This window comes from Cupriavidus pampae (genome assembly GCF_914271485.1).
Lineage (GTDB): Bacteria > Pseudomonadota > Gammaproteobacteria > Burkholderiales > Burkholderiaceae > Cupriavidus > Cupriavidus pampae.
In genome coordinates, this window is the sequence record NZ_CAJZAG010000009.1 from 283,081 (window position 1) to 340,751 (window position 57,671).

Here is a 57,671-nt window from a genome sequence, read left to right on the forward strand (position 1 = left end):
CGCCATCGACACCGCGGCGTCCATATCCACCGCGACGATGCGCGACACGCCCTGCTCCTGCATCGTCACGCCGATGAGCTGGTGAGCCATTTCCATTGCAATCTTGTTGTGCGAAATAAACACGAACTGCGTCTTGTCCGACATGCGCGCCACCATGTTCGCGTAGCGCTCGGTGTTGGCGTCGTCGAGCGGCGCGTCCACTTCGTCCAGCAAACAGAATGGTGCGGGGTTGAGCTGGAACATCGCGAACACGAGCGCGATCGCGGTCAGCGCCTTCTCGCCGCCGGACAGCAGGTGAATCGTCGAGTTCTTCTTGCCCGGCGGCTGCGCCATGACCTGCACGCCGGCATCGAGGATTTCCTCGCCGGTCATGATCAGACGCGCCTGCCCGCCGCCGAACAGCGTCGGGAACAGTTCGCCGAAATGATGATTGACCTGGTCGAACGTGCCTTGCAGCAGCGCGCGCGTTTCCTGGTCGATCTTGGCGATGGCGTCCTCGAGCGTATTGATCGCGTCGTTCAGATCGGCCGACTGCGCGTCGAGGAACGTCTTGCGTTCGCGCGCGGCGGCCAGCTCGTCGAGCGCGGCCATATTGACCGGACCCAACGCGGAGATCGCGTTGTTGAGGCGCGTGACTTCGCCCTGCAGGTACGACGGCTTGAGGTCGCCCGTGAGCTTGTCCGCCAGCGCGGCCTCATCGACCTCCGCGGCGGTCAACTGCTCGCTGAACTGTTCCTGGTTCAGGCGCGCGGCCTGCTCCTTCAGCTGGTACTCGGTAATGCGATCGCGCAGCGGCTGCAGGCTGCGTTCGGCGGCCAGACGCTGCTCGTCGTACTGGCGCAACTGTGCCGACAGGGCATCGAGTTCGATGCGCGCGGCCGACAGTTTCTCTTCCTTCTCGGCGCGGACTTCGAGCGCTTCCTGCAGACCCGTATGCGCGGTCTGCTCGTTGATCGTCTCGAGCTCCGCACGTGCGTTCTCGAGCGATTCGGCAATCCGCTCCGACTGGTCCGCCGCCATCTGGATATTGCGGCGCAGTTCGTCGATGCGCCCCGCCAGGTTGCGCTCCGCGAACAGGGCTTCCTGCGCGGCGCGTTCGATATCGCGCAGCGTGTTGCGCGCGGACGCGAGCTTGCTGTCCAGCGCGTCGAAGGCCATCTGCTGGTCTTCGTGCGCGGCCTGCAGGTCCGCCAGCGCGGCATCGTGCTGTTCGAACGAGGCTTCCGATTCGGCACGCACCGCGCGCTGCTCCTCGATCTGCGCGAGGATCTCGCTCAGCTCGTCGCGAATCTGGCCGCTACGCGCGGAGAAACGGTCCATCGCCTGCGACAGCTTGAGCACGTCCATCTGCAACGTGTGCACGCGGCGCGTGGCCTGCTCGGCACGGCCCCGCGCCTCGCTCAGCGCCTGGCTGGCCTGCGTGTACGCCGCATCGGCGCGCACGGCCTGGCTCCTGGCCTCGTCGGACATCAACGTCTGCGCGCGCACCTGCTTCTGCAGGCTCTCGATTTCCTGCTCGCGCGCGAGCATGCCGGACTGCTCCGAGTCGGCGGCATAGATCTGAATCGCATTGCGGCCAATCAGATGGCCTTCGGCCAGCACGAACGACGCGCCATCGGGCAACGTCTGGCGCGCGGCCATGGCCTGCGCGATGTCGTTGGCGGTGTAGATATCGGCGAGCCAGTCCTGCATGACCGCACGAATGCCGGGCTCGGTAATCTGCACGAGCGACATCAGCGGACGCAGGCCGGCCGGCGTCTCCACGGACCGCGCGGCAGGCGGCGGCGAGTAGAACGCAAGCTTCGCCGGCGGTGCGTCGGACAGGAATGCCTTGACCCAATCGAGGTTGGAGACCTCGAGCGCGGCCAGCTTTTCGCGCAGCACCGATTCGAGCGCGTTTTCCCAGCCCGGCTCGATATGTACCTTCTTCCACAGCCGCGGCAATTCAGCCAGACCGTGGCGTTCCAGCCAGGGCTGGACCTTGCCGTCGGTCTGCACGTTCTCCTGCAACTGGCGCAGCGCGGCCAGACGCGCTTCCAGCGACGCGATAGCGGCGGCCTCGCTCTGCACGCGCTCCTGCGCGGTGCGACGCTCGGCGTCCAGACGCGGCACGCTGTCCTCGCTGTCCATCAGCACGGCCTGCGCTTCCTCGAGCATGGCTTCCTGCTCGGCCAGCTCTTCGCGCTGTTCCTCCAGACGGCTTTCGTCGGGCCGGTCGAGGCCCTTCTCCTCGAGCGACAGACGCTCGCGGCGCTGCTCGAGCTGCTGCAGCATCTGATCGGCGTTGCGCTGCTGCGCGGCTTCGAGCTTGAGCGACTGCTCGGCCTGCATGATGCCCGTGCGCTGCTCGTTGAGGCGCTGCTGCGCCTCGCGCCATTGCGCCTCGAGCGTCGGCAGCTCGTCGGTCTTCACCGCGACGGACTCCTGCGCTTCCACCGTGCGACCCTCTGCCAGAGCCAGGTTCTCCTCGGCTTCCGCGAGCTCGTCGGTAGCCTGCTCGGCCTTGCCCTGCCATTGCTCGCGTTGCGCGGTCAGCGCGGCGATCTGTGCCTGCGTGCGGTTGCGCGATTCCACAACGAAGCGGATCTCGGCCTCGAGCTTGCTGACCGTGGCGTTGGCCTCGTACAGCGCGCCCTGCGCGGCGTGCATGCCGTCGGACGCGGTGTAATGCGCGGCGCGCATGGTCTCGAGCTCGGCCTCGACGTGGCGCAGCTGCGCGGTCTGGGCTTCGAGGTCGATCTGCGCCTGCTCGATCGCGCGCTGGTGGCGTTCCTGCTCCGTCAGCGCCTCGCGCTTGCGCAGCAGCCACAGCAGATGCTGTTTCTCTTCGCCTTCCGATTGCAGCGTCTTGAAGCGCTGCGCCACTTCGGCCTGGCCCTCGAGCTTGTCGAGGTTGGAGCCGAGTTCGCGCAGGATGTCTTCCACGCGCGTCAGGTTCTCGCGCGTGTCCGACAGACGATTCTCGGTTTCGCGGCGGCGTTCCTTGTACTTGGATACGCCCGCGGCTTCCTCGAGGAAGATTCGCATGTCATCGGGCTTGGCCTCGATGATCCGCGAGATCATGCCCTGCCCGATGATCGCGTACGCGCGCGGGCCAAGGCCCGTGCCCAGGAAGATGTCCTGGATATCGCGGCGGCGCACCGGCTGGTTGTTGATGTAGTACGAAGAGGTGCCGTCACGCGTCAGCACGCGCTTGACGGCCACCTCGGCGTACTGGCTCCACTGCCCGGCCGCGCGGCCTTCGGCGTTGTCGAACACGAGTTCGACGCTGGCCCGGCCCGCCTGCTTGCGCGCCGTGGAGCCGTTGAAGATGACGTCCTGCATGGACTCGCCACGCAGCTCCGACGCGCGTGATTCGCCCAGCACCCAGCGCACGGCATCAATAATGTTCGATTTGCCGCAGCCGTTGGGACCGACGATGCCGACCAGTTGGCCCGGCACTTGAAAATTGGTGGGATCGACGAAGGACTTGAAGCCCGCCAGCTTGATCGAGGACAGTCGCACGTTGTCGTGTGTGGTTTCGGCGTTACGGATCGGAAAGCACGGGACATACCTAATACAACCATGGAGTGCCGTATAAGCAACTTCCCAGCTGGAATGCCCGGCAGAATGGCGACAATCATACCATCGCGAAACAGCCTGTCGGCCGCTTTATCGACCGTTGCGCGCGGCACGAAAGCCCCTGATGTACGTAGGTAAAACCGTTGTACATCCGCGACTTGCGCGTCATGCTTTAACCAGTCTCTAGAACAGATTGCACCGACATCAGACTGACATATTGCAAATCGGGCAGAATCTCCGGGGGTTACGACCAGAACAACATGGAGAAAGCCACATGACGTGGTCGGTCGACGAAATCGATTACGCCGCGATCGACGTCGCGCGCGTGCGCGACAATCGGACGCTGTTCTACCTGCTGACTTCCGCCTCCTTCATGGAGAGCGGCTCCGACACCTACGCCGGCAATCTGGCGCGCCACTATGCGGACACGCCCGAAGCCGCGGCCTGGCTCAAGCAGCAGTGGGAAGGCGAGGAGCTGCAGCATGGACTGTCGCTGCGCCGCTATGTGGAGCATGTCTGGCCCGAGTTCGACTGGGCCGCCGGCTACGAACGCTTCTTCGGCGAATACCGGCTGACCTGTAACGACGACAACCTCGAGACCTCGCGCGCGCTGGAGATGGCCGCGCGCTGTGTGGTCGAGACCGGCACCGCGTCCTATTACCGGGCGCTGGAGGCTGCCAGCGACGAACCGGTGCTGCGCGAACTGGCTCGCCGCATCTCGAGCGACGAGGTGCGCCACTACAAGCACTTCTTCCGCTACTTCAACGATCTGAACGACCGCGAGCGCCATGGGCGCCTGAAAGTGCTCGGCGTGATCGCGCGCAGACTGCTGGAGATCAAGAACGATGACGCCGACATCTCGCTGCGCAACATCCTGCGCGTGGAGCGTGGCCGGGACGACATTCCCGATGCGGACGTCGCGGCGCTGAACTCCCAATGTAGCGACATGGTGCGGCACAACCTGCCGATCGAGATGACGATCAAGATGCTGCTGCGGCCGCTGCACCTGCATGCGCGTATCGAGCGGCTGGTGCATCGCCCGCTGGTGGCAATGGTCTCGCTGGCGATTCTGCGCTGAGGCGCATTCCATTATAATGCTGCGTTTCCACCGCATGCATTCCCAAGCCACTGTGAACCCGCGCCTCGACCTGCTCCAGACCTATCCTTTCGAGAAATTGCGCGCGCTGGTGGCCGACGTGAAGCCCGCCGACATTCCGGCGATCAGCTTCGGCATCGGCGAGCCCAAGCATCCGACGCCGCAGTTCATCAAGGACGCGATGATCGAGTCGCTGGGCGGCCTGGCGGTCTACCCTAGCACGATCGGCTCCGACGGGCTGCGCCAGACCATCGCGCGCTGGCTCGAACGCCGCTATCAGTTGCCGCAGGTCGACGCGCTGACCGAGGTCCTGCCCGTGGCGGGCTCGCGCGAGGCGCTGTTCGCGTTCGCGCAGACCGTGATCGATGCCTCCTCAGTTGGTAAAAGCGCAAATCCGCTGGTGGTGTGTCCGAACCCGTTCTACCAGATCTACGAAGGCGCGGCGCTGCTGGCCGGCGCGCGCCCGCTGTTCGCCAACAGCGATCCGGCGCGCAACTTCGCGCCCGCGTTCGAGCAGATTCCCGATGTGGCCTGGGCCGACGTGCAACTGCTGTACGTCTGCTCGCCGGGCAATCCGACTGGCGCGGTGATGTCGCTCGAAGACTGGAAGCAGCTGTTCGCGCTGTCCGATCGCCATGGCTTCGTGATCGCTTCGGACGAGTGCTACTCCGAAATCTATTTCGACGAAGCCAATCCGCCGCTGGGCGCGTTGCAGGCCGCGCATCAGCTCGGCCGCGGGTTCGAACGTCTGGTGATGTTCTCGAGCCTGTCCAAGCGTTCGAACGTGCCGGGCCTGCGTTCGGGCTTCGTGGCTGGCGATCCGGCCCTGCTCAAGAAATTCCTGCTGTACCGCACGTACCATGGCACCGCGATGAGCGCGACCGTGCAGGCCGCCAGCGTGGCCGCGTGGAGCGATGAAGTGCATGTGCGCGACAATCGCGCGGCGTACGTCGAGAAGTTTCGCGAAGTCACGCCAATGCTGGCGGACGTGCTCGACGTCGCGCTGCCCGATGCGGCGTTCTATCTGTGGGCCGACGTGTCGCGCACGGGCCTGTCGGACACCGAGTTCGCGCGCCAGCTGCTGGCCGCGCAGAACCTGACGGTGCTGCCGGGCAGCTTTCTCGCGCGCGACGCGCATGGCGTGAATCCGGGCGTCAACCGCGTGCGTATGGCGCTGGTCGCCACGCCCGAGGAATGCCGCGCGGGCGCACGCCGCATTGTTGATTTTTGCCGCTCGCTGGGCTGACCCAGACATCTTGCGCGATGCCGCGCCGACACCACGGGCATCGCACCGATTTTTACCATTACGACTGAGAAGACCACCATGACGCAAGCACTGCAAGCCCTGATCGACCAGGCCTGGGAAGACCGCACGAGCCTGTCGCCGAAGTCCGCCCCCGCCGATATCCGCGAGGCTGTTGCCAATGTGATCTCGCAACTGGATTCGGGCGCGCTGCGCGTGGCCGAAAAACAAGGCAAGGACTGGATCGTCAACCAGTGGATCAAGAAGGCCGTGCTGCTGTCGTTCCGCCTGGAAGACAACGCGCCGATGAGCGCCGGTGGCTTTGCCCAGTTCTACGACAAGGTGCCGACCAAGTTCGCCAACTGGACCGGCGACGACTTCGCCAAGGCCGGCTTCCGCGTGGTGCCGCCCGCCGTGGCGCGTCGCGGTTCGTTTATCGCGAAGAACGCCGTGCTGATGCCGTCGTACGTGAATATTGGCGCGTACGTCGATGAAGGCACGATGGTCGATACGTGGGCCACGGTCGGTTCGTGCGCGCAGATCGGCAAGAACGTGCACCTGTCCGGTGGCGTGGGCATCGGTGGCGTGCTGGAGCCGCTGCAGGCCAACCCGGTCATCATCGAGGACAACTGCTTTATCGGCGCGCGTTCGGAAGTGGTGGAAGGCGTGATCGTCGAAGAGAACTCGGTGATCTCGATGGGCGTGTACCTGGGTCAATCGACCAAGATCTACGATCGCGAAACCGGCGAGATCCATTACGGCCGCGTGCCGGCTGGCTCGGTGGTCGTGGCCGGTAACCTGCCGTCGAAGGATGGTTCGTACAGCCTGTACTGCGCGGTCATCGTCAAGAAGGTCGACGCCCAGACGCGCGCCAAGACCAGCCTGAACGACCTGCTGCGCGGCGACTGATCGCCAAGCGGCCAGCGACTCATGGCACTGGACCCCGCCACCGTCGGCACCGTACTGTCCCTGCTGCCGACCATTCTCGAACAGGCCAACAAGACCATCGAGAAGATCAAGAAGGGACGGCGCAAGGACGGCACGTCTGAGGGCACTGATGGGCCGGCCGCGGGCGCGCTCGGCGAGCCGGAACGTGCGGCGCGGGTTGACGCTCGTGTTGCCGAACTCGAAGCCGCGGCGCTGCAGCAGGCGGAGGCGGTCAAGCTGCTGGCCGAACAACATGCGATCACGGTCGAGGCCCTGCGCAAGGAAGCTGGCCGGCTCGACCGCCGCCTGCGGCTGATGACGGCGGTGGCCATGGCGGGCGTCGCGCTCGGCATCGGCGCGCTCGTGATCGCCCTCAACCTTCTGCTCCGCTCATCATGACCGTCCTGCTCTACGGCATTCCCAACTGCGACACCGTCAAGAAGGCGCGTACCTGGCTGACCGACAACGGCGTCGACTACACGTTTCACGACTTCAAGAAACAAGGCGTGAGCGAGGCGCTGCTGCGCGGGTGGCTCGCGCACGTGCCGCTGGCCACGCTGCTCAACAAGAAGGGCACCACGTACCGTGCGCTGTCGGACGCCGAGAAAGCCAGCGCCGAGAGCGAAGCCGGCGCGATCGCGCTGATGCAGCAAAGCCCGTCGCTGATCAAGCGGCCGGTGCTCGCCTCCGGCGGCAAGGTCGAAGTCGGCTTCAAACCCGAACAGTATTCCGGCATTTTCTAAGCACCGGTCTTTTACAAGCACTGGTCTTTTCCAAGCGATTTCCGTTCATGAACTCCACGCTCGCCCTCACTGAAGACCTGATGCGCCGTCGCTCGGTCACGCCCGCCGACGAAGGCTGCCAGGCCGTGCTCGAATCGCGCCTGAACGCGCTCGGCTTTACCTGCGAGGCCATCGTCAGCGGCCCCGACGACTTCCGCGTGACCAACCTGTGGGCGGTCAAGCGTGGCACGCGTGGCACCGAGGGCAAGCTGCTGGCCTTCGCCGGCCATACCGACGTGGTGCCCACCGGCCCGCTCGATCAATGGTCGTCCGACCCGTTCCTGCCCTCGCACCGCGACGGCAAGCTGTACGGCCGCGGCGCCGCCGACATGAAGACGTCGATCGCGGGCTTCGTGGTGGCCGTGGAGGAATTCGTGAAGGCGCATCCCGCGCATGCGGGCTCCATCGCGTTCCTGATCACCAGCGACGAGGAAGGCCCCGCGCACGACGGCACCGTCAAGGTGGTGGAGGCGCTGCGCGCGCGTGGTGAGCGGCTCGATTACTGCGTGGTTGGCGAGCCGACCTCGGTCGATACGCTCGGCGACATGGTCAAGAATGGTCGCCGCGGTTCGCTGTCGGGCAAGCTGACGGTGAAAGGCGTGCAGGGCCATATCGCCTACCCTCACCTAGCGCGCAATCCGATTCACCTGGCCGCGCCCGCGCTGACCGCGCTCGTGGGCGAGACGTGGGATGCCGGCAACGAGTACTTCCCGCCCACCACGTGGCAGATGTCGAATATCCATGGCGGCACCGGCGCGACCAACGTGATTCCGGGCCACGTGACCATCGACTTCAATTTCCGCTTCTCGACGGCCAGCACGCCGGACGGGCTCAAGGCGCGTGTGCATGCGATTCTGGACGCGCACCAGCTCGACTACACACTCGACTGGACGCTGGGCGGCGAACCGTTCCTGACGCCGCGCGGCGAGCTGTCGGCCGCGCTCACGGACGCCATTGCGGCCGAGACCGGCGTGAAGACCGAGCTGTCGACGACCGGCGGTACCTCCGATGGCCGCTTTATTGCCAAGATCTGCCCGCAGGTCATCGAGTTCGGTCCGCCGAACGCGAGCATTCACAAGATCGACGAGCACGTGGAAGTCCGCTTTATCGAGCCGCTCAAGAATGTCTACCGCGGCGTGCTCGAACGTCTGATCGCCTAATCCGTATTTCAATCATGGCCCCTACTGCTTCTCACTCCCCTCTGCGCACTGTGCGCGATCTGCTGCGCTACGCGGTCTCGCGCTTTCACGGGGCGAAGCTCTCGTTCGGCCATGGCAGTGCCAACGCCTACGACGAAGCGGCATACCTCGTGCTGCATACGCTGACGCTGCCGCTGGACACGCTCGATCCGTTCCTGGACGCGCGCCTGCTGCCCGACGAAATCGACGCGGTGCTGGCCGTGATCGAGCGCCGCGTGACCGAGCGTGTGCCGGCCGCGTACATCACGCACGAAGCGTTTATGCATGGTCTGCGCTTCTATGTGGATTCGCGCGTGATCGTGCCGCGCAGCTTCGTCGGCGAACTGCTGCAGGAAGGTCTCGAGCCGTGGGTCGGCGACATCGCGCAGATTGGCCCCGTGCTGGAACTATGCACGGGCTCCGGCTGCCTGCCGATCATCGCGGCGCATGTGTGGCCGCGGGCAAAGATCGATGCGGTGGACCTGTCGCCGGACGCGCTGGCCGTCGCCCGCCGTAACGTGGCGGACTATCGCATGGAGGATCGTATCTCGCTGTACGAGGGCGACCTCTATGACCCGCTGCCGGCAGGCGCCACGTATGACGTGATCCTGACCAATCCGCCGTACGTCAACGAGACGTCGATGCGCGACCTGCCGCCCGAGTACCAGGCCGAGCCGCGCATGGCGCTGGCCGGGGGCGACGATGGCATGGACATCGTGCGTCGGATCATCGCCGGTGCGAAGAAGCGCCTGAACCCCGGTGGCGTGCTCGTAGTCGAGATCGGCAACGAGCATGCGAACGTCGAGGCGGCCTTCCCCGACCTCGAGATCGTGTGGCTGCCGGTCAGTGCCGGTGACGAGCAGGTGTTCCTCGTAACCTACGAAGCGCTGCCCGGCTAGTTTCCACAAACCGCAACAGTGGCAACTCCGCCACGCTTCTTTGTTGCAATTCGCACGTTTGCTTGACGCGCTGACGCGGCGATAGGATCATTCGGCCCTTTGCGAATGGTAATGCGAGTAGTTCGCATTTCTATTTCTGGCCTTTTCTCCTATCGCCCTCGTCATGACCCTCCGTTCTCCTCGCGTTCGTCCCATTGCTGCTCTCGCCCGTACGGTGGTGCTGGCCGGCTTCCCGCTCTGCGGGGCCGCGCTGGCCCAGACCGCACAACCGGCGCCGGAAGCCGCGCTGCCCGCGGTTACCGTGAGCGCGCAACAATCCGTCGACTTCGGGCCGCAGCTCGAGAAGAAGGCCTCGGGCGGTGCGCTCGGTAACCGCACGCAGCTCGACACGCCGTTCTCGACCACCGTCGTAAGTGGTGAAGACCTGGCCGATCGCGCGGTGACCAAGATCGGCGACGTGTTCTTCAACGACGCGTCGGTCACGGACAACAGCAACCCCGGCAATGCGTGGGCGTCGTACACCACCGTGCGCGGTCTGCAGCTCGACTGGCGCAACGCGTACAAGATCAACGGCATGCCGTTTATCGCGTACGGCCTGACCCTGCCCTACGAGCAGCTCGAACAGGTGGAACTGCTCAAGGGCGCGTCGGGCTTTATGTACGGCTTTGGCAATCCGGGCGGCACGGTCAACTACGTGACCAAGAAGCCGACCGACACGTTCACCGCCAGCGTGGACCTCGGCTATCGCTCGTCGCACGTCTGGACCGAGCACGTCGACCTCGGCGGTCGCGCGGGCCCGGACAACATGTTCGGCTACCGCCTGAACCTCACGCACGAGGAAGGCAAGCCCAGCAACGCCGTGGGCCTGAACCGCAATTCCGTGTCGCTGGGCCTGGACGCGCGCATCACGCGTGATCTGACGTGGACCTTCGACGGCATCTATCAGGATCGCAACAGCTGGGGCGGCACGCCGTCGTTCTACGTCGGCGGCATTCCGGCCGGCGGCCAGTTGCCGAGCGTGATCAGCGGCCGTGGCGGCCTGTACGCCGGCCCCGATGCGCATTTCTTCTCGAACCTGCAGGTGTACCAGACCGGCCTGCGCTACAAGCTGGCCGACGACTGGACCGTCAGCACCACGTACAGCTTCAGCAAGCAATCGCGCACGCGTAACGAGTCGACGTTCTTCCTCTCGGGCGCGTCCGGCGACTACACCGACCTGCGTTACGACGGCTCCGAAAGCCAGCAGTTCACGAACTGGACGACAATGGTCGAGGGCAAGTTCCGCACCGGTTTCCTGCGCCATGAACTGGTAGCAGGCCTGAGCTGGCAGGAACAGATCGACCGTTACAGCAGCAACTTCGTCAACACGCCGCTGCCCGGCGGCAACCTGTTCGCACCGTACGTGGGCCAGTACTGGAGCCAGTGGGGCATGGCCAAGTATCGCGCCGGCGATACCACGCAGAAGGCCGCGTTCGTCAGCGACACCGTGCACCTGACCGACAAGTGGTCGGTGCTGGGCGGTCTGCGCGTGACGAACTACGAGCAGAACGGCTACGGCGCGCCGGGCACCGTGGGCGGCGACTCGAACTACACGAAGCATGGCCTGCTGACGCCGACCGCGGCGATCATGTTCAAGCCGATGCCGAGCACGATGCTGTACGCCAGCTACGTCGAGTCGTTCGACGGCGGTGGTGTCGTGTCGTCGTTCTACTCGAACGCCGGTCAGGGCCTGACGCCCGCGAAGAGCCGCCAGTACGAAGTCGGCGCCAAGACAGAGCAAGGCATCTGGAATGCCACGGCCGCGCTGTTCCGCATCGAACAACGCACCGAGTATGGTCGTGACGCGGGTGCCGGCACGCTGCCGGTGTTCGTGCAGGACGGCAAGTCGATCTACCAGGGCGTGGAACTGGCCGCGGGCGCCCGCATCGGTTCGCAGTGGGAAGTCGGCGGCAGCGCAATGTACCTGGACAGCTACTACGATCAGGGACAGTTCAACGTCGGCAACCGTGTGGCGGGCGCGCCCAACTTCATGCTGACCGGCCGTCTGGCCTATCGCGTACCCATCGTGCCGGGCCTGAAGGTTGGCATCGACGGCAAGTACACGGGCAACGTGAAGGCGCGTCCCGAAGGCGACCTGACGCTCGGCGGCTACACGGTACTGAACCTCGGCGCCACGTACAACACGCGCATCGCGGGCAAGGAAGTGACGCTGCGCGCCGCGCTGAGCAACCTGACCAACAAGCGCTACTGGGGCTTCCAGTATGCGAACTACATCCAGCCGGCCGATCCGCGCGCGGTCAGCCTGAGCGCGAAGATTTCATACTGAACCCCGCGCAGGAAAAACAAACGGGCACCCGCAAGGGTGCCCGTTTTGCGTTTCAGCCGTACTTACTGCGGGCCCACCGAGAAAATCGTGCCGTTGGACGACACCTGATAGTAGTCGGCACCGACGCCGACCCAGTGATAGCCCTTCTTGGGCGCGGGAAGATCGTAGTTCTTGGGGTTGTCGATCACATACTGACGATCACGAAACTCCGTCGGCAGACGATCGCCCTTGTTCCATTTCTGCGGGGCATATGGCGATTGCGCGCCCATCGGCGGGGGCGGGGTGCGGCCACTCATGCCGCCCGGAGGGGGCATGGCGCCCGGAGCTGGACGTTGCTGCGACATGCCAGGGCCGCCGGGGCCACCATCGGGACGCATGGGACGCCCATAACCGCCACCGCCCGTCGCTGGCGGCATCGGCGTGGCGGTGGAAGGCATGCCGCCCTGCTGGCCCGGTGCGGGCATCGGGCGTGGGCCCATCGGCGCTGTCTGGCTGGGGTTTTCACCGGGCATCTGATTGACCGGCTGGGCATGGAGCAACGGGGTCGCCAGCACGCCTGCAGCCACGAGGATGGATGGTATTAACAACTTCGTTTTCATCGTGATCTCCTCACTGATGGAACGTGGGCCGCCCGACCGGGCAACCTGACGAAAGGTTAGTCACAAAAGGGTTAGTAGCAAATGCGGGGCCTGCCTCGGAACAGGCGAATTCACGCCATTCTGCGGCGATCGTGCCGCTTTCCGCGCCGGTCCGGTTGTAGTTTTGGGCATGCACTTGTCACTTTGACTTGCTGCACCGCGCCACAAGTCGTCCTTGCGTATCACATAAAGATTTCCTAAAAATTGGTCTGACCGCCTGACCCCTTTACCCTTCTAAGCCGAGTTCATGCCCATCCAGCAGATCGAACCGCGCCGTCTCTATCGTCAGATTGCCGATCAGTTGCGGCGTCTGATCGAGGGGGGAGAATTTCCGGTCGGTCGAAGGTTGCCTGCGGAGCGCGACCTCGCCGTGCAGCTTGGTGTGTCGCGCCCATCGGTGCGCGAGGCCCTGATCGCGCTCGAGGTGGAAGGCTTCGTCGAGGTGCGCATGGGATCCGGTATCTATGTCTGCGCGCCCGATCGCGCGCGCCCGGACAGCGTGATGGCCGAATCCCCGCTCGACGTCATTCGCGCGCGCCAGACCATCGAGGGCGAGATGGCGGCGACCGCCGCGCGCCGTTGCACGCCGGCGCTGCTGGAGGGCCTCGATGCGGCCATCGAGATGATGGTAGAGGAAGCCGCTAGTGGGCAGATCCCGGTACGCGGCGACCGGCTGTTTCACCTGCGCATCAGCGAAACAGCGGAGAACGCCGTGCTCGCGCGACTGGTCGCCGAGTTGTTCGACGAGAGACAGAACCCGCTGTGGGCGCAGTTCGGCAATCACTTCGAGAACGCCCAGAGCTGGCACGCCGCGATTGCCGAGCATCGCGCCGTCGTGACGGCGATTGCCTCGGGCTCGCCCGAGGCCGCGCGCGCGGCGATGTGCGAGCACCTGGAACTGTCGCACCGCCGCTTTTATGCGGCCTGGCCCGGCGCCGCGTCCGACGCGGGCCGCGCGGTCGTGGCTTCGCTCAAGGAGACCTCGTGATGTCGCTACCTACCCTGCCCACTCTCCCGTCCACGACCTCGCTGACCTGCCATATCCATGGCAGCGAGGATCTGCGCTTCACCGAGACCTCGCCACCAGAGCCCGGCCCGCATGAGGTGCTGGTGCGGCTTGGTGCCGCGGGCATCTGCGGCTCGGACCTGCATTACTTCTTCCACGGCAAGGTCGGCGCGTTCGTGATTCGCGAACCGTTGACGCCGGGCCATGAAGCGGCCGGCATCGTCGAACATGTTGGCCGCGCGGTCACGCGCGTCGCGCCCGGCATGAAGGTGGCGATCAATCCTTCGCACGCCTGCGGGCAGTGCGATTACTGCCGCGAGGGTCGCGACAATCTTTGCCGCAATATGCGTTTTCTCGGCAGCGCGAGCGTGTATCCGCACGTGCAGGGCATGTTCCGCCAGCACTTCCTGATGGACGAGCGTCAGCTCACGCCGGTGGACACCGATCTCTCGCTGGGCGAGCTCGCATTTGCCGAACCGCTGTCGGTAGCATTGCACGGCGTCAATCGCGCGGGTCCGCTGCTTGGCAAGACCGTGCTCGTGACCGGTGGCGGCACCATCGGTAGCCTGACCGTGATGGCCGCGCGGCTCGCTGGCGCGGCGCGCATCGTCGTATGCGATATCGCGGATCGGCCGCTCGAGGTCGCGCGCACGGTGGGCGCCGACGACACCATTCGCAGTGACCTCGCTGCGGCGGCCGACCTGCAGGACATCGCCGATATCAGTCTGGAAGCCGCAGGCAGTCCCGGCGCGCTGGCCACGTGCCTGGCCGCGACGCGCCGCGGCGGTCGCATCGTGCAGATCGGTACGCTGCCGGCCGAGGGCCTCCACTTCCCCGCCAATAGCGTGATGGCACGCGAGTTCGACTACGTGGGCGCGTTCCGCTTTGGCCGCGAGTTCGACTGGGCCGTGCAGACGCTCGCGCGTCGTCGGCTCGATGTGCGGCCGCTGCTGTCCGCGCAGTTGCCACTCGCGCGGGCGGTTGAAGCGTTTCACCTCGCGGCCGACAAAGGCCGCAGTACGAAGGTGCAGTTGACTGGCTGATCGTATTGCCTCCCTCTCACAAAAGAGCGGGGATAAAAATAACTTCAGGAGACAATCATGATGCGACATCGTCGGCAGTTCTCGTCGTTCGTGCTAAGGGCCGCGCTGCTCGTCGCCGGCCTCGGTATTGGCATGAGCACACCCTCTTTCGCCCAGACCCCGACCAAGCTCAAGTGGGCGCACGTCTACGAAACCTCGGAACCGTTCCACAAGTGGTCGGTGTGGGCTGCCGAGGAGATCAAGAAGCGCAGTAACGGCAAGTATCAGATCGATGTGTACCCGGCCTCGCAGCTCGGCAAGGAGAACGACATCAATCAGGGTCTGGTGCTGGGTACCGTTGACATCATCATCTCGGGCTCGAGCTTCGCCGCGAAGTCGTTCCCGCGCATCGGCGTGACGTACTACCCGTACACGTTCCGCGATCCCGCGCACCTTGTGGCCTATACCAAGAGCGACATCTACAAGGAGCTGACCAAGGGCTACGAGGAGAAGACCGGCAACCATATCGTCTCCACCACGTATTACGGCACGCGCCAGTCCACCTCGAACAAGCCGTTCTCGCACTGCACCGAGATGAAAGGCCTGAAGATGCGCGTGCCCGACGTGCCCGCGTACCTGGCCATGCCGCGCGCGTGCGGCGTCAACACGTCACCGATCGCGTTCGCCGAGGTGTACCTCGCGCTCCAGAACGGGACCGTGGAGGCGCAGGAGAATCCGCTCGGGACCATCGAGGCGAAGAAGTTCTACGAGGTGCAGAAGTACATCGTGCTGACCGGACATATCGTCGACCACCTGAACACCATCGTGGCCGGTGCGCTATGGAAGAAGCTGCCCGATGCGGACAAGCAGATGTTCAACGACGTGATGCAGCAGGCTGCGGTCAAGGCGACCGAGGACGTGGCCGCGCGCGAGAAGGAACTCGTCGACGTGTTCAAGAAGAAGGGCATCACGGTGACGCCGGTCAGCGTGCCCGAGTATCGCGAAGCAGTGCTGAAGAACGTGAGCTTCGAATCGCAGGGCTATCGCAAGGCTGATTGGGAAAAGATTCAGGCCGTGCAGTAAAGCGACCCTCACCCCTACCCTCTCCCTCAGGGAGAGGGGGCACAACGGAGTCGCCATCATGGCCTTCCACGCTTCCAACGCGGTACGCAAGCCGGCTGACGGGTCGGATAACGAGCGGGATGACAAGCAGACCACCGCGTCCATGCCGCATATGTCCTCGGTGGAGGACATCGTCCACAGTTTCAAGGAAGCCGACGCGCAACCGGTCGATATCTCGGGCCACGGGGTCGAGGACTGGTTCACCGTCGCGCTGTTCTGGATCATGACGATCCTCGTGTTCCTGCAGTTCTTCACGCGCTACGTGATGAACGACTCGCTGTCCTGGACCGAGGAGCTCGCCACTTACTGCCTGATCGGCGTGGTGTTTATCGGCGCCTCGATGTGCATGCGCCGGTGCCGGCATATTCAGGTGGACCTGCTCTATCGCTATCTGCCGCACGGCCCCGCGCGCGTGTTGTCGACACTCGTCGATATCGTGCGCAGCGCGTTCTTCGCGTACGCGGCGTGGCTGGTCTGGCGCTATGTCGGCATCGTCGGTGAAGAGCCGATGACGACGATCGACTGGAACAAGAGCCACGTGTACTGGTTCGCGCTGGCCGGGTTCATCCTGATGTTTGCGCGCTCCTGTCAGGTCAGCTGGGAAAACTGGCGCCGTGGCTACTCGATCCTCGAGCGGCCGCAGGCATTCGAAGCCATCGACGATTGAACCGCGGAGCGCAACCATGTGGATCCTGATCCTGTCTTTCCTCGTGCTGATGCTGGTCGGCATGCCGGTGGCGGTGGCCATGGCGCTGGCGTCGCTGCTCTATATCTGGACCAGCGGTACGGTGCCTGACGTCATTCTTGCCCAGCGCATGATCGCGGGCGTGGAAAGTTTCCCCCTGCTTGCCGTTCCTTTCTTTATTCTTGCCGGCAACCTGATGAACGTGGCCGGCATTACCGGTCGCATCTATAACTTCGCGGTGGCTCTCGTCGGCTGGATGCGCGGCGGGCTTGGCCACGTGAACATCATCGGCTCGGTGATCTTCTCGGGCATGTCGGGCACGGCTATTGCCGATGCGGCCGGGCTCGGCACCATCGAGATCAAGGCCATGAAGGACCATGGCTACGAGACCGAGTTCGCGGTGGGCGTAACGGCGGCTTCGGCCACGCTCGGGCCGATCATCCCGCCGTCGCTGCCGTTCGTGATCTACGGCATGATGGCCAACGTGTCGATCGGCTCGCTGTTCCTCGCCGGCATCATCCCGGGCCTCGTGCTGACGTTGTTCATGATGGCCACGGTCGCGTGGATCGCGCACCGGCGCGGCTGGGGCGGCGATACCGCGTTCTCGTGGAAGCTGCTCGGCACGGCCACGATCGAGATCATGGTGGTGCTCGCGTTTCCGCTGGCCATCTGGCTGATGACCAAGGCCGGCGTTTCGACCAACATGGCCGCGCTATCGGCACTGGTGGTCCTGCTCGCGCTCGACTGGTATTTCGATTTCTCGGCCGTGATGGCGCTGATGGCGCCCGTGATCCTGATCGGCGGCATGACGCTCGGCTGGTTCACCCCGACCGAAGCCGCGGTGGCCGCGGTGATCTGGGCACTGTTCCTCGGCCTCGTGCGCTACCGCTCGATGACGATGCGTGCGCTGACCAAGGCCACGCTCGACACCATCGAGACCACGGCGTCGGTGCTGTTTATCGTCACCGCCGCCTCGATCTTCGCGTGGTTGCTGACCACGAGCCAGGCCGCGCAGGCGCTGTCCGACGCGTTCCTCGGCTTTACGCAGAACAAGTGGCTGTTCCTGCTGCTGGCGAACCTGCTGATTCTGCTGGTCGGCTGCTTTATCGACACCACGGCGGCGATCACGATCCTTGTGCCGATTCTGCTGCCGATCGTGCTCAAGCTCGGCATCGATCCGATCCACTTCGGGCTGGTGATGACGCTGAACCTGATGATCGGGCTGCTGCATCCACCGCTCGGCATGGTGCTGTTCGTGCTGGCGCGGGTGGCCAAGCTGTCCGTGGAGCGCACCACGATGGCGATCCTGCCGTGGCTGGTGCCGCTGTTCCTGACGCTGATCGCCATTACGTACGTGCCGGAGATCACGCTGTGGCTGCCGCAGCTTGTGGGCAGCAAGTAACGACCTTCCCCCTACGGAGTCATCCATGTCTCAACGCCTTGCTGGCAAGCTTGCGCTCGTCACGGCCGCAGGCCAGGGTATCGGCCGCGCTACGGTGGAAGCGTTTTTGCGCGAAGGTGCGCGCGTGATCGCCGCTGATATCAATGCAGAAACGCTCGCCGAACTTGCGCGGCTGCCGCAATGCACCGCGCGCCGGCTCGATGTGACCGATGGCGCGGCTGTCGTCGGGGCGGCGTCGGAGATCGGCGCCGTCGATATCCTGTTCAATGGCGCGGGCTACGTGCATCACGGCAGCATCCTTGACTGCGATGACGACGCGTTCGACTTCTCGATGTCGCTCAACGTCACCGCGATGTACCGCATGATGCGTGCGTTCCTGCCCGCCATGATCGAACGTAGGCGCGGGTCCATCATCAATATGTCGTCGGTAGCGGGCAGCATCAAAGGCGCGCCGAACCGCTTTGTCTACGGCGCGAGCAAGGCTGCCGTCATTGGCATGACCAAGTCGGTGGCGGCTGACTTTATCGGCCTCGGCATCCGCTGCAATGCGATCTGCCCGGGCACCATCGAGTCGCCCTCGCTGCGCCAGCGTATCGACGACCAGTCGCGCCGCAGCGGCGCTTCGCTCGCGAAGGTGGAGGCGGACTTCGTGGCGCGCCAGCCGATGGGGCGTATCGGCACCGCAGCCGAGATTGCAGCGCTTGCGGTGTACCTCGCGGCCGACGAATCCGCATTCACGACCGGGACCGCGCAGATCATCGACGGTGGCTGGTCCAACTAGCGCCATGACCACACCCAACGTAGTCCGCATGCACGACCACGACGATATCGTCATCGCGTGCCGGCAGTTGCTGTCCGGCACCGTGCTCGCCAGCGAGGGCGTGACGGTGCAGGGTCTGATCCCCGCCGGCCATAAAGTGGCCGTACGCGCGATTGCCGCCGGCGCACCCGTACGGCGCTATAACCAGATCATCGGCTTTGCGCGACAGGACATCGCCCCCGGCCAGCATGTGCATACCCACAATCTGGCGATGGGCGACTTCGCGCGCGACCATGCGGCGGGGGCCGATGTACAGGCCACCGAGTACGCGACCGACAAGGCGAGCTTCGACGGCATCGTGCGTGCGGACGGTCGCGTGGCCACGCGCAATTACATCGGCGTGCTGACTTCGGTCAACTGCTCCGCCACGGTCGCGCGCGCGATCGCCGACCATTTCCGCCGCGATATCCATCCGGAAGCGCTGGCGCCCTACCCCAATATTGACGGCGTGGTCGCGCTCACGCACGGCGCGGGCTGCGCCACCGACAGCGACGGCGAGAACCTGCGCGTGCTGCGCCGCACGCTGGCCGGCTATGCGCGCCATCCGAACTTCGCGGCCGTGCTGGTGGTGGGCCTCGGTTGCGAGACCAACCAGATCGACGCACTGCTGGCCGAGCCAGGCCTGGGCGACCTTGCCGCCGGACCGCGCTTTCATAGCTTCAATATCCAGGACACCGGCGGCACCACCAAGACGGTGGCGCGTGGGGTCGGCGTGGTGCAGGCACTGCTCGACGATACCAATCGCATCACGCGCCAGCGCGTGCCCGCGCGGCATCTGATCGTGGGCCTGCAATGCGGCGGGTCCGATGGCTATTCGGGCATTACCGCAAACCCCGCGCTTGGCGCGGCGGTCGATCTGCTCGTGCGCCACGGCGGCACCGCGATCCTGTCGGAGACGCCCGAGATCTACGGCGCCGAGCATCTGCTCACGCGCCGCGCAATCTCGCCAGCCGTGGCCGAGCGCCTGCTCGCGCGTATCCGTTGGTGGGAGGACTATTGCGCGCGCAATGCGGGCAACCTCGACAACAACCCCTCCGCGGGCAACAAGGCTGGTGGGCTGACCACGATCCTCGAGAAATCGCTGGGCGCGGTGGCCAAGAGCGGCACCACCAACCTGGTCGAAGTGTACGAGTTCGCCGAGGCGGTGCGTGCGCAGGGGCTCGTGTTCATGGACACGCCCGGCTATGACCCGGTATCCGCCACGGGCCAGGTGGCTGGCGGCGCGAACCTGATCTGCTTCACCACCGGGCGAGGCTCGGCTTATGGGTGCGCGCCCTCGCCCTCGCTCAAGCTGTCGACGAACAACGCGTTGTTTGCGCGGCAGGCCGAGGATATCGATATCAACTGCGGCGACATCCTCGATGGCGCCAGCACGGTCGCACAGAAAGGCGAGGCGATTTTCCGGCTGATGCTCGAGACCGCATCCGGCCGCAAGACGCGCAGCGAAGAGCATGGCTATGGCCAGAACGAGTTCGTACCGTGGGCGCTCGGCGCCGTGATGTAAACCACAGGAGACAGGATGAAGATCACCCGCGCGCGCGTCATCGTCTGCAGTCCGGGGCGCAATTTCGTCACGCTCAAGATCGAGACCGACGAGGGTATCGACGGTATCGGCGACGCCACGTTGAATGGGCGCGAGCTGGCGGTGGTGGCCTACCTCGAGGAACACGTGATCCCATGCCTGATCGGCCGCGACGCGCATCAGATCGAGGACATCTGGCAATACCTGTATCGCGGCGCGTACTGGCGGCGCGGGCCCGTGACGATGACCGCGATTGCCGCGGTCGACACGGCGCTATGGGATATCAAGGCCAAGGCGGCCGGACTGCCGCTATATCAACTGCTTGGCGGCAAGAGCCGCACCGGCGTGATGGTGTACGGCCACGCCAATGGCAGCGATATCGCGTCCACCGTGGACGAGGTGCTGCGCTACAAGGAGATGGGCTATCGCGCGATTCGCGCGCAGTCGGGCGTGCCCGGACTCAACAAGGTGTACGGCGTCTCGCGCGACCGCATGTTCTACGAGCCGGCCGATGCCAACCTGCCGTCGGAACACGACTGGAGCACCGAGCGCTACCTCGACCATACGCCGAAGCTGTTCGAGGCCGTGCGCGAAGCGGTGGGCTGGGACACGCATCTGCTGCACGATGTGCATCATCGCCTGACGCCGATCGAGGCTGGCCGGCTTGGCAAGTCGCTCGAACCGTATCGCCTGTTCTGGATGGAGGACGCCACGCCGGCCGAGGATCAGGAGGCGTTTCGTCTGATCCGGCAGCATACAGTGACGCCGCTCGCGGTGGGCGAGATCTTCAGCAGCATCTGGGACTGCAAGACGCTGATCGAGGCGCAGCTGATCGACTATATCCGCGCGACCGTCGTGCACGCGGGCGGCATCACGCATCTGCGGCGCATTGCCGATCTCGCGGCGATGCATCAGGTGCGTACCGGTTGCCACGGCGCCACCGATCTGTCGCCGGTCTGCATGGGCGCGGCATTGCATTTCGATCTGTGGGTGCCGAACTTCGGGGTGCAGGAGTACATGCGGCATAGCGATGAGACCGATGCGGTGTTCCCGCACGCATACACGTTCGCGGACGGCATGATGTATCCGGGCGATGTGCCGGGCCATGGCGTGACGATCGACGAGGCGCTGGCCGCGAAGTATCCGTACCAGCGGGCGTATCTGCCGGTGAACCGGCTGGCGCACGACGGCACGCTGTGGCACTGGTGAGCGCGCATGGAACGACTAAGTCCGAATCAATTGGAAGCGCTGCGCGTGCAGCGGCCGCGCTATCGCCGCGACTTGCTGCGCGGCGGCATTGTGCATCTGGGCATCGGCGCCTTTCACCGCGCGCATCAGGCTGTGGTGACAGAGGATGCGCTCGAAGCCGATCCTGATGATCTGCGCTGGGGTATCTGCGGCGTGTCGCTACGCCGACCGGACACGCGCGATGCGCTGATGCCGCAGGCCGGGCTTTACACACTGGCCGTGCGCGATGGCGATGGCACGTCGCATCGTGTCATCGGCGCGGTGATCGATGTGCTGGTGGCCGCGGAAGATCCCGAGGCGGTCATTGCACGCATCGCGCACCCCGACACGCGCATTGTCAGCCTGACCATTACCGAGAAAGGCTACTGCCACCATCCCGCCACCGGCGCGCTCAATCTGCACGATGCGGACATCGCCCGCGATCTTATCGGTGACGAGGCCCCGCGCACCGCGCTCGGCTATCTCGCGTTGGGGCTCCAGCGTCGCCAGCAACGCGGCCTCGAGCCGGTCACACTGCTCTCGTGCGACAACCTTGCCAGCAATGGCGATACGCTGCGCGGCGTGCTGTTGACCTATGCGATGCTTGTTGATCCCGCCCTGCGCGACTGGATCGACGCGCACTGCACGTTCCCCAACAGCATGGTCGATCGCATCGTGCCGAAGACGACCGATAGCGACATCGCGCGGATCTCGGCCGCATTGGGCCTCCACGACGCCTGGCCCGTGGTCGGCGAGCCGTTCCTGCAATGGGTCATCGAAGACCGCTTTGCGGCAGGACGCCCGCGCTGGGAGGCCGGTGGCGCGCACCCCGGCGTCCAGTTCGTGGACCACGCGCAGCCGTTCGAGCGGCTCAAGCACCGGCTCGTCAACGGCAGCCAGTCGATGATGGCGTACTTCGGCGTGATGGCGGGCTGGCCCACCACCGACCGCGTGATCGCCCAGCCTGGCATGCGCGACTTTATCAACGATGCGATGCGCCACGAGCTGCAGCCGACGCTGCCCCCGTTGCCAGGGCTCGATGTCGATGCGTATCGCGAAAGCCTGCTGCCACGCTTCGAGAACCCCGCGCTTGGGCATCGCACGCGGCAGATTGCCATGGACGGCTCGCAGAAGATCCCGCAGCGGCTGCTGGCACCAATCGCCGAACGTCTCGCGCGCGGCGAACCGTTCGATCGCCTCGCGCTCGGCGTGGCCGCGTGGATCCACTTCCTGCGCGGCTACGATGAACATGGCGAGGCCTATCCGATCGAAGACCCGATGGCGGATGCACTGCGCCCACTCGCGGGGGATGTACGTGCGATCACCGCTTTCACGCCGGTATTCGGCGAGCTGGGTGCGTCGACGGCATTCGTCGATGCCGTGGGGCGGCAGCTGGAACGATTGCGCGAACGCGGCACGCTCGCGACCCTCGGCGTGTTTCATCGTTGAAACATCGCGACAAAGATTTCAATATTCCGCAACCCAGCCCTGCGTAAATTTGAAATTGAACGCCCATGGCACGCCGCCTAGTATGGGTGGGTGCCGCCGCGCGCGTTCGCGAAAGCGGCTCGTCGAGCCAGCCCCGCCCCTTGCGCACGCACGCCCGAGACCTGCGGCGCGACGGCGGACACCTGCCACAGTTCATCCTCCACGATCTCCGGATGTCGCGCGAATGTGAGGTGCGGTATGCGTGTCGTGCTTTACCAGGAGGACGCCTCGCGGCTGCGACAGTCGCTGTGCCAGCACGGTCTGCCCGAGTCTGTTGACTTGTCCGGCAATGGCGAGGGCCTGCTGGTGGTGATTGCGCGCGCGCACGACAGGCGCGTGGCGGCAGCGGCCGAGCAATGGCTGCGACGTCAGCCTCTGCCCGATGCGTTTATTGCCGCATGTACGCCCGCCACACGCGCGCATTGCCAGCCAGAGCCGTGGTGGCCGGCCAGCATCTGCGATCTGGTCACCGCCGACGATGACGAAGGCGTGCTGCGCGAACTGGCACTGCGACTCGCGCGACTGGCGGAACTGGAAACCATCCTCTCGTCGGACTGGTTGCACAAACGCGCGGTGGGCCGGTCCGTCGCCTGGCGCAGAACGCTGCGCGCGGTTGCCGAGGTCGGGCGCTTTGGTCACGGTGCCTGCCTGCTGCTGGGGGAAAGCGGCTGTGGCAAGGAACTGCTCGCACGACTGATCCATGACCTCGATCCATTGCGGCGGCGCGGCCCATTCATCGTGGTCGATTGCACGACGCTGAGCCCCGAGTTGTCCGGCAGCGAACTGTTCGGCCACGCCAAGGGCGCGTTCACACACGCGGTCAGCGCGCGCGATGGCGCGGTGGCGCTGGCCGATGGCGGCACGCTGTTCCTCGACGAGATCGGTGAGCTCGACCTGCCCCTGCAGGCGCGCCTGCTACGCGTGATTCAGGAGCGCACCTACAAGCGTGTGGGCGAGGACAACTGGCGCAAATCGGATTTCCGGCTGACTTGTGCCACCAATCGCCACCTCGATGCCGAGGTGCAGGCGGGGCGTTTTCGCAGCGACCTGTTCTTCCGTATCACGCAGTGGACGATTCGCGCGCCGGCGCTGGCCGAACGGCGCGACGACATTCCGCACCTCGTCGAACACTTCCTGGCCCAGCATGCCGAAACACCGCCGCGCGTCATGCCGGAGGTGATGCAGCAACTCGTCACGCGCGACTATCCCGGCAATGTCCGCGAGCTGCGCCATCTGGTGCTGCGTATGGCCGATCGCCAGCAGGGATTTCGCGTCCTGAGCACGGGCTGCCTCGACCTGCCGCTCCATGTCGCGGCGTCGGCGGTCGTGAGCGATGGGTGGGAGAACGCGTTGGCCGATGCGGTCGAGGGCGCGCTCGATGCGGGGCTCGGGCTCAAGAGCATCGGCCAGATTGCCGAATCGATCGCGGTGCAGGTGGCGGAACGCCGCGCGGGATCCACCAGCCGCGCGGCGGAACTGCTGCGCGTGACGCCGCGTGCGTTGCAGTTGCGCAGGCAGGGGCGGCCCGCTGAAGGGTGCCCATAGCGTCAGCGCCGCAACCTGATCACCGCAACATCAGCGCCGCAACCTCAGCGCCGCAACCATTGCGCGCGTCCGATCAGCCGCATGGCATTGCCACCCGCGATCTTCTCGAACGCTTCCGGTGAAGGCCGCAGGGCGCGGATCTTGGCCAGCTCCAGCCCTGGATGCAGCCATGGCCCGTCGGAACCGAACAGCAGCTTTCCGGGCCCCGCGCGCGCCAACGCTTCTTCCAGCAGGTCGAAACGCCGCACGCCGGCGGTATCGGCAAACAGGTTGGGATGACGCACGATCAGGTCGATGACCTGACGCTGAGCGGACCAGTCATCGGCGAAGCTGCCCAGATGAGCGAACACGAAGGCCACGTCGGGATGCGTTTCAGCCAGCAGCGAGAGCGCGCCCGTTTCGCCGCCGGGGTCATACAGCACAGGCAGCTTCCACCGGCGCGCGGCATCGCACACCTCGCGATGAATCCGCGCGTCATGGCGATGGACCTTGATGCCACGCAGGCCGAGCCGCAGGACCGCCTCTTCGATCATCGCGTGCACGCGCGCGCGATCGCGCTCGGCATGCACCATGGCAAAGCCGATCCAGCGGCGCGGATCGGCACGCACCAACGCGGCCACATCACGATTGCCCCGCGCGTAGTCGGACTGGAACACAGGCAGCAGCACCGAACGCGCGATGCCGGCCTCGCTCGCGCGGCGCGCATAGGCGGCCAGCGGGGCGGTGGTATCCCAGGGGCCGGTCATGCCATCGCCCTGGCCCGCGTGGACGTGAAAGTCGAGAATCATTCGAGCCACTCGAATTCGAGTGTCTGGCTGGCCTTCATGTCCAGCAGGTTGCTGCCCTTCAGGTAACTCGCGCGCTTCAGAAACTGCTCGGGAATCACGTTCTCGATTCTCAGGCCACCTTTCCCTGCCTTCAGTACCGTGTTCCTGAGCGCCACGTTGTTCAGGGACTCTTTGAGCAAGCGGATAATCGCGTGCTCGACCGCTGGCAGGTCCTCCACACGCGTGACCCTGGCAACCCAGACACTGATCGCGGCGGAACGATGGTGTACCGCCGCGCACCAGCGATGGGCTTTCATTCGGGTCTCCAGCGTTTTCGAGAGCCCCACGTACTTCGGCACCAGGCCGTTGGCGAGAATATAGACACCGGGACCGGACGCGTTGACCGGGTCCCTCGTGGCCGCCGCGAGGGAATCGAATTTGTGCCAGCGCAGTTTTGTCACGCGGCCAGACCGCTCGATCTCGTCTTCCAGCTCCGGCGCAAACCCCTCATACACATGTCCGCCTTGCCATGGCGCCGTCAGGCTGAGCCCGACGAGTTCCATTCCCCCCTGCCGTTGCCGCGCCAGCAGGCACGCCTTGCAGCACGCCCCCGCACTCTCGAACCTTGCGGTGCCGAGACGGTGCTGCGTGCTCACGCGTCGCGCACGGCCGATGATCAGGCGCAGGTCATGCACCAGCGCCTGCGGCGGCGTGCCCGGTGGATAGCGGCGCATCTCGGCCACCAGTCGCATCAGCCGGCGCATGCGCCACGGCGCAAGCTCCAGCGTGTCTCCATCTGCAGTCTTAAACATGCTGGGGTTCCTCCGTCAGAGACAGCCTTGTGGCCAGCCGCCCGGCATCGGGCAACCGTGGCGCGAGGTGACACATCGCGGACAGCAATGCGTCGATGTCCGCGCGACAGTGGTTGGCACGCACGATGACCGCCAACGCGTGACGACCTTCGTGCTCGCGCAGCAGCGCGGTGCGGAAGCCCGCCGCGCGCAGTCCGGCGTGCAACGCCATGGTTCGTGCCGCCGTATCGAGCCGCACATGCTGTAGCGGATGATCGTGCGCCGACGTGTGCAGATCGGGCAGACAGGTGCGGGCCAGCATGCGCAGGCCCGCGCGCAGCCGACGCAATCGCTGCCACAAGCGCATGCGCAACCCCGCGCCAGACCGCGCATTGATGGTGAGCGCAAGCAACCCTGCACGCAATGCGGCCTCGCTGGTGGTGCTGCTGTGCGTCTGCGTGGGGCCATCGCGGGCAATGCCCTCCACCAGCGCGGCTGGCCCGCACAGCGTGGCCAGTGGCGCGCCGAAAGCCTTGGCCCACGAGGCCACGAGCAACACCGGCGCGGTCGGCGCACCGCCCGCGTGCCGCAGCACGCCTCCGCCACCGATGCCCCATGGCCGCTGCGGCGAGGGTGCGGTACCCATCAGGCCGAGCATCTGGCTGTGGTCGATCACGATCAATCCTCCATGGCGACTCACCAGACTCAGGTACTGCGCGAGCGGCACGGGCACCCCATCGCGCAGCGTGGCATCCGCAATCACTGCGGGTGGACGCCCACGACGGCGCTGGCGAAGCCTCCGCACCAGGTCGGCGAGATCGCCATGGCGGAACCATGCCACCGGCACGCCCAGCCCCCGCGCGCGCTCGATGCCCCAGCGCAATACGGGATACAGCGCCTCGTCGGCAATCAGCGTATGCGTGCGACCGAGGTAATCGAACACATCGATCGCCAGATGCAGCGTGGACGGCGCCACCATGCCAGCCTCGCAGCCCTGCAAGGCCGCGGCATCGGCCGCCAGTCGCCGGATCAGCGGCCCCGCCATGAGCGACGCCGGATGTCCCGTGGTCAGTGCCGCGTAGCCGCCCAACTGCGCGGCGGGATGCTGCAGGCCCAGGTAAAGGGCCGAGGCAAAGTCGATCATGATGCCGCCCCAACGCCGTCTCTTCGCCACTATGCGATGCGCAGCCCTTTGTGCTCCTGCATCCGGCGCAACAAGTGCATGCCGGGCACCTGTACGTCGACCGGCTCGGCGCCCACGTCCACCCCCGTTACCGCGCGATACGAATGGATATAGGTCTGGATCTCGGGCCGGAAGAAGGCCGCCCAGTTGGCCGCGTTGACGGGATCGCTGACCGAGTTCCAGTCGCTCCAGCGGATCGACGACACGATCTGTTCGCCGGTAGTCGCCAGTTGCCAGAACTGGTACGTGTTGGTATCGCCCCAGCCCTGCAGCTTGCGCATGCTTTCGACCGAGTGCATCCACGGTTCCGGATAGGCGACCATCGCCCGGCGCGGCAGGAACTCGCGGAACTCGGGACGCGCCAGCATCCACTGCTGCATCATCATTTCCACGCGCGAGGTGGTCGGCAGGTCGCGGAACTGGTTGTGCGCGCCCTCGGACAGGATCAGGTGAACCTCGCGCAGCGCGTTGAGCAGCGGAAACCCGTCGGGCACGACGGTGGTGTCGTCGGCCTGACGGAAGAACGGCACGCAGAGATTCAGCAGCGTATGGAACGCGCCCAGGAATTTGCTGCGGTTGTCCGCGGCCTGCATTCTCGGAATCGCGCGACCAATCAGTTGAAAGCCGTACTCGTGCTGATACTCGGCGGCACGTCGCTCGATCGGCAGCCGATGCTGTTCGTCCTGGACCCAGCCCCAGATGATGTTGTTGACGGGGCGCAGTGCGTCGAGTTCGAACTGGACCAGCGGATCGCGCGGGCCGGCCGATACATTCTGGAAGCGGCGCGTGATGGCGTTCATCGTCTGCACCAGCTGCATCTCTTCCATCCAGTAGCTCCAGATCAGTTCGATCAGCGGCGGATAGGTCAGCTTGGCGGAGATGTCGCGGTTCCAGTAGTCGAGCCAGAGGCAATTCTCCCCACAGATGCCGACTTCGGTCTTCGCGTTCGGGTTGGCATGCGCACCGACCAGGCGCGGCGCCGCAGGCGCGGGCGATGCCGTCAGTGCCTCCTGGATGCGCTTGCTCGCATCGGTCCCCTGGAGTGCCGATGCCACGCGCTGCAGGTACGGCAACGTCGGCGAATCGCCACCGCCGAAGTACTGTTTGGCCAGCACACCCGGCTGGGAAATGCGCAATCCGAGGCGATCGTTGGCCAGGGCGATGGCGGCCGGATCATAGGCGAGCAACTCCGCGACATCCTTCGAGCTGGGACCGGTCGGCACCACCGCGCCCCAGGTCACCAAGAATGCCTCCGTTGCCACCTTGAGCGCGCGATAGGCGTCCGTATCGGTGAACGGCAGGAAGCGCCGACGGCTCAGTCGTGCCGCGCCGCCATACAGGGGCGGCTCGTCCTTCCCCGATGGCGTGTTCTCGTCCTTGAAGAACAGCGAGTCGATCTGCCGGACGTAGTTGTCCCAGCCGAGCATGTCCGAATTGAGCTTGATCAGCAGCCAGAGCGCGACGTCGCCCGTCAGCGCGCGCGGGGTGCGTTGCAGGCGGACCGTCGTGGGGCTGACGTACTGGTCGGTGTCCAGCGGACCCGATCGCGCCGCGAGCGGATCGCTTTCCTTGTGATAGTCGACGATCGCGCTGGCGGGCGGTTGCGGTGTCTTCGACTGGTCGGCAGGCACAGCGGTGATGCCCATCAGCTTGGTCACGATCCCGGCTGTGATGCAACCGACGATCTGGACGATCGGCGCGCCTTCTACCGTAATCAGCTGGATGTATTTGTACACGGCGTCGATATCGAACGCGCCGATGTCATCCTTGATCCGGTAGATCGTTGCCGTCGCGCCGACGGTGTTTCCGTCCACGGCGTGCACTAGCAGTTTCGCCGTATCCTCCGTTGCGCCCCCCTGGAACGACACGTCGATTCCTACGATCAACCCTGCATCGTCGTCCGGGTTCTCTACCGACACGGTATACGCGCCATCCCTGTCCGGCAGCACTTTCAAGTGCAGCGCGTCGTCGAACACTCTGGGGTCAGCCATGACATTTCTCCTTCACGTTTTCACGCATACGCTGCAAGAGGCGTCCGCACGGGCCGCCGCTGATTCAACACCACACTCAGTTGCCTGCTGCCCGCGGTCCACGGCAGGTAGCCCGCGAGTGCCCATCGCTGCAGGAGCGCCGAGATGATCTGCAGTTCGTCGTTCGCCGGCAGCAAGCCGCTATGCCGCGCCTGTCCAAGTACGGCGAACGCCAGCGTCGGGGTCTCGGCCAGCCCTTCCTGCGGCTTGGCCTTGACGCGCTCCCACGCTTCCAGCAGGCGGTGGGGATGACGGTCCGGCAACCGTAGCGCGGCACCAAGCGAGCGGCCCTGCAGCGCTGGCGGGCGCATTGCCAGCAGCGTGGCCACGAACCAGGGCACCGCGCGATCGAGCTGATCGAAGGCCTGACGCTGGCGCGCGCTCATCTGCGAGCGGGGATACAGCTGCTCCCACACACGCTCGAGCGCATCCCACTGCGGATGCGGATACAGCGCGCGTCCCATGGCGAGCGAGAGCTTGACGCGGATCCATGGCGCGGGATGCGGGTCGTCGAGGTTGATGCGCAGCACGAAGGCACGCGGCAGACTCACCACGCTCATCAGCCCGCACGTGGCAGCGATGCCCACACGCGAGACGGCCCACAGATCGGCGACGATCTCGCTGATCCAGCGATCCCATGCCTGCCAGATCCGTTGCGCTGGCGTCTGTGCCGTGCCGACGCGGCCTACCGACGCGCGCCGGTAGGCATTGACCAGATCCAGCAGCGCGGCGGCCTGGTGGCCCACCTCGTGGAACAGTGACGCGGCGATGCCGGTGCCCACCATGCGTTCGCGCGGCATGCGAATCACCGCGACGGGATTGTTGCCGCCGCCGGGCAACCGCGTGCGCGCGCGGCGAATGGCGCCGCCATGACCACGCTCGACATAGCAGATGACAGGCGGCGCCTCGATCGACGTGCCGGGCTGTTTCAATCCATCCTGCGCCGCGACATCGAGCCCGGATAACCACACGCCCGTACCGTGCTGGCTACGCTGCGTGAGCACCTCCGCAAAGATCTCGAAGTGCGTCAGCGCGGCATGGAAGTAGAGCTTGAGCATCGCATAACGCTGCTGGGCACGTGCCACATGACGCGGTGTGGGTGGCAACTGGCGCAGATGCCGGAGGAACGCCGCAATGCGCACGCGTAGCTGTTTGCGCGCCGCCTGCATATGACACTCGATCGCACCCATGGCTTCGTCGCTGACATTGGCGGCGGGGACCATCGGCATCTGCAGCGCATAAGGCAGCTGCGCGTCCAGGCGTGCACGGATGCCGAGCACTTCCTGTTCGAGCAGACGCAGGGCCTGGACACTGGCGTTGGTCATGTCGCGCATCGCATCGTCCCCTGGCGCTCAGTACGCCGCTGCCTGGCGGCGCGGTTGCCCGAGGAACAGGATGATCGCGCGACCGTTACGCGAGCGCCTCCAATAGCCCCCCTGAGGCAGCTGGCCACCGTGCGCATGCACGGCGGTGCCGCAGGACGGGCAACCCACCGTTGCGAGCGTGCCTTGCCCGGACGGTACCGGCAGCGATCCGCCGTTATACGATGGCTGCGCGCCGTAGGCCGGCTGCGGCAATGCGGCGCCCGCCGTGGCGGGCCCGAAGATGGGCGTGGCCGGACGTCCCCTCGTGCCACCGTTCGACAGATTGCGCATGGCCGGCAGCAGCCCGGGCGCGACGGTGCGCGATGCACGCAGGAAGGCCGTGCGTGCCGCGCGCACGGGCGACACCTGTGGCGGAATCGGCGTGGAGACAAGGTGGTTGGCCGCGTGCCGCCCGATCCGAACCAGCCGGCGTGCCACCTCGAACTCGCGATCCTCGTTGCTGAGGCCTTCCAGTTCGAGGCCCAGCGCACTGCCAGCCATGCTGGCCAGCTTGCCACCGATGACCCCGCCCGCGCCAGGCACTACGAAGTTTCCGAGCGCGCTGCCGACGACGGGCAATGCGGCCTTGGCCGCCGAACGAAGAATGCCGCCCAGTGCCTTGCCCGCCGACGACTTGGCGAAATTGCTCGCAACGCGCCCGACCGACTTGACCAGTCCGCCCAGGAACTGTTCCATTTCCTGCTCGTTGTTCACCGCGAGCAGTTCGGCGGCCAACTCCAGTTCCTGCATCTCGCCGGAGATCTCGTTCTCGAATTCGTTTTCGAACTCGTTGCCGAACGCACCCTCGCCCTGCTCGAACTCGTTCTCGAACTCGTTGCCGAACTCATTCTCGAACTCGTGGCCCATCTCGTGGGCACTCTCCCCGGCCATGCCGGTGGAAAACTCGTTCTCGAACTCGTTGTAGCCGGCGCCCCAACCGCCCGGTCTGGAACTCCCGATATCGTGCATTTGCCACTCCTTTGAGCCAAGGGACGGCGAGATGAAAGGTCTCGCTCGCCAGAGTGGATTGCATGGGATGTGCCAGCCCGATCGAATTGGCTAAGTCATTGAAAAGACGTGGATTGTTCTGAGAGCACAACGCGCGGCGCGCGAACCTCGCTTCGCCGCGCCGAGGGTCGTGGCATGCCAATGGCGAAGCTGGCTTCGTGCGGGTGGAGCGACGTGGAGCTACGTGGAGCGACGTGGGGGGGTGGTGACTTCGCCGAGGGCTAGATAACCTTGGGCACCGCCGCCGCCAACATCGCCACGCCCGACAACGTCAGCAACGACAAAACGATGCGCCGGAACGCGACATCGCTGATGCCGAGGTACACCCGCGTGCCGAGCAGCGTCGGGATCAGCATCGCCGGCGCGACGATCGCGAACTTCGGCAGCATGTCGGTGGTGACGATGCCCGTGCCGACATAGACCGCCATCGTGACGATCAGCGCGCCGAGGTTGAAGTTCTGAATGATGGTGCGCTGCTTGTCCTTCTCGAACCCGCGCAGCGTGCACCAGAGCGTGGGAATCATGCCCGTGAAGCCGCCGATGCCGCCCATGATGCCACCGAGCCAGCCCGCCACGCCGTCGGCCACGCGGCCGCCGTGCGTAATGCGCGGGATGTTCGCCGAGAACAGCATGATCGGACACCAGATCACGAGCACCGTGCCCAGCACGATCTTGAACCAGTGGACATTGAGCATCGGCAGCAGCATCACGCCAACCGGAATGCCAAGCACGCCGCCGAGCAGAAACGGCAGCACCGCCGCCAGATGAAATTTGCGGCGCACCGAGAAAGCCGCCAGCAGTTGCCCCGTGAGCGCGCCGAACACCGACATCGCCGCGGCAAGACGCGGTTCGACGGTCCACGCCCAGAACGACATGGCCACCATGCCGAATGCGAATCCCGAAAGCCCCTGTACAAAGCCCGCCACGATCGCGCCGAGCGCGATCACCAGCAGTGTGGTGTCGATAGACATGTCTCGAATCGTTCTTGTTTATTGTTGTGATGGCACCCGGCCATGGTTCATGCGCGGGTCAACGCACGATACCTTTTTCTACCGCGTCCGTCACCTGCGCGATCACCCCTTCGCGCCAGTCGTCGCTATCGATATAGAACGCCTGCCACATCGCATGCTTGATCAGCGCGCGCTGATTCTCGTCGGCATCGGGATGCAGATGCAGCCAGTGATCGCCGCGCAGCGCGTCGAGGACTTCCGCAATTGGCAGCGTGCCAAACTCGAGCGCGATGCCGGCATAGTCGAGCGTGCTCAGCGCGCCAAGCGTCTGCGGCACCGCGAGCCAGGCCACTCCGCTCAGGTGCGCGGAGGTCGATGAGCCATCGTACATCGAGGTTATGCCATCACCCCATATGTCGCGCGTGCGCGCCATCTGCACGGCATCGTCGGGCCCCATGTAGATCGGCTCGCCATATCCGCGTGGCCCGAGGCCGGTGTGGATATCGATCCATCTGAATGACGCGCGCCCCGAGCCGAAGCGCGCGAGAATGCGGCGCAGCGTGTAGTTGCTCCACGTCGCATGCACGCCGCCGAAGAACATGCCATCGGGGTCCCGATACTGGCCCGCGCTGACGGCCGCCTGATACCACCCTATGCCACGCGTCGCCACGGTGTGCATCAGCGCGGCATGGTCGGCATCGGACGGCGGCCACTGCGTGGGCAGCAGCAGCGGCGCCACCTCGGCATAGGCCGCGTTCTCCGGCAACGGCCGGTCGAAATCCATGAAATTGCGGTTCAGGTCGACGTTGTCTTCATTGACCCGGCGCAGATGCGAGAAGCCATAAGGGTTCACCGCATGCACCAGCAGCAACGCTACCCGCGCCTCGGCGCACGCGTCGTGCAAGGTGCCATCGCGCAGCAGCGCCACCTGCGCACCGGACCCGCAATACCCCTCGGCCCCATGAATGCCAGACGTGATCATCAGGCAGTGCGGCGCATCGGCCGCGCCGACCAACGCCACGTCGATGGCCAGCGTCTCTTCATCGCGACCCAGTTCAGTCGGATGCGGAAACTCGGTCAGCGCGGCGCCGGCATCGCGCGCGGCATCGAGAAATTTCTGGCGCGCGACGGCATAGCTGGGCGCGAAACAGTCGGAAGCACGCATGGCGACGAGGGGGCACCGTAGCATGACGGCTAGCCCGGAGTCCGGGGGACGATGCTGCGATTAGACGCTTTTTTGGCGCCGCCTGCCACCCTGTATGGCCCTAAAACCGTTCCGCCGCCAGTCCCGAGCGGAACGCATGGGGATGCATGACGATGCCCGCCGCCGAGATCTGCGCGGCCGACAGCACCAGATGCCTGGCGAGCCAGTCATGCACGCCGCGCAGAAAGCGGATGTTCTCGACGTTGTTCGATTCGGCAATCAGCCGTTCGAGCTTGATATGCGCGGTATAGACATCGAGCAGATTCTCGGCCCGGAGCCGCGGCGGCGTCGTGGTGCTTCGCTCGATGCCGAGCACGCGCGTGACCTGCGCGTCGGAGAGCGGCTCGCCCCGCGCAATCTGCTGGTAGATGTCCTCGAGCGCGGGAAAGCGCACGGTCGGCTGCACGCGCGGCACGGCGGCGACCTTCTCCATGCGTAGCACCACATAGCGCGTGGCGGCATTGCGCCGGGCCAGCTTGCGGGCGGCGTCCTTGTCCAAGCCGAGGGACGCGGCAGGCGTGGCCACTGCGGACGGCGCATCGCGCTCGGTGTAGTCGGGCACCGCCTCCATCAGCAATGGATCCGCCAGCAGCGCGCGCGCGCAGTCGGCGCCGAACGGGTACTCGTGTCCCGCGGCATCGCGCAGGATATGTGCGTGGCCTTCCGGAAAGCCGTGATGGCGGCCGCCCAGCGCGGAGCGCGCGTGGCAGCGGGTGGTGGCCGGATCGACGAAGTCCTTGCGGACCGGTGTCCAGCCGTTGGGGGCGATCATGTTGGGGTGCGACAGGTCAGAGCAGCCGACATTATCGCTCCCCGCCCGTCACTTGAGCATGAACGACATCGCCGACAGCGAGTTCAGCATGCGCACGGCCGCCTGGACCGATTCCGCCTGAAACGCGAGCAGGTCGCCATCCACGCGTTCGAGCGCGGGCCATTGGCAGAACAGATCCGCATGCGCGGGCGTCATGGTCTGCAGCCGCACGCTGACTGCCCCGCCAGCCGCACCGCCAGCCGAACCCGTCAGCGCGAAGCAGCGCGCATCGGGCCGCTCGATCGCCTGCCGCGTAACGGCCTCGGCCGCATGCGCGATAGCCTCGCGCGCCGCGCCGGGAGACAGCGACGTACCACTGCCCTGCCCGCCCGCCTGCTTGGTTTCCACGTAGCGCACCCAGGGCATCAGCGGCTGCGTCTCGCCAATGAATACATCGTCACCGGACGCCAGCAATACCGGCACATCGAACTCGCCCGCCAGCGCCGCGTAGATGCCGGCCTCGCCGAGCTCCTGCCCGTTGAGCCACACGCGCGCGAACGCGCCACTGTTGATCGTATGCGCCAGCACGCCGCGGCTCTGCGCGCGCCCGTGATAGCCGATCATGAACACGCCATCGCAGCGTTGCTCCACACCGGACATCATGCCGAGGTAACGCGGCTTGCCCAGTACCAGCTGCACGCGCGGGTCGAGCTGATCCGGCAGCAGGTTGCGAAAGCCACCATGCGAATCGTTGACGATCACGGCGCTGGCGCCGCCCGCAAACGCGCCCTGCGCGGCCGCGTTGGCCTCGGCCGTCATCCACGCGCGCGCGCGTTCGTACTCGCCGTTGCCGGGCCGCGTCTGCTCGGGGTGAAATACGCCGGCCACGCCTTCGATATCGGCCGAAATCAGAATCTTCATGGTCTGCTCAGGAGAGTTTCAGTACGTCGCGCAGCGACTCGCGGCGATGCCCATCGCGGCCAATCACGGCCTCGGCATGCCACAGCGCATGGACAATGGCCTGCTCCACGCTGTCGGCCGCCGCGCGGAACAGCGGATCGAGCCGCGCTTCATGAAGCATGGCGACGGCAGGCATCGCGGACGCCGCGCCATGGGGCACGGTGTAGGCGGTGGAGAACGCCAGCGCGATATCACCGGAGCCGTGCCCATACACCGAACCCGTACGCGCGAGCCCCGCGCCGGCGCGCAGCGACAGTCGCCGCAACTGGCGCGCATCGAGCGGCGCGTCGGTGGCGACGATCATGATGATCGAACCCTTCTCGGGCGCGGCCAAGGTCTGTGCCAGACGGGACGCCAGTTCGGTGCCGACATGCTGGCCGGCCAGTACCAGCGACTCGGGCGTCCCGAAATTCGACAGCACCAGCGCACCCACCGTGTAACGCGCGCCTTCGTGCTCCACCACACGTGAAGCCGTGCCGATACCACCCTTCACGCCAAACGACGACATACCGCGACCCGCGCCGATCGCGCCCTGCGCCACCGCCACGCCCGCGCCGTTCAGCGCGCGCGCGTAGTGATCGCCCGCGACCACCATCGCCTGGATATCGTTGAGATAGCCGTCGTTGCACTCGAACACGAGCGGATTGACGGTAGGCCACGCGCGACCGATCTCGGGGTTGTCGGCAATCGCCGAGCGAATCTGCGCCTGCGCCACCGCCCCGACCGAGAAAGTATTGGTCAGCGCGATCGGCGTCTCCAGCACGCCGAGCTCATCCACCTGCACGAGCCCGATGCTCTTGCCGAAACCATTGAGCACCGACGCCGCGGCCGGCACCTTGTCCGTATAGACGTTGCCCGCATGCGGGCGCACCACGGTCACGCCGGTCTGGCAGGCATCGTGCGCAAGCGTGCAGTGGCCGACGGTCACGCCGGCCACATCGGTAATCGCATCACGCGGACCGGTGGGCAGGTGCCCGATGTAGGGGGCTGTCATGACCGATCAGCGGCGGTCGATCTTCGGATCCAACGCGTCGCGCAGCCCGTCGCCGAGCAGGTTGAACGCCAGCACCGTCAGGAAGATCGCCACGCTCGGGAAGATCGCCACGTGCGGCGCGGTCACCATGTCGGCCCGCGCCTCGTTGAGCATCGCGCCCCATTCGGGCGTGGGCGGCTGCGCGCCGAGGCCGAGGAACGACAGGCCCGCCGCGGTGATGATCGAAGTGCCGATCCGCATCGAGAAATACACCACGATCGACGACACCGTGCCCGGCAGGATATGCCGCATCAGGATGGTCCAGTCGGACGCGCCGATGCTGCGGGCGGCTTCCACATACGTCAATTGCTTGAGCATCAGCGTGTTGCCGCGCACCAGACGCGCGAACGCCGGCACGCTGAACACCGCCACCGCGAAGATCACGTTGGTCATGCCGTTGCCGAGAATCGCAACGATACCGATCGCCAGCAAAATGCCCGGAAACGCAAACAGCACGTCCGAGATACGCGTCACGATGCGGTCCCACCAGCCTTCGTAGTAGCCGGCCAGCAGACCCAGCACGGTACCGATGATCGCGCCGATGATCACCGAGAAGAACCCCGCGGCCAGCGAAATGCGCGTGCCCGCGATGATGCGGCTGAAGATGTCGCGGCCAAGCGAGTCGACGCCCATCCAGTGCGCGGCCGACGGCCCCGCATTGAGCGAATCATAGTCGAAGTAGTTTTCGGGATCGTACGGCACGATGTGCGGTGCCAGCACTGCGATCACGACGAGCATCAGCACGAACACCCCGGCGGCGATCGCCAGATGCTGCTTGCGGAATTTGCGCCAGAACTCCGTCCACGGCGTGCGCACGCGCTCGCGCGAGAACGGGTTGACGGTGGCCGCTTCGTGCGACGCGGAACTGGCGGGCGTGGAGATATCAGACATGCGATGCGCGCCTCTGTTACTTGTAGCGGATGGCGGGGTTGATCACCGTGTAGAGCAGGTCCACCACAAGGTTGATCAGAATGAATTCGAGCGAGAACAGCAACACCTCGGCCTGAATCACCGGGTAGTCGCGCATCTCGACCGCGTCAACCAGCAGACGGCCAAGGCCGGGCCAGTTGAACACTTTTTCGACGAGGATCGAGCCGCCCAGCAGAAAGCCGAACTGCAGGCCCATCATCGTCACGACGGGAATCATCGCGTTGCGCAGCGTGTGCTTGACCACCACGACAGTCTCGCGCACACCCTTGGCGCGCGCGGTGCGCACGAAGTCTTCCTGCAGCACCTCGATGAACGACGCACGCGTGAAGCGCGCCATCACCGCGGCCACCGCGGCGCCGAGCGTCAGCGACGGCAGGATGTAGTGCTTCCAGCTATCGGCGCCGATCGACGGCAGCCAGCCCAGCTGTACCGAGAACACTTCCATCAGCAGCATACCGAGCGCGAACGCCGGGAACGAAATGCCCGATACCGCGAGCGTCATGCCCAGACGGTCCGGCCACTTGTTGCGGAATACCGCCGAGCCGATACCGATCGTCATACCGAACACCACCGCCCAGGCCATCGACGTCAGCGTCAGATAGAGGGTGGGCAGGAAGCGCTCGCCAATTTCCTCGCTGACCGGACGCTTGGTCCGCAGCGACGTGCCGAATTCTCCCTGCAGCGCGTTCGAGAAAAACCGGACGAACTGTTCGTGCATCGGACGGTCGAGACCCAGGTCCTTGCGCACGAGCTCCACGGTCGCCTGGTCGGCTTCGGGGCCGGCTGCCAGCCGCGCCGGATCGCCGGGCAGCATATGGACGAACAGGAACACCATCACCGCCACCAGCAGCAGTGTGGGAATCACGCCCAGGCATCGTTTGAGGAAGTAATTCAGCATCGAGAACTCATGTTGTAATTGCTCCCCTCCCCCCATGGGGGAGGGGTAATGCTCACTGCTTACTGCTTGATGTCGATCTCGTCGAAGTTGAACGAGCCGTCAGGCATCGCGTACGCGCCCGACAGACGCTTCGAACGCGCGAACAGCACCTTCTCCGTCACGAGGAACGCCCACGGCGCGTCCTTCCAGATCCGCTCCTGCGCGTCCTTGTACAGACGGGCCTTCTCGGCGCGATCGGTGGTACGCAGCGCGCCGGCGATGTCGGCGTCAACCTGATCGTTCTTGTAGTACGCGGTGTTCAGCAGCTTCGGAGGCATCGATTCCGAAGCCAGCAGCGGACGCAGCGCCCAGTCCGACTCACCGGTCGACGACGACCAGCCCACGTAGTACAGACGCACGCCGGCGTCCTCGGGCTTCTGCACGCTCTCCACCTTCTCCACGCGCTGGCCAGCTTCCAGTGCCTGCACGCTGGCCTTGATGCCAACCTGCTGCAGCTGCTGCTGCACGAACTGGATCACCTTCTGCGCGGTGGTGTGGTTATACGCCGACCACAGCGTGGTCTCGAAACCGTTCGGGTAGCCGGCTTCCTTCAGCAGCTCGCGTGCCTTGGCCGGATCATACGGCCACGGGCCCAGCTTCTCGGCGTAGTCCACGCCCTGCGGCACCACGCCGTCGGACGGCGTGGCATAGCCGGCAAATGCCACCTTGGCCAGCGCGTCCTTGTTGATCGCGTAGTTGATGGCCTGACGCACCTTCGGGTCGTTGAACGGCTTCACCTGCGTGTTGAACGAGATGTAGCGCGCGATGATCGACGGCGCGTCGATCATGTCGACCTTCGGGCTGGCCTTCAGCACGGCGGCCTGCTCGAACGGAATGCGGAACGCGAAGTCGGCTTCGCCGGTCTGCATCACCGCGGCGCGGGTGTTGTTGTCCACCACCGGCTTCCACGTGATCGAGTCGATCTTCGGATAGCCCGTCTTCCAGTAGCCCGCGAACTTCTTGCCCTTCAGGTAATCGGTCTGCTTCCACTCGACGAACTCGAACGGACCCGTGCCCACCGGGTGGAACGCGATTTCCTTGCCGTACTTCTTCAGCGCGGTCGGCGAGATCATCACGGCCGACGGATGCGACAGCACGTTGATAAACGGCGAGAACGGCTCTTTCAGCGTGATCTTGACGGTGTTGGCGTCGATCACGTCGGTCTTGGCCACGCGGTTGAACAGCGTGTAGCGCTTGAGCTTGTTGGCCGGGTCGATCACGCGATCGAAGTTGGCCTTGACGGCGCTCGCGTCGAACGTGGTGCCGTCATGGAACTTGACGCCCTTCTTGAGCTTGATGGTGTAGGTCAGGCCGTCCTTGCTGGCTTCGTAGCTTTCAGCCAGCACGTTGACGAGCTTGAGGTCCTTGTCCAGGCCGAACAGGCCCTGGTAGAACGACTTGGTCACCGCCTGCGACAGCGTGTCGTTCGAATCGTACGGATCGAGCGTGGTGAACGTGGAGTCCACGGCCATCACGGCGTCCTTGGCGGCAAACGCGGGGCTCGCACCGAGCATGCCCAGGGCGCCAACTGCAACGGCGCCGGCAAACAGCCTGGGCGAAACCATACGGATAGTCATTCTTCTTTCTCCTGGTGGAAGTACCACAAACTTCAGTAGGCGCCGCCGACCGGATGGCGGGCGACATAGTGTCCATGCGCGCCGCCGCCGGCAACGGCTACCAGTGGCTTGACCACTGGCTCGTCGCCAACCGCGCGGATCGGGCTGGGAATTTCGTCGGACAACGGTTCACGCTTCATGTGGCGGCGCGCCGGATCGGCGATCGGCACCGCCGACATCAGCTTCTTGGTGTACGGGTGCTGCGGGTTCTCGAAGATCGCGCGGCGCGGGCCGATCTCGACAATCTGGCCCAGATACATCACGGCCACGCGATGGCTCACACGCTCCACCACCGCCATGTCGTGCGAGATAAACAGGAACGACACGCCGAGCTCACGCTGCAGATCGAGCATCAGGTTGACGATCTGCGCCTGAATCGAAACGTCGAGCGCGGACACCGATTCATCGGCGACCACCACCTTCGGGTTCAACGCGAGCGCGCGCGCGATACAGATACGCTGACGCTGGCCGCCCGAGAACTCGTGCGGATAGCGGCCGGCCTGTTCAGCCGTCAGGCCCACTTTCTCCAGCAGCCACGCCACGCGCTTCTCGGCTTCCTTGCCACTGGCCACCTTGTGCACCAGCAGCGGTTCCATGATCGAGTAGCCCACCGGCACGCGCGGGTCCAGCGAGGCGAACGGATCCTGGAAGATGAACTGGATATTGCGGCGCAGGCTTTGCAACGCCGAGCCCTGCATCTGGCTGATGTTCTGGCCCGCGAATTCGATCGTGCCGCTCTGCGCGTTGACGAGGCGCAGCAGCGAACGGCCCGTGGTGGACTTGCCGCAGCCGGACTCGCCCACCAGCGCGAGCGTTTCGCCCGGATACAGGTCGAAGCTGACCTGCTCCACCGCATGCACGCGGCGCGTCACGCGGCCGAACATGCCGCCCGGCACGTCGAAACGCGTCACGAGGTCGCGCACGCGCAGGATCGGCTCGGCGTCAGGCGCCACCGTGTCCTGCGGAATCTCGACCACCGGACCCGCGGCATCGTTCACCTGCACCAGCGGGAACTTGGCCGGCAGTTCGGTACCGGTCATCGCGCCGAGCTTCGGCACCGCCGACAGCAGCGCGCGCGTGTACGGATGCGCGGGCGTGTGGAACACGTCGTCCGACGCGCCCTCTTCGACCTTCTCGCCGCGATACATCACCAGCACGCGATCGGCCACCTCGGCCACCACACCCATATCGTGCGTGATGAAGACCACGCCCATATGCATCTCGGCCTGCAGGCTACGAATCAGTTGCAGGATCTCGGCCTGGATCGTCACGTCGAGCGCGGTGGTCGGCTCGTCGGCGATCAACAGCGCGGGCTTGCACGACAGCGCCATCGCGATCATCACGCGCTGGCGCATGCCGCCGGACAACTGGTGTGGGAAGCGGTCCAGCACGCGGCGCGCTTCGGGAATGCGCACCAGATCGAGCATGCGCAGCGCCTCGGCACGCGCCGCTGCGCGGCCCATGCCCTGATGCAGGCGGATCGACTCGGCAATCTGCTCGCCGACCGGGAACACCGGGTTCAGCGAGGTCATCGGCTCCTGGAAGATCATCGCCACATCGGCGCCGCGCACACTGCGCAGCGCGGCATCATTGGCGTTGACGAGGTCGATGACTTCGCCGCTGCGGCGGCGCAGCGACATGCTGCCGCTGACGATGCGGCCACCGCCGTGCTCGACCAAACGCATTAGCGCCAGCGAGGTGACGGACTTGCCGGAACCCGATTCGCCGACGACCGCGAGCGTTTCGCCGCGATCGACGTGGAACGACAGATTGCGCACCGCTTCCACGCTGCGCTCGCTCGTGGCAAAGCGCACCGTGAGACCGCGCGCGGCCACCACGCGTTCGGGTGGCAGCACCAGGCCGGAGGGAGGGATCTTAGAATTCATGCTCAACCGTAAATCCAGACGTTGACCGGCTCGCCCACGCGCGCGATGCCGCGGTACATGCCTTCGGTATTGAACGGCAACGTGACGTTGCCCGCGCGGTCCACCGCGATCAGGCCGCCGCGGCCATTGATCGCGGGCAGCTTTTCCATGACCACGCGACGCGCGGCCTCTTCGAGCGACAGGCCCGCGTAACGCATCTGCGCGGAGACGTCGAACGCCGCCACCGTGCGGATAAACATCTCGCCGGTGCCGGTGGCCGACACTGCGGCCACGTCGTCTGCATAGCAGCCCGCGCCGAACACCGGCGTGTCGCCCACGCGGCCGACCTGCTTGTTGGTGACGCCGCCCGTGGACGTTGCCGCGGCGACGTTGCCCTGCGCGTCGCAGGCCACCGCGCCTACCGTGCCGAACTTGCGGTCCGGGTCGATCGGGTCCGTGCCATTGCCCTGCGCCTGCGCCTGTGCGGCGAGTGCCGCGGCGTCGTGGTCGAGCAGTGCCATACCGGCCGTGGCGCGCGCGCGCTGCCATTGATCGTGCCGTGCCTGCGTGAAGTAGTACTCCGGTTCGACCAGTTCCAGTCCCTGCGCCGCGGCAAACGCCTCGGCGCCTTCGGCCGCGAACAGCACGTGTTCGCTGTGCTCGAGTACCGCGCGCGCGGCCAGCACCGGGTTGCGCACGCGCTTGACGCAGGTAATGGCGCCCGCGTTCAGCGTCGCGCCATCCATGACGGACGCATCCAGTTCGTAGGTACCGGCGTGCGTGAGCACGGCGCCCTTGCCTGCGTTGAACAGCGGGCAGTCCTCGAGCAGGCGCACGGCCTCGGTCACCGCGTCGAGCGCGCTGCCGCCCGCGGCCAGCACGCGCTGCCCTTCGCGCAATACGTGCTCGAGGGCTTCGGTGTACTCGCGTTCGCGTTGCGGGTCCATCGCGGCACGGGTGATCGTGCCTGCGCCACCGTGAATGGCAATGACAGCGGAATTCATCTGTACGGGTAACTCAGTCTGAAGATTTCGGGGCGGCACGGCGCGAGGCGCCCTGCCGGGAATGGGTGGCGCGCGTGGTGCCTAGGTCGCCGGGGGTGTCGTCGCCGCGCGTTTTACTGGCCATGGCGTCCCTGGCCTCGGCGTTGCCGTGGTTACCATTGCCGCCGCCATGGGCGCCGCGCGCGCCGGGCGCGCCGTACAGCCATGGCAGCAGGAATTCGGTCATCTGCGCCGCGGCCTTGACCGAGCGGGCCGAACGATACGCTACCGCGCCGCATAACGCCTCTATCAGCGCGAGCACCGTGGCGTCGGAGTTCGCCGATAGCCGGTTGCCCGCGTTCGCATACAGCGCGATATCGGCCAGCGGCGCGAGCGGCGAGGTCGGGCCGTCTGTCAGCGCCAGCAGGCGGCCGCCGTGCGACTTGACGCGTTGCGCGAGCAGCATCGAGTCGGCCACGTAACGCGGGAACGCGATCACGATGACCAGATCCTGCGGCTGCAGCTTGAACAGTTGCCGTGCCGCGTGCGAGGCCCCGCCGGCGTTGGATACCGAGGTCACCATGCGGCAATGCATTTCGAGCCCATGCTGCAGCAGGCCCGCGAGAAAGCCGCTCGCGCCGAAGCCCATGATGTAGACACGCTCGGCGCCGAGAATCGCATCCACCGCGCGTTCGCACGCATCGGCATCGAGCGCGCGGCGCGTGGCATCGAGATTGCGCGCGCCATCCTCGAGCGCGGCCGCGATGACGTCCGCCACCGACGACGGCCGCTCGAGTTCGGTACGCAGCCGCTCCACCGGCGCCAGCGTCGCCTCGAACCCGCGCACCAGTTCCGCGCGAAATTGCGGATAGCCCTCGAACCCGAGCGCGCGCGCAAAGCGGTTGGCGGTGGCCACCGACACGTCGACCGCGGTCGCGAATTCATCGATGCGCATGGTCGCGGCACGGAACAGGTTGTCGAGCACGTAGCCCGCCATCCGCTGATGCGCGGGCGTCAGCGTGGGCAGGCTACGGGCAATACGCTCGGAAATGGACAAACCTTCGTGCATGGGGGTGGCCTGTGGGTGGGCAGGCTTCAATCTGGTGCAAAATCCGATCTCCGCACCAAAGTCGGGATCGATTGGAAACATCCGGAAAGCACGCTCGATGAAAAGGCACTTTCTGCGTGCGCCGGTTTATGTAAATAAATTTACACGCAAACGGCATACCAGGAGAACCCCGGCGAACCCGAATAAGGGTAATCACCTAGATTCGAGCGCCGGGCTGCGCCGCGCTACAATGCCGCCCTGCCTCACCGTCCATCGCCCGTCCTCCCCGTGATTCGAATCGACCAGCTAGTCCTCCAGCGCGGCACCAAGGTGCTGTTCGACCAAACCAGCGTGACGCTGAACCCCGGCGAACGGGTGGGCCTCGTCGGCGCCAACGGCAGCGGCAAGTCGACCTTGTTCTCGATGCTGCGCGGCGACCTGCACCCCGACGGTGGCGACCTGTTCATCCCCGCCAACTGGCGTATCGCCCACGTCGCGCAGGAAACGCCAGCGGTGGCGCGCAGCGCGCTGGACTACACCGTCGACGGCGACACACGCCTGCGCGAGATCGAGGCCCGCATCGCCTCGGCGCAGGCCTCCGGCGACGGCGCAGCCGAAGGCGAGGCGCATGCCGCGTATGCCGACGCCGACGGCTATACCGCCGCCGCGCGCGCCGAAGCACTGCTGCTGGGCCTGGGCTTTACGCTCCCGCAGGTGTCGCAGCCAGTGGCCTCGTTCTCCGGTGGCTGGCGCATGCGCCTGAACCTCGCCCAGGCACTGATGTGCCCGTCCGACCTGCTGCTGCTCGACGAACCAACCAATCACCTGGACCTCGACGCCATCGTCTGGCTCGAAGACTGGCTCGCGCGCTATCAGGGCACGCTGGTCATGATCTCGCACGACCGCGAGTTCCTCGATGCGATCTGCAACGTCACGGTCCATATCGAGCATCAGCAGCTGAAACGCTACGGCGGCAACTACACCCAGTTCGAAACGCTGCGCCTGCAGCAGATGGCGCTGCAGCAGTCCGCCTACGCGCGCCAGCAGAAGGAAATCGCCCACCTCGAATCGTTTATCACGCGCTTCAAGGCCAAGGCCACCAAGGCCCGGCAGGCACAGAGCCGGGTCAAGGCACTCGAGCGAATGGAACGGCTCGCGCCCGTGCACGCGGCCGCCGGCTTCGCGTTCGAGTTCCGCGAGCCCGAGTCCGCGCCAAATCCGATGATGGTGCTGGACGGCGTGGATTGCGGCTACGCCGAGGCGGAGCCGCCCATCACGATCCTGCACAACCTCGCGCTGTCGATCCAGACCGGCCAGCGCATCGGCCTGCTCGGCGCCAACGGCCAGGGCAAGTCCACGCTCGTGAAAACGCTGGCCGGCACGCAGAATCCGATGACCGGCACGCTGCGGCATGGCAAGGGCCTTGTGATCGGCTACTTTGCCCAGCATCAGCTGGAAACCCTGCGCGACCACGACTCGCCGCTGCAGCATCTGGCACGCCTGGCCCCCGATACGCGCGAGCAGGAATTGCGCGACTTCCTCGGCAGCTTCAACTTCCGCGGTGATATGGCCACGGCGCCGATCGAGCCGTTCTCGGGCGGCGAGAAGGCACGCCTGGCGCTGTCGCTGATAGTCTGGCAAAAGCCCAACCTGCTGCTGCTCGACGAACCGACCAACCACCTGGACCTGGAGACGCGCGAGGCGCTGACCATGGCGCTGGCGCAGTTCGAAGGCACGTTGATTCTCGTTTCACACGATCGTCACCTGCTGCGCGCCACCTCGGACCAGTTCATGCTGGTGGCCGACGGCACCATTCGCCCGTTCGATGGGGACCTCGACGACTACCGCGACTGGCTGCTGCAACAGGCCGCGGCCAAGCGCAATGCCGCCACCGCCGCGCACGCCAGCGACGCCTCCCCTGCGGTCAACCGCAAGGATCAGCGCCGCGCGGAAGCCGATGAACGCCAGCGGCTGACGCAACTGCGCAAGCCGCTGACCAAGGAAGTCGAGAAAATCGAAAAGCGCATGGCCACGCTGCAGGCCGACAAGGAAACCATCGACGCGTTTATGGCCGATGAGTCGAGCTATGCGGAAGCCAACAAGGCGAAGCTGCTGGAGATGCTCAAGCGCCAGGGCGAAGTCACTGGCGAACTCGAACAGTTGGAAGAGCGCTGGCTCGAGCTACAAGAGCAGATCGAGCAGATCCTCTGATTAACGGTAATGCTTCTCGCGGCGGATCAGACCGACCGCGAGCGTCAGCGTCAGGATCACGAGCCAGATCAACGACCACGCCGGAATCGACAGACCGAGGATCGGTGGCAGTTCGGCGGTGCACAGGCCATCCGAATAGAACAGCTGCGGCAGCACGCGCGCGGTGGGCAACTGGTTGACCCAGTTCTCGAGCGGATCGATGCCGCACGACGCCTTGGGGTTCAGCAGCAGCGACACGTGGTAACCGGCCACCGCGATGCCCGCCACGCCCGACAGCATGCCAAGCCCCTGCCACAGCGTGCGCGTGTTCTGCGCGATCACCGCCAGCAGCGAGAAGATGCCGATGCCGACAAACGCGAAGCGCTGCATGATGCAGAGCGGACAAGGCTGGTAGCCCTCGACCATCTGGAGATAAACAGCAAATCCGACGGCGCCGAACGAGAGGATGGCAATCAGCAGGAAATAAGCTCGGGAATTGGCTTGCATGGGCATCGAAGACAGAGATAGTCATGCGGTGCATGACGAACGTTTCGACGCGCATTATGGCCGATTTTCCGTTCCGCGTTGGGGCCGATTTCCGGCCGCGCGAACAATCGCCGCGCCGCATGCTGCGGCGGATTGCCGCAGCATGCAAGCGTACCGATGCTCAGGCTGCTGACTGCGCAGACAGATACCGGCGCCGCCACGGCTTGAGGATCGCCAGCGCAAGCACCGCCGTCACGATATCCAGCGTGATGGCCACGCCGAACACCGGCATCCAGCTCCCCATACGCTCGTGCATCAGCGCGGCCAGCGGCCCGCCGAAGATCGAGCCAATGCCCTGCGAGATATAGAGCCAGCCATAGTTCGTAGTGGCGTACTTGGTGCCAAACGTATCGGTCAGCGTGGACGGGAACAGCGAGAAAATCTCGCCCCAGCCAAGGAACACCACGCCCGACAGCAGCACAAACAGCACCGCGTTCTCGCGCGTGAGCAGCCACAGCGTCATCGCCACGGCCTCCAGTGCGAACGCGAAACACATCGTGTTCTCGCGCCCCCATTTGTCCGAGACCCAGCCGAACAGCGGTCGCGTGAGCCCGTTGGTCAGGCGGTCGATGGTCAGCGCGAGCGGCAGCGCCGCCATGCCGAACACCACCGCGTTGGACACGCCAAAGTCCTTGGCGAACGCGGCCATCTGCGACGTGACCATCAGGCCCGACGTCGACATCATCGTCATCATCGCGAACAGCAGCCAGAACAGCGGTGTGCGCAGCATCGTGCGGGTCGGCACATCGACAACGTTAGACACCACGTTGGTCGCGCGCACGGGCGGGACATCAGCCGCGGTCGGAGCGCGCAGGCCCTGCGACGCCACGAAGCCGATCGCCGCGAACAACAGGCCGAACTGCCACAGCGTGGACTCGAGGCCCTTGCCCGCGAGCGAAGCCGCGATCGGGAACGTCGTGACGATCGCGCCCATGCCATAGCCCGCCGCCACCATGCCGACCGCAAAGCCGCGGCGATCCGGGAACCAGCGCACCATCTGACCGACCACACCCACATAGACGATGCCGGTGCCGAGGCCACCGACAATGCCGTAGCTCAGATACAGCATGCCCACGGTCTGCGCCTGCGACGCCAGCACCCAGCTCAGGCCGGCGAGCACTGTGCCAAGCGCGATCAGGCGGCGCGGACCGAAGCGCTCGATCAACGCACCCTGGAACGGCGAGAAGAAGGTCTGCAGCACGATCAGCATCGAGAACGTGATCTGCAACTCGGACAACGGCACACCGAGCTTGGCCGACAACGGCTTGGTGAACAGCGTCCAGACGTACTGCGGGCTCGAGATCGCCATCATGCAGGCGAGGCCCAGCAACAATTGAATCCAGCGCGTGCGCGCCAGCGGCAATGCCTGCGACCCCGACATCGCCGCGGTATCTGCCGCATTATCTGCAACCGTACGCATCGAACCACTCCTTCAGACTGTGAGACGGACTTCGAGAAAAGCCGCGCACCGGTGCGGGCGCGGCGGAAACCTGTTGACGGCGCGACGCCCCGCTACCACCCGACCGCGGCGCCGTCGCTGCGTGGATCGCTGCCGCCTTCATAGAGCCCGTCGGCGCCGAGCACGATCGCACCCGCATGGCCCATGGTCTCGTCGTACGGCAGCAGGATCTCCACGTCATGCCCGAGCGCACGCAACGCGTCCTGCGTGGCCTCGGGAAAGCGCGATTCGAGCTTCAGCGTGTCGCTGGTCTGGCCCCAGGTGCGGCCTAGCAGCCACCGCGGCGCGTCGATCGCGGCCTGTGGATCCATGCCGTAATGGACGATGCGCGAGAACACCGCGGACTGGGATTGCGGCTGCCCATCGCCGCCCATGTTTCCGTAGACGAGCGTGCGGCCATCGTTCAGCCGCGCCATGGCGGGGTTCAGCGTGTGAAACGGCTTGCGCCCCGGCATCAGCGGATTGCGCGCGCCAGGGTCGAGAGAAAAGCTGCAACCGCGGTTCTGCCAGTTGACGCCGGAGACCGGCAGCACGATGCCGCTGCCGAACTCGTGATAGATGCTCTGGATAAAGCTGACGGCCACACCGTTGCGATCGATCGCGCCCATCCACACCGTATCGGCCGGACCCATGCCCTCGCCCCACGGCAGCACCGCGTCGGGCCGGATGCGCGCGGCCGCGGCATCGAGCCAGGGCGGCGCAAGCAGGTCGCGGACATCGACTTCCATATAGGCCGGGTCGGTAATATGGCGGTCGCGCACGCGAAACGCCTGCTTGGTGGCCTCCACGCACGCATGCACGAAGGCCGGACCGCCAGGGTCCGTGCCCAGCCAGTGGTCTTGCGCGAGCCGGTCGAGCTGCCCGAGGATCAGCAGCGACACGAGCCCCTGCGTGGGCGGCGGCATGTTGTAGACCGTGCCGAGCGAATGCGCGAGCGCGAGGGGCGTCTTCCAGACTGCGCGATGCGCCTGGAGATCGGCCAGCGTCAGCGGGCTTCCTACCCCTTCCAGTTCGCCGGCAAGCGTTTGCGCAAGGTCGCCACGGTAGAAGTCGTCGAAGCCCGCCTGCGCGAGCTGTTCGAGCGTGGCGGCCAGGCGCGGCTGCCGAAACCGCTGGCCCGCCTTCGGCAGTCCGCCCGACAGGAACGTCGCGGCAAATCCGGGCATGTCGTGCAGCTCGTCCGCCTTGAGCGCGACGCACGCGGCCTGGCTCCGCGTCATCGGTACGCCGTCGCGCGCATAAGCGATGGCATCGGCCAGCAGGCGCGCACGCGGCAGCCGGCCGCCGAGCGCCTCGCGCGACCACTCGAGCGCCGCATGCCAGCCGGAGAGGGTCCCGGCCACGGTATTCGCGGCCATGCCGCCACGCGTCGGCACGCGGTCGAGGCCCGCCTCCCGATAGCGGGCGATGGTGGCGGCACCCGCTGCCGCGCCGCAGGCTTCGAGCCCGCGCGGCGCCTCGCCCGGCCGTGCGATCAGCCAGAAGCCGTCGCCGCCGATGCTGTTCATATGCGGGTAGACCACCGCGATGGTTGCCGCCGCCGCCACCATGGCCTCGACGGCATTGCCGCCCTCGCGCAGGACGGCCGCCGCGCTCTGCGCGGCCAGCGCATGGGGTGCGACGGCCATGCCACGGCTGCCGCGACTGGGTTGAAGATGAAAGCTCACAAGACGATCCGCGATTTATGTATACATAAATTTCCTACGGTATCGTTTGCAACATGTGTGCCAAAGGCGATCGCCCTCCACCCGCGATGTGCGGGGACACGGCCCGCAGGGCCGATCACGGGGGAGATAAGGGGCCGAGAAGGGCGTCGGGAAGGGTGCCGGCAAGCTACCGGGTTGCCCGGTAACAGCCCCGTCAGCCGAAACGCCTGCGCCGTGCAGGTGCGTTCGGGACTTCGGGCCGCACAAGGCTGGTGCGGGCCTGCTCGAGCCGCTCCGTCGTCAGGCGGCTCACTTCCGCACGGCCATCCTCGATATGCGCTGACAGCAACGCAACCGCGCGGGGGGCATCACGCGTGGAAAGCGCAGCGAGAATCGCACCATGCTCATCGTAGGTCAGCGAAATTCGCGTCCCGAACGCAAAGTCGAGCCGACGGATGATGCGGATGCGGTCTGTCACCTGCTGATGGACAGCGGCAGCCTCGGGATTGCCGGCCGCATGCACGATGGCCAGATGAAACGCCTCGTCCAGTTCGGACACACGCTGGCCATCGTCGAGCCGCTCGGCAACCGGTACGCGCCAGATGGCATCGAGTTCGGACACGAGTTTCGCGACCACCGCGGGCGCGTCGAAGCGCGCCGCCATGGCAGACGCTCCAGATGCTCCAGACGTTTCCCGCGTCCCCGGGCCGCACAGCCGCATGACCGCATGCGTCTCCAGCAGCGTGCGCAGCTCGTACAGGGCCTCGAAGCGCGCGAGGTCCAGCGGCACCACTTCCCAGCCGTTGCGGTAGTAGCCACGCACGAGGCCATCGCCCTGCAGCCGCTGCAGCGCCTCGCGTACGGGCGTGCGCGAGATGCCGAGCCGCTCCGCCACGTCGTTCTCCGTGAAGCGATCCCCGGGCAGCAGCCGGAACGCGAAGATGTCGTCGCGCAGGCTCTGGTAGGCCGCATGCGAACGCGACGGCCGGTCGGCGCGCGCGGTCATTATTCCAGATGCCGCACGCGGTCGATGGCCTGCTCGATGCGCTCCACCGCGATCACCTCGATGCCTTCGATCGGCTGCTTCGGCGCATTGGCTTTTGGAATCACCGCGACCGTAAAGCCGAGCTTGGCCGCTTCCTTCAGGCGTTCCTGCCCTCGCGGGCTCGGACGGATCTCGCCGGCCAGGCCGACTTCGCCGAACACCACCAGACCACGCGGCAGCGGCTTGTTGCGCATCGACGAATGAATCGACAGCAGCACCGCAAGATCCGCGGCTGGCTCGGTGATCTTCACCCCGCCCACCGCGTTCAGGAATACGTCCTGATCGAAGCACGCGATGCCCGCATGCCGGTGCAGCACCGCCAGCAGCATCGCCAGCCGGTTCTGCTCGAGCCCGACCGCAAGGCGGCGCGGATTCGGCACGCCGGCGCTGTCGACCAGCGCCTGCACTTCCACCAGCAGCGGCCGCGTGCCCTCCTGCGTCACCAGCACGCACGAACCGGGAACGGACTCCTCGTGCTGCGACAGGAACAGCGCCGACGGATTGCTGATGCCGCGCAGCCCCTTCTCTGTCATCGCGAACACGCCGAGCTCGTTGACCGCGCCGAAGCGATTCTTGAACGCGCGGATCAGCCGGTGCGAGGAATGCGTGTCCCCCTCGAAATACAGCACTGTATCGACGATATGCTCGAGCACGCGCGGGCCGGCCAGACTGCCTTCCTTGGTCACGTGCCCCACCAGGATGATCGTGATGCCACTGCTCTTGGCGATGCGCGTCAGCTGCGCCGCGCATTCGCGCACCTGCGCCACCGAGCCCGGCGCCGACGTCAGCGCCTCCGAGTACAGCGTCTGGATCGAATCGATCACCGCCACCTCGGGCTTCTCCGCCTCCAGCGCGGCCTGGATCTTCTCCAGCTGGATCTCGGGCAGCAGCCCCATCGACGGGCTATCCACACCGAGCCGCTGCGCGCGCAACGCGATCTGCGCGCTCGACTCCTCGCCGCTCACATACAGCACGCGTCGTTCGCCAGCCAGATTGGCCAGCGCCTGCAACAGCAGCGTCGACTTGCCGATGCCGGGGTCGCCGCCGATCAGCACCACGCCGCCGGCCACCAGCCCGCCGCCGAGCACGCGGTCGAATTCGTCGATGCCGCTCGAGAAGCGCGGCACATCGGCCGCGTCGATATCGGACAGCTTGCGCACCACAGCCGAGGCCGCCAGCGGCTGGAACCGCCGCGTCGCGGCCGAGTTGGTATCGGCGACGGTTTCGACCAGCGTGTTCCACTGCTGGCAATGCGGGCACTGGCCCTGCCAGCGCGGCGCCGTGCCACCGCATTCGGTGCACGTATAGACAGTCTTGTTCTTGGCCAAGCCCGCTTCCTTTATTTTTTTCTCGATTTGGGGGTCAGTGCGCGTCTGCCGTCCCGCTTACCGTGGCCACCGTGGTCGGCACCCGCGGCGCCAGCGCGCACATCAGCTCGTAGCCCACCGTGCCGCTGGCCGCGGCCACATCGTCGATCGGCAGGCCCTGTCCCCACAGCGTCACCGGCGAGCCCACGCGCGCCTTCGGGCACGGCGTCAGATCCACGCAGAGCATGTCCATCGACACGCGGCCCACGAGCTCCGTGCGCACGCCATCGACCAGTACCGGCGCGCGCAGCTCGCCCCAGCCGCTCGCGTGGCGCGGGTAGCCGTCGGCATAACCGCACGCCACCACGCCAATGCGCATCGGCCGCTCGGCCGTGAACAGCGAGCCATAGCCGACGGTATCGCCCACCTGCAGGTCCTGCACCGCGATCACCTCGCTGTGCAACGACATGGCGGGCTGCAGTCCGGTGTCGGCGATATCGGCCGCGCGCCCGCTCGGCGAGGCGCCGTACAGGATCACGCCGGGCCGGACCCAGGCCCGATGCGATTCCGGATGCCACAGCACGGCGGCCGAGTTGGCCAGGCTGGCCTCGCCCGGCAGGTTCGCGGTGGCGCTGTCGAACGCCTCGATCTGATGCGCGATGCCGCGCGGGCCGTCGGCATCGGAGAAATGCGTCATATGGACGATGCTGCCCACGCACGACATGGTGCGCGCGCGCTCCCAAGCGGTGCGGTATTGCGCCGGCCTGAAGCCAAGGCGGTTCATGCCGGTGTTGAGCTTGAGCTGCAGTGCGAGCGGACCACGCGGCCGCGCTTGTTCGAGCATGCGCAATTGCTCCTCGCAGTGGACTGCGGTAGTCAGGCGGTATTGCTCCAGCAGCGCCACGTCCTGCGGCTGGAAGATGCCTTCGAGCAGCAGAATCGGGCCCTGCCAACCCAGCTCGCGCAGTTGTACGGCTTCGCTGAGGTCCAGCAGGCCGAACCCGTCGGCGCCGCGCAGGCCGGCGAACGCACGGCGAATGCCGTGGCCGTAGGCATTGGCCTTGACCACGGCCCAGACGCGCGCGCCGGGCGCGCGCTGGCGCACGACCTCGAGGTTGTTGGCGAGGGCTGGCTGGTGGATGACGGCTTGGATCGGTCTTGGCATGGGAAAGATTTAGGGAACATCCACGGGTGGGACGGGTCCGTTGAAAGACCGGTGCGCTGGAAAAGCGGTGTCGTCAGGGTAGACCCCGTCACCGCCCCGCAAGTGCCCGGCGTTTCAGAACGTGTTGGAACCGTGGTGGCTGGCATCGCACGTGCTAGGGCCATGGGCCCGAACCCTGGGCCATCGAGGGCATGCGCGCCGCGCAGCCGATATTTGAACACAGTTGGATGCGGATTCCGGGAATCGATTCCGCCACCCGCTGTCAAAAAGGCCGTCCGCCACTGTGCTGAAATGTCGCGTTTTCGTGATATAAAGCCGGACGCTCAGGCCATGTTTTATAAGTGAAGCAATATGTCCATGACGGTCAGGCAAGCCTCGCGGCGAGCAAATGTCACGCATCCGCCCCACTTTGACACGGCCACCGCGCCTGGTTCCCTGCAAGCCGCGACGCTGCCGGTTGGCGCGCACCCGACCGCCCCGCCCGTCCATAGGGGCGCCCGTGATGGAGACAAAGTCGACAGTATGAAGAAGGGTTTCTACACCATCATGGCCGCGCAGTTTTTTTCGTCGCTGGCCGACAATGCGCTGCTTATCGCAGCCATCGCCCTTCTTACCGAATTGCATTCCCCGCAGTGGATGACGCCGCTGCTCAAGCTGTTCTTCGTGCTCTCGTACGTCGTGCTCGCCGCCTTCGTTGGCGCGTTCGCTGACTCGATGCCGAAGGGGCGCGTGATGCTGATCACGAATGCCATCAAGATCGTCGGTTGCGCCATCATGATGTTCGGGTTGCACCCGCTGCTGGCCTACGGCATCGTCGGCTTCGGCGCGGCGGCGTACTCGCCGGCCAAGTACGGCATCCTGACCGAACTGCTGCCGCCGGAAAAACTCGTGATGGCCAACGGCTGGATCGAGGGCCTTACAGTCGGCTCGATCATTCTCGGTACCGTGGTGGGCGGCGCGCTGATCTCGGTGCATGTGTCCGACATCCTGCTGCGTCTGGACGTACCCTACGTCGACACCGGCATCAACACCCCGGCCGAAGCGGCCATGGTGGTGATCATGCTGTGCTATCTGATCGCCTCCATCTTCAATATCTTCATTCCCGACACCGGCGCACGCTATCCGGCGCAGGAAAAGAACCCGATCAAGCTGATCGCCGAGTTCGGCGACTGCTTCGTTGCACTGTGGCGCGACAAGCTCGGCCAGATCTCGCTGGCCGTGACCACGCTGTTCTGGGGCGTGGGTGCCACCTTGCAGTTCATCGTGCTCAAGTGGGCCGAACACTCGCTCGGGCTCAACCTCTCGCAGGGCGCGCTGTTACAGGCCGTGGTGGCCGTCGGCGTGGCGGTGGGCGCGATTGCCGCGGCTGCCCGGATCCCACTCAAGCGCTCGCTGTCGGTGCTGCCATTCGGCGTGGCGATGGGCGCCACGGTCATGCTGATGGCGTTCTATACGAAGGACGCGATGCCGGCCGTGACGCTGGACATCATGGGCTGGCACATGCCGCTGTACATGGCCATCGCCTACGTGTTCCTGGCGATCGTGGGCGCGATGTCGGGCTACTTTGTGGTGCCGATGAACGCGCTGCTGCAACACCGCGGACACGTGCTGCTGTCGGCCGGCCATTCGATCGCGGTGCAGAATTTCAACGAGAACGTATCGGTGCTGCTGATGCTGTGCCTGTATGCGCTGCTGATCAAGCTCAACTGCCCGATCGGCTTCGTGATTGTCGCGCTGGGGCTGTTTATCTGCATCACGATGTACCTGGTGATGCGACTGCACCGCTACAACGTGCGCGTGTTCAACTCGCTGGCGATGATCGGCGAGGATAAGCACCACTGAGACATCACTGACACCGCCCGGCCGGGGCTGCCCCTGCGGCGCGCCCCGGCAGGCATAGCGGCTAAGGCCGTGCCACGCGCTCTCTGGCGCGCGCTTCCCAGCCGTCCGGCACCACAAACCCCCGCGATATCTCGATCCATCCGTCCTGACCGCCCGCGCCAAGCGGCGCCAGCTCGCACAGCATGACGGGCGACTCGCGCCGCCAGCTGTGGTCGGGATGGGCATCGGCAAAGCGCTCGGCCAGCGCCGCGTGCAACGCGCCCACGTCTTCGAGCACAGGCTCGCCGTCGGCCGGCGTGATGCCCAGCCTCAGACCCGACAGCCAGTCCGCACGGGGTAGCCGGCACCACCGCGAGCCGGGTCGCGTGCTCGCGCGCGTGGACCAGTCTTCGATGGTGGACCACCATCCACGCAGGTGATCGGGCGCAATGCCAAGCGCGTCGAGCCCAGGTGGCGTCCTGCCGTTGCGATAGAACAGCCAACCAAGCAGATAGACCTCGCCGCGATCGATGCCACCGCCCAGCGCGGCAAGCGCTTCGGCCGTCCGGCCGAGCGGAAGCTGGCGCCGCACGATATGGTCGAGCTTGTCGCCGAGCCGGTCCACGAGGTTCGGGCCGACGAACGCGCGCAGGTCGGCAACCGGCGCCTCAGTCATGCCGGCACCAGCGGTTGCATCGACGTGAAGGTAGAACTTGGTGGCCATTTCCCAGTGCACCACCTCGCCCTGCGCCGGGTCCCGCCAGACGAAGTCCAGTTCGCCGAGCGTGCGGATGCCGTGATCGTGCCGCTGGCGCACGGGCACATTGGCGGCCAGCAACTCCAGTCCAAACGCATGGCTCAGCGCGAAATGCAGCAGGCGCTCGGCATGGCGCCCGAGCCGCAGGCTGCGATTGCCGGCCCGTGCACCGGCGTCCGCACCGAGCTCGGCAAGGGTCTCCGGCAGCGTGGCCGGCGCGGCCGCTGCCAGCCAGCGCACCCACGCGTCGCGCGGCGCGGCCGGCCAGCGAGCAAGCTGGAAAGCAGGCGCGACAGAATCGGGAATCGGCAGGCGCGACAGCAACGGCGGCGCCAGCGAGCACCATGCCAGATCGCGCACACGCTGCGAGGGCGCGCCGCGCCACAGCGGCAATACCTCCGCCACCCCGTCGGGGCCGGCCAGTGCCGGTCCGCCGGGGCTCAGGGCGTGCGCGAGGTCAGGCTTGAGCTCCCGCACGATCGTGGACCTCGCGTGCCAGGCACAAATCCTCCCACGCACGCGCCTTGTCGGACAGCGTGCGTAGCAGGTAGGCCGGGTGATAGGTCACCACGACCGGAATGCCCTCGTACTCGTGCACCGTGCCGCGCAGCTTGCCGATCGGCGTGGTCGTGCGCAGCAGCGACTGCGCGGCAAACCGCCCGAGCACCACGATGACCTTCGGCCGCAGCAGCGCGATCTGCTGGCGCAGGTACGGCTCGCACTGCGCCACTTCGTCCGGCGCCGGATCGCGGTTCTCGGGCGGCCGGCACTTGAGCACGTTGGCGATAAATACGTTGCGACCGCGCGCGAGGTTCAGCGCGCCCAGCATGTTGTCGAGCAGCTTGCCGGCCTGGCCGACGAACGGCTCGCCCTGCAGGTCCTCGTTCTGGCCGGGCGCCTCGCCCACGAGCATCCATTCGGCAGCGCGATCGCCCACGCCAAACACGGTCTGGGTACGCGTCTCGCACAGGCCGCAGGCCGTGCAACCGGCCACGCTCGCTTCGAGCCCGGCCCAGTCGAGCGTCGCGATCTCCGCCGCGCGCTGCGGCAAAAGCGGGCTCACGATATCTGGCGCCGGCGCCCGGCCCACGGCCGGCGCGCCATCACGCCCGCCGGCGCCGCGCGCTTCCGCCGTGGCGCCCACCGGCGCGTCTTGCGCGGGTGCGCGCTGGGCCGCAGGCTCGGCCTCGGCCGTCTCGCCGGCATCCGCCAGCGCCACCACGTCCTCGGCAGGCTCCGCCGCGACGATTGCGACGCGCGGCAGCCATTCGGTGCGAATGCCCAGCACTTCCAGAAACTGCGCGCGGCGATGCACGGCGTTCTCCTTCACGGTATCCGTCATCACGCCTCCTCCGCCAGCCAGCCACGCCGCAGCACGAGCGCATCCTCGCGGCCCTGCGCGCCGGCCGGATAGTAGCCGCGCCGACGGCCGATCTCCGCGAAACCGGCTTCCTCATACAGCGCAATCGCCCCGACATTGGACGGGCGGACTTCAAGCAGCATCGTATGGAGCCGGTGATCGTGCGAGGTCGCCAGCGTCACGGCCAGCAGCATGCGGCCAAGGCCCTGGCGCTGACGACGCGGATCGATCGTGATGTTGAGCAGATGCATTTCATCGACCACGGGCATCAGCACCGCGTAGCCAACGAGTGTATGGGTCGGGTCGCGCAGCGTCAGGCCGAGATGACCAGCCTTGAGCGAGTTCTCGAAGTTGCCGCGCGTCCACGGATGACTGTAGGCGCGGTGCTCGATCTCGGACACCGCCGCAAGGTCCAGCGCGCTCATGCGCCCGATCGACCAGCCGTTCGGCAGTACGGGCATGACCG

Annotated in this window: 48 protein-coding genes (1 of these 48 running past the window's edge); 20 read left to right on the forward strand and 28 right to left on the reverse strand. The window is 65.9% G+C overall.

Features of this window, described 5'->3' with window-relative positions:
* Nucleotides 1-3,504, reverse strand: the 5' portion of a protein-coding gene (gene smc / locus LDO41_RS23490) for a chromosome segregation protein SMC (RefSeq protein WP_223992594.1). 12 nt of this gene lie to the left of the window's left edge; the window shows 3,504 of its 3,516 coding nt (coding positions 1-3,504); it begins with the start codon at nt 3,502-3,504; its stop codon lies beyond the left edge, outside the window.
* Nucleotides 3,505-3,835: 331 nt separating this feature from the next.
* Between smc and LDO41_RS23495 the strand changes: the two genes are divergently transcribed.
* The 8 genes from LDO41_RS23495 (at nt 3,836) to LDO41_RS23530 (ending at nt 12,012) form a co-directional block, all read left to right on the forward strand.
* On the forward strand, nt 3,836-4,639 hold the full coding sequence (locus LDO41_RS23495) for a ferritin-like domain-containing protein (protein WP_223992595.1): 804 nt from the start codon (nt 3,836-3,838) through the stop codon (nt 4,637-4,639).
* Between the two features lie 52 nt (nt 4,640-4,691).
* On the forward strand, nt 4,692-5,903 hold the full coding sequence (gene dapC / locus LDO41_RS23500) for a succinyldiaminopimelate transaminase (protein ID WP_223992839.1): 1,212 nt from the start codon (nt 4,692-4,694) through the stop codon (nt 5,901-5,903).
* Nucleotides 5,904-5,981: 78 nt separating this feature from the next.
* Nucleotides 5,982-6,809, forward strand: coding sequence for a 2,3,4,5-tetrahydropyridine-2,6-dicarboxylate N-succinyltransferase (gene dapD / locus LDO41_RS23505; RefSeq protein ID WP_223992598.1), 828 nt, complete (start codon nt 5,982-5,984; stop codon nt 6,807-6,809).
* A gap of 21 nt (nt 6,810-6,830) precedes the next feature.
* Nucleotides 6,831-7,226: a hypothetical protein gene (locus LDO41_RS23510; RefSeq protein WP_223992603.1), complete on the forward strand. Its 396-nt coding sequence runs from the start codon at nt 6,831-6,833 to the stop codon at nt 7,224-7,226.
* Nucleotides 7,223-7,570, forward strand: a complete 348-nt coding sequence (locus LDO41_RS23515; protein WP_223992605.1) for an arsenate reductase — start codon at nt 7,223-7,225, stop codon at nt 7,568-7,570. The genes LDO41_RS23510 and LDO41_RS23515 overlap by 4 nt, the downstream gene beginning before the upstream one ends.
* A 47-nt stretch (nt 7,571-7,617) precedes the next feature.
* Nucleotides 7,618-8,769, forward strand: a complete 1,152-nt coding sequence (gene dapE / locus LDO41_RS23520; RefSeq protein WP_223992615.1) for a succinyl-diaminopimelate desuccinylase — start codon at nt 7,618-7,620, stop codon at nt 8,767-8,769.
* 14 nt (nt 8,770-8,783) lie between these two features.
* Nucleotides 8,784-9,686 (forward strand): 50S ribosomal protein L3 N(5)-glutamine methyltransferase, encoded by a 903-nt coding sequence (gene prmB / locus LDO41_RS23525; RefSeq protein WP_223992617.1) that lies wholly within the window; start codon nt 8,784-8,786, stop codon nt 9,684-9,686.
* 163 nt (nt 9,687-9,849) lie between these two features.
* Nucleotides 9,850-12,012, forward strand: a complete 2,163-nt coding sequence (locus LDO41_RS23530) for a TonB-dependent siderophore receptor (RefSeq protein ID WP_223992618.1) — start codon at nt 9,850-9,852, stop codon at nt 12,010-12,012.
* Between the two features lie 62 nt (nt 12,013-12,074).
* Here the strand turns inward: LDO41_RS23530 and LDO41_RS34380 are convergent, their stop codons facing one another.
* Nucleotides 12,075-12,611, reverse strand: coding sequence for an RcnB family protein (locus LDO41_RS34380; RefSeq protein WP_377742368.1), 537 nt, complete (start codon nt 12,609-12,611; stop codon nt 12,075-12,077).
* Nucleotides 12,612-12,897: 286 nt separating this feature from the next.
* Here LDO41_RS34380 and LDO41_RS23540 point away from each other — a divergent pair, with 286 nt between their 5' ends.
* From LDO41_RS23540 to LDO41_RS23585, 10 genes are all read left to right on the forward strand, one after another.
* Nucleotides 12,898-13,638, forward strand: a complete 741-nt coding sequence (locus tag LDO41_RS23540) for a FadR/GntR family transcriptional regulator (RefSeq protein ID WP_223992619.1) — start codon at nt 12,898-12,900, stop codon at nt 13,636-13,638.
* Nucleotides 13,638-14,699 carry an L-idonate 5-dehydrogenase gene (locus tag LDO41_RS23545; protein WP_223992620.1) on the forward strand — a complete coding sequence of 354 codons (1,062 nt, stop codon included), beginning with the start codon at nt 13,638-13,640 and terminating at the stop codon, nt 14,697-14,699. The genes LDO41_RS23540 and LDO41_RS23545 overlap by 1 nt, the downstream gene beginning before the upstream one ends.
* 57 nt (nt 14,700-14,756) lie before the next feature.
* Nucleotides 14,757-15,761, forward strand: coding sequence for a sialic acid TRAP transporter substrate-binding protein SiaP (locus LDO41_RS23550; protein ID WP_377742362.1), 1,005 nt, complete (start codon nt 14,757-14,759; stop codon nt 15,759-15,761).
* A gap of 58 nt (nt 15,762-15,819) precedes the next feature.
* Nucleotides 15,820-16,467 carry a TRAP transporter small permease gene (locus LDO41_RS23555; protein WP_318036300.1) on the forward strand — a complete coding sequence of 216 codons (648 nt, stop codon included), beginning with the start codon at nt 15,820-15,822 and terminating at the stop codon, nt 16,465-16,467.
* Nucleotides 16,468-16,483: 16 nt separating this feature from the next.
* The gene (locus LDO41_RS23560) at nt 16,484-17,887 is read left to right on the forward strand and encodes a TRAP transporter large permease (protein ID WP_223992621.1); all 1,404 of its coding nucleotides are present in this window, start codon (nt 16,484-16,486) and stop codon (nt 17,885-17,887) included.
* Nucleotides 17,888-17,912: 25 nt separating this feature from the next.
* Complete coding sequence (locus LDO41_RS23565; protein ID WP_223992622.1) at nt 17,913-18,668, forward strand: SDR family oxidoreductase; 756 nt, start codon at nt 17,913-17,915, stop codon at nt 18,666-18,668.
* A 4-nt stretch (nt 18,669-18,672) separates the two neighbouring features.
* On the forward strand, nt 18,673-20,211 hold the full coding sequence (locus LDO41_RS23570; RefSeq protein WP_223992623.1) for a UxaA family hydrolase: 1,539 nt from the start codon (nt 18,673-18,675) through the stop codon (nt 20,209-20,211).
* Nucleotides 20,212-20,226: 15 nt separating this feature from the next.
* A complete protein-coding gene (gene manD / locus LDO41_RS23575) occupies nt 20,227-21,438 on the forward strand; it encodes a D-mannonate dehydratase ManD (RefSeq protein ID WP_223992624.1) in 1,212 nt (403 codons plus the stop codon).
* Between the two features lie 6 nt (nt 21,439-21,444).
* Nucleotides 21,445-22,905, forward strand: coding sequence for a mannitol dehydrogenase family protein (locus LDO41_RS23580; RefSeq protein ID WP_223992625.1), 1,461 nt, complete (start codon nt 21,445-21,447; stop codon nt 22,903-22,905).
* Nucleotides 22,906-23,142: 237 nt separating this feature from the next.
* Nucleotides 23,143-24,489, forward strand: coding sequence for a sigma 54-interacting transcriptional regulator (locus LDO41_RS23585; protein WP_223992633.1), 1,347 nt, complete (start codon nt 23,143-23,145; stop codon nt 24,487-24,489).
* A 44-nt stretch (nt 24,490-24,533) separates the two neighbouring features.
* On the opposite strand, the gene LDO41_RS23590 is transcribed toward LDO41_RS23585, so the two are convergent.
* The 17 genes from LDO41_RS23590 to LDO41_RS23670 all read right to left on the reverse strand — a co-directional run bounded on the left by LDO41_RS23590 (nt 24,534) and on the right by LDO41_RS23670 (nt 43,930).
* Nucleotides 24,534-25,277, reverse strand: coding sequence for an amidohydrolase family protein (locus LDO41_RS23590; protein WP_223992637.1), 744 nt, complete (start codon nt 25,275-25,277; stop codon nt 24,534-24,536).
* Nucleotides 25,274-26,068, reverse strand: a complete 795-nt coding sequence (locus tag LDO41_RS23595; RefSeq protein ID WP_223992639.1) for a GIY-YIG nuclease family protein — start codon at nt 26,066-26,068, stop codon at nt 25,274-25,276. The genes LDO41_RS23590 and LDO41_RS23595 overlap by 4 nt, the downstream gene beginning before the upstream one ends.
* On the reverse strand, nt 26,061-27,191 hold the full coding sequence (locus LDO41_RS23600) for an aminotransferase class I/II-fold pyridoxal phosphate-dependent enzyme (RefSeq protein WP_223992642.1): 1,131 nt from the start codon (nt 27,189-27,191) through the stop codon (nt 26,061-26,063). The genes LDO41_RS23595 and LDO41_RS23600 overlap by 8 nt, the downstream gene beginning before the upstream one ends.
* Nucleotides 27,192-27,220: 29 nt before the next feature.
* Nucleotides 27,221-29,221: an 8-amino-7-oxononanoate synthase gene (locus LDO41_RS23605; protein ID WP_223992646.1), complete on the reverse strand. Its 2,001-nt coding sequence runs from the start codon at nt 29,219-29,221 to the stop codon at nt 27,221-27,223.
* 20 nt (nt 29,222-29,241) lie between these two features.
* Nucleotides 29,242-30,585, reverse strand: a complete 1,344-nt coding sequence (locus tag LDO41_RS23610; RefSeq protein ID WP_223992652.1) for a hypothetical protein — start codon at nt 30,583-30,585, stop codon at nt 29,242-29,244.
* A 27-nt stretch (nt 30,586-30,612) separates the two neighbouring features.
* A complete protein-coding gene (locus LDO41_RS23615; protein ID WP_223992654.1) occupies nt 30,613-31,593 on the reverse strand; it encodes a hypothetical protein in 981 nt (326 codons plus the stop codon).
* 260 nt (nt 31,594-31,853) lie between these two features.
* Nucleotides 31,854-32,603: a sulfite exporter TauE/SafE family protein gene (locus LDO41_RS23620; RefSeq protein WP_377742344.1), complete on the reverse strand. Its 750-nt coding sequence runs from the start codon at nt 32,601-32,603 to the stop codon at nt 31,854-31,856.
* Between the two features lie 58 nt (nt 32,604-32,661).
* The gene (locus tag LDO41_RS23625; protein ID WP_223992656.1) at nt 32,662-33,747 is read right to left on the reverse strand and encodes a M14 family metallopeptidase; all 1,086 of its coding nucleotides are present in this window, start codon (nt 33,745-33,747) and stop codon (nt 32,662-32,664) included.
* A 100-nt stretch (nt 33,748-33,847) separates the two neighbouring features.
* A complete protein-coding gene (locus LDO41_RS23630) occupies nt 33,848-34,558 on the reverse strand; it encodes a hypothetical protein (RefSeq protein WP_223992658.1) in 711 nt (236 codons plus the stop codon).
* Nucleotides 34,559-34,606: 48 nt separating this feature from the next.
* Nucleotides 34,607-35,458 (reverse strand): M55 family metallopeptidase, encoded by an 852-nt coding sequence (locus LDO41_RS23635; protein WP_223992659.1) that lies wholly within the window; start codon nt 35,456-35,458, stop codon nt 34,607-34,609.
* A gap of 7 nt (nt 35,459-35,465) precedes the next feature.
* Nucleotides 35,466-36,491: a DmpA family aminopeptidase gene (locus tag LDO41_RS23640; protein WP_223992660.1), complete on the reverse strand. Its 1,026-nt coding sequence runs from the start codon at nt 36,489-36,491 to the stop codon at nt 35,466-35,468.
* A 6-nt stretch (nt 36,492-36,497) separates the two neighbouring features.
* Nucleotides 36,498-37,421: a glutathione ABC transporter permease GsiD gene (gene gsiD / locus LDO41_RS23645; protein WP_223992662.1), complete on the reverse strand. Its 924-nt coding sequence runs from the start codon at nt 37,419-37,421 to the stop codon at nt 36,498-36,500.
* A gap of 16 nt (nt 37,422-37,437) precedes the next feature.
* A complete protein-coding gene (gene gsiC, locus LDO41_RS23650) occupies nt 37,438-38,358 on the reverse strand; it encodes a glutathione ABC transporter permease GsiC (RefSeq protein WP_150372004.1) in 921 nt (306 codons plus the stop codon).
* A gap of 59 nt (nt 38,359-38,417) precedes the next feature.
* Nucleotides 38,418-39,974: a glutathione ABC transporter substrate-binding protein GsiB gene (gene gsiB / locus LDO41_RS23655; protein ID WP_223992674.1), complete on the reverse strand. Its 1,557-nt coding sequence runs from the start codon at nt 39,972-39,974 to the stop codon at nt 38,418-38,420.
* A 32-nt stretch (nt 39,975-40,006) separates the two neighbouring features.
* Nucleotides 40,007-41,899, reverse strand: coding sequence for a dipeptide ABC transporter ATP-binding protein (locus LDO41_RS23660; protein ID WP_223992676.1), 1,893 nt, complete (start codon nt 41,897-41,899; stop codon nt 40,007-40,009).
* A 2-nt stretch (nt 41,900-41,901) separates the two neighbouring features.
* The gene (locus LDO41_RS23665; RefSeq protein ID WP_223992678.1) at nt 41,902-42,882 is read right to left on the reverse strand and encodes an isoaspartyl peptidase/L-asparaginase family protein; all 981 of its coding nucleotides are present in this window, start codon (nt 42,880-42,882) and stop codon (nt 41,902-41,904) included.
* 13 nt (nt 42,883-42,895) lie between these two features.
* Nucleotides 42,896-43,930, reverse strand: a complete 1,035-nt coding sequence (locus LDO41_RS23670) for a MurR/RpiR family transcriptional regulator (protein ID WP_223992680.1) — start codon at nt 43,928-43,930, stop codon at nt 42,896-42,898.
* A 267-nt stretch (nt 43,931-44,197) separates the two neighbouring features.
* On the opposite strand from LDO41_RS23670, the gene LDO41_RS23675 reads away from it, so the two are divergent.
* Nucleotides 44,198-46,120: an ATP-binding cassette domain-containing protein gene (locus LDO41_RS23675; RefSeq protein ID WP_223992681.1), complete on the forward strand. Its 1,923-nt coding sequence runs from the start codon at nt 44,198-44,200 to the stop codon at nt 46,118-46,120.
* Here LDO41_RS23675 and LDO41_RS23680 read toward each other — a convergent pair whose 3' ends face one another.
* From LDO41_RS23680 to alr, 6 genes are all read right to left on the reverse strand, one after another.
* Nucleotides 46,121-46,606, reverse strand: a complete 486-nt coding sequence (locus LDO41_RS23680) for a disulfide bond formation protein B (protein WP_223992682.1) — start codon at nt 46,604-46,606, stop codon at nt 46,121-46,123.
* Between the two features lie 160 nt (nt 46,607-46,766).
* On the reverse strand, nt 46,767-48,026 hold the full coding sequence (oxlT, locus tag LDO41_RS23685; RefSeq protein ID WP_223992847.1) for an oxalate/formate MFS antiporter: 1,260 nt from the start codon (nt 48,024-48,026) through the stop codon (nt 46,767-46,769).
* Nucleotides 48,027-48,157: 131 nt separating this feature from the next.
* Complete coding sequence (locus tag LDO41_RS23690; RefSeq protein WP_223992683.1) at nt 48,158-49,732, reverse strand: gamma-glutamyltransferase family protein; 1,575 nt, start codon at nt 49,730-49,732, stop codon at nt 48,158-48,160.
* 232 nt (nt 49,733-49,964) lie between these two features.
* Nucleotides 49,965-50,756 carry a GntR family transcriptional regulator gene (locus tag LDO41_RS23695; protein ID WP_223992684.1) on the reverse strand — a complete coding sequence of 264 codons (792 nt, stop codon included), beginning with the start codon at nt 50,754-50,756 and terminating at the stop codon, nt 49,965-49,967.
* Nucleotides 50,756-52,123: a DNA repair protein RadA gene (radA, locus tag LDO41_RS23700; protein WP_223992685.1), complete on the reverse strand. Its 1,368-nt coding sequence runs from the start codon at nt 52,121-52,123 to the stop codon at nt 50,756-50,758. The genes LDO41_RS23695 and radA overlap by 1 nt, the downstream gene beginning before the upstream one ends.
* Before the next feature lie 34 nt (nt 52,124-52,157).
* Nucleotides 52,158-53,267: an alanine racemase gene (alr, locus tag LDO41_RS23705; protein ID WP_223992686.1), complete on the reverse strand. Its 1,110-nt coding sequence runs from the start codon at nt 53,265-53,267 to the stop codon at nt 52,158-52,160.
* Between the two features lie 522 nt (nt 53,268-53,789).
* Here alr and lplT point away from each other — a divergent pair.
* The gene (lplT, locus tag LDO41_RS23710) at nt 53,790-55,109 is read left to right on the forward strand and encodes a lysophospholipid transporter LplT (protein WP_223992690.1); all 1,320 of its coding nucleotides are present in this window, start codon (nt 53,790-53,792) and stop codon (nt 55,107-55,109) included.
* A 61-nt stretch (nt 55,110-55,170) separates the two neighbouring features.
* Here lplT and LDO41_RS23715 read toward each other — a convergent pair whose 3' ends face one another.
* Genes LDO41_RS23715 through rimI form a run of 3 tightly spaced genes read right to left on the reverse strand, consistent with a single transcriptional unit; the run spans nt 55,171 to nt 57,666 of the window.
* The gene (locus tag LDO41_RS23715) at nt 55,171-56,322 is read right to left on the reverse strand and encodes a DUF1853 family protein (protein ID WP_223992692.1); all 1,152 of its coding nucleotides are present in this window, start codon (nt 56,320-56,322) and stop codon (nt 55,171-55,173) included.
* Nucleotides 56,303-57,187, reverse strand: a complete 885-nt coding sequence (locus LDO41_RS23720; protein ID WP_396022280.1) for a uracil-DNA glycosylase — start codon at nt 57,185-57,187, stop codon at nt 56,303-56,305. The genes LDO41_RS23715 and LDO41_RS23720 overlap by 20 nt, the downstream gene beginning before the upstream one ends.
* The gene (gene rimI, locus LDO41_RS23725; protein ID WP_223992852.1) at nt 57,187-57,666 is read right to left on the reverse strand and encodes a ribosomal protein S18-alanine N-acetyltransferase; all 480 of its coding nucleotides are present in this window, start codon (nt 57,664-57,666) and stop codon (nt 57,187-57,189) included. Before rimI ends, LDO41_RS23720 begins: the two co-directional genes overlap by 1 nt.
* Nucleotides 57,667-57,671 lie beyond the last annotated feature (5 nt).

Coding starts and splice junctions, on each gene's coding strand:
- LDO41_RS23630 (WP_223992658.1), bottom strand. CDS start 34,558: ATGATCGCCCCCAACGGCTGGACACCGGTCCGCAAGGACTTCGTCGAT.
- LDO41_RS23635 (WP_223992659.1), bottom strand. CDS start 35,458: ATGAAGATTCTGATTTCGGCCGATATCGAAGGCGTGGCCGGCGTATTT.
- LDO41_RS23530 (WP_223992618.1), top strand. CDS start 9,850: ATGACCCTCCGTTCTCCTCGCGTTCGTCCCATTGCTGCTCTCGCCCGT.
- lplT (WP_223992690.1), top strand. CDS start 53,790: ATGAAGAAGGGTTTCTACACCATCATGGCCGCGCAGTTTTTTTCGTCG.
- LDO41_RS23570 (WP_223992623.1), top strand. CDS start 18,673: ATGACCACACCCAACGTAGTCCGCATGCACGACCACGACGATATCGTC.
- LDO41_RS23640 (WP_223992660.1), bottom strand. CDS start 36,491: ATGACAGCCCCCTACATCGGGCACCTGCCCACCGGTCCGCGTGATGCG.
- dapD (WP_223992598.1), top strand. CDS start 5,982: ATGACGCAAGCACTGCAAGCCCTGATCGACCAGGCCTGGGAAGACCGC.
- LDO41_RS23595 (WP_223992639.1), bottom strand. CDS start 26,068: ATGTTTAAGACTGCAGATGGAGACACGCTGGAGCTTGCGCCGTGGCGC.
- LDO41_RS23545 (WP_223992620.1), top strand. CDS start 13,638: ATGTCGCTACCTACCCTGCCCACTCTCCCGTCCACGACCTCGCTGACC.
- LDO41_RS23600 (WP_223992642.1), bottom strand. CDS start 27,191: ATGATCGACTTTGCCTCGGCCCTTTACCTGGGCCTGCAGCATCCCGCC.
- LDO41_RS23670 (WP_223992680.1), bottom strand. CDS start 43,930: ATGCACGAAGGTTTGTCCATTTCCGAGCGTATTGCCCGTAGCCTGCCC.
- LDO41_RS34380 (WP_377742368.1), bottom strand. CDS start 12,611: ATGAAAACGAAGTTGTTAATACCATCCATCCTCGTGGCTGCAGGCGTG.
- LDO41_RS23550 (WP_377742362.1), top strand. CDS start 14,757: ATGATGCGACATCGTCGGCAGTTCTCGTCGTTCGTGCTAAGGGCCGCG.
- LDO41_RS23555 (WP_318036300.1), top strand. CDS start 15,820: ATGGCCTTCCACGCTTCCAACGCGGTACGCAAGCCGGCTGACGGGTCG.
- LDO41_RS23590 (WP_223992637.1), bottom strand. CDS start 25,277: ATGATTCTCGACTTTCACGTCCACGCGGGCCAGGGCGATGGCATGACC.
- LDO41_RS23565 (WP_223992622.1), top strand. CDS start 17,913: ATGTCTCAACGCCTTGCTGGCAAGCTTGCGCTCGTCACGGCCGCAGGC.
- LDO41_RS23495 (WP_223992595.1), top strand. CDS start 3,836: ATGACGTGGTCGGTCGACGAAATCGATTACGCCGCGATCGACGTCGCG.
- gsiB (WP_223992674.1), bottom strand. CDS start 39,974: ATGACTATCCGTATGGTTTCGCCCAGGCTGTTTGCCGGCGCCGTTGCA.
- LDO41_RS23540 (WP_223992619.1), top strand. CDS start 12,898: ATGCCCATCCAGCAGATCGAACCGCGCCGTCTCTATCGTCAGATTGCC.
- LDO41_RS23510 (WP_223992603.1), top strand. CDS start 6,831: ATGGCACTGGACCCCGCCACCGTCGGCACCGTACTGTCCCTGCTGCCG.
- LDO41_RS23625 (WP_223992656.1), bottom strand. CDS start 33,747: ATGCGTGCTTCCGACTGTTTCGCGCCCAGCTATGCCGTCGCGCGCCAG.
- LDO41_RS23585 (WP_223992633.1), top strand. CDS start 23,143: ATGCGTGTCGTGCTTTACCAGGAGGACGCCTCGCGGCTGCGACAGTCG.
- manD (WP_223992624.1), top strand. CDS start 20,227: ATGAAGATCACCCGCGCGCGCGTCATCGTCTGCAGTCCGGGGCGCAAT.
- gsiD (WP_223992662.1), bottom strand. CDS start 37,421: ATGTCTGATATCTCCACGCCCGCCAGTTCCGCGTCGCACGAAGCGGCC.
- LDO41_RS23615 (WP_223992654.1), bottom strand. CDS start 31,593: ATGCACGATATCGGGAGTTCCAGACCGGGCGGTTGGGGCGCCGGCTAC.
- alr (WP_223992686.1), bottom strand. CDS start 53,267: ATGCCAAGACCGATCCAAGCCGTCATCCACCAGCCAGCCCTCGCCAAC.
- LDO41_RS23680 (WP_223992682.1), bottom strand. CDS start 46,606: ATGCAAGCCAATTCCCGAGCTTATTTCCTGCTGATTGCCATCCTCTCG.
- LDO41_RS23660 (WP_223992676.1), bottom strand. CDS start 41,899: ATGAATTCTAAGATCCCTCCCTCCGGCCTGGTGCTGCCACCCGAACGC.
- gsiC (WP_150372004.1), bottom strand. CDS start 38,358: ATGCTGAATTACTTCCTCAAACGATGCCTGGGCGTGATTCCCACACTG.
- prmB (WP_223992617.1), top strand. CDS start 8,784: ATGGCCCCTACTGCTTCTCACTCCCCTCTGCGCACTGTGCGCGATCTG.
- LDO41_RS23620 (WP_377742344.1), bottom strand. CDS start 32,603: ATGTCTATCGACACCACACTGCTGGTGATCGCGCTCGGCGCGATCGTG.
- LDO41_RS23605 (WP_223992646.1), bottom strand. CDS start 29,221: ATGGCTGACCCCAGAGTGTTCGACGACGCGCTGCACTTGAAAGTGCTG.
- oxlT (WP_223992847.1), bottom strand. CDS start 48,026: ATGTCGGGGTCGCAGGCATTGCCGCTGGCGCGCACGCGCTGGATTCAA.
- LDO41_RS23690 (WP_223992683.1), bottom strand. CDS start 49,732: ATGGCCGTCGCACCCCATGCGCTGGCCGCGCAGAGCGCGGCGGCCGTC.
- dapE (WP_223992615.1), top strand. CDS start 7,618: ATGAACTCCACGCTCGCCCTCACTGAAGACCTGATGCGCCGTCGCTCG.
- LDO41_RS23695 (WP_223992684.1), bottom strand. CDS start 50,756: ATGACCGCGCGCGCCGACCGGCCGTCGCGTTCGCATGCGGCCTACCAG.
- LDO41_RS23580 (WP_223992625.1), top strand. CDS start 21,445: ATGGAACGACTAAGTCCGAATCAATTGGAAGCGCTGCGCGTGCAGCGG.
- LDO41_RS23665 (WP_223992678.1), bottom strand. CDS start 42,882: ATGAATTCCGCTGTCATTGCCATTCACGGTGGCGCAGGCACGATCACC.
- LDO41_RS23610 (WP_223992652.1), bottom strand. CDS start 30,585: ATGACCAACGCCAGTGTCCAGGCCCTGCGTCTGCTCGAACAGGAAGTG.
- rimI (WP_223992852.1), bottom strand. CDS start 57,666: ATGCCCGTACTGCCGAACGGCTGGTCGATCGGGCGCATGAGCGCGCTG.
- LDO41_RS23560 (WP_223992621.1), top strand. CDS start 16,484: ATGTGGATCCTGATCCTGTCTTTCCTCGTGCTGATGCTGGTCGGCATG.
- LDO41_RS23515 (WP_223992605.1), top strand. CDS start 7,223: ATGACCGTCCTGCTCTACGGCATTCCCAACTGCGACACCGTCAAGAAG.
- LDO41_RS23720 (WP_396022280.1), bottom strand. CDS start 57,187: ATGACGGATACCGTGAAGGAGAACGCCGTGCATCGCCGCGCGCAGTTT.